The sequence below is a fragment of the Streptomyces sp. NPDC050674 genome (genome assembly GCF_040654575.1).
Classification (GTDB): Bacteria; Actinomycetota; Actinomycetes; order Streptomycetales; family Streptomycetaceae; genus Streptomyces.
Window position 1 is genome coordinate 505,211 of the sequence record NZ_JBFAIG010000002.1, and the last position, 56,213, is coordinate 561,423.

Genomic DNA, 56,213 nt, shown 5'->3' on the forward strand with positions numbered 1-56,213 from the left:
TGCCAACCTCCCTGCCAACGCCCCTGCGGGCGCACGGGCGGTGGAAGGGTCGGATCGTCCGATGACGACCCGACCCTTGGGAGGTTCGAGATGAAGGCAATGCGCCGCGTCCTGGCGTCCGCGGTACTCGCCCTGTCGATCGGTGGTCTGGTGGCGCCCGCCGTGTCCGCGGCACCGGCTCAGGTGTCCGGGCAGGTGGCCGTCTCGGCCGCGGACGACCTGGCCGCCGCCCGGAACTGCCGTGCGGGGGACAACCACGACGAGGTCGCCGCCAAGTTCATCTCCCGCTGCAAGAAGGGCTCCATCCGGCGGGAGTTCCCCACGGACCGCCTGTCGCGCACGCTCGGCGAGATCTTCGCGGGCAAGCAGAGCGGCGACCGGGATGATGTCAAGGCGTGGAAGCTGCTGAACGACCGCCGCTTCGACAAGTAGCGGAGGGCGTTCGGCGCGTTGACCGACGTGCGGACAGGAGCGAGCGTGACCGACCGAACCGGTGCCGAGCAGCCGGCCCCGCAGCCCTACGTCGCCCTGGTGGTGATGGAGGCGTCCACCTCCGGACCGGCCCCGGCCGGGGAACCGGAGCAGCCCCTGTACCAGGAGAACTTCGTCCTGGTGCACGCGACCGACGAGCGGTCCGCCAGAGAGCGGGTCGAGCGGCGGGCGCGCGCGGCGGAGACCAGCTACCTGAACGACCGGCAGGAGACGGTCACCTGGCGACTGAAGGCGATCGTCGACGTGAAGGAGGCCGAGGACACCGACCTCGGCGGTGACGCCGACCTGTACACGCGTCACTTCCGCGACTGGGCGGCGTACGAGCGGGTGGAACCACTGCTCGCCCGCGAGGACGACACCCCCTAGCCGCGAGCGGCCGCTCGGCCCGGGCCGGGCACGGGGACGGACACCGTCTCCCGTGCCCGGCCCGGCCGCGTTTCGCGTCCCGTCGTGAACCGGAGCCCGGCGCGCGGCTACGTACCGGGCATGCGACACGACACGACAGCCGCCGCCCCGAAGCCGGCGGAACGCGACAAGCCCTCGCTGGTGACCGTGACCGGCACGGAACTGACCCGGCTCAAGCGGGGATTCCTCGTCTGGTACCACCTGCTGGCACCGGTGATCATCACCGTTCCGCTCTTCCTCGGCGCCCTCGGCTCCTCGGAGGCCAAGTCGGGGCAGACCTTCGAGGTGTTCCGGAACGTCACGCTGGAGTTCTGGGGCGTCCTCGTCCCGATGACGGCGGGCCTCGCCGCGGCGCTCTCGGTCCGCGCGGACCAGGACGCGTGGCGGCTGCTGCTCTCCTACGGTGTGCCGCGCGGCCGGTACTTCGTGGGGAAGGTGGCCGCCTTGGGCGTGCTCGGCTTCGTCTCGTCCACCGTCCTGCTCGTGATGCTCACCCTCGGCGCCGCGCTCAGCGGGCAGTTCCCCGACGCCCTCGGAACCGTCGCCGCCGCCGTCTACCTGCCCTGGCTGGTGGGCCTGTCCATGACGGCGATGGCGACGCTGGTGGCCGTCGTGTGGGGCATGGGCCCGAGTATCGGGGTGGGCGTCGCCGGGCTGCTGTGCGGGGCGCTCGTCTCCGACAAGACGTTCTGGTTCGCTGTGCCCTTCGCCTGGCCGATGCGGGTGGTGCTGCCGCTGGCCGGGATCGGGCCGAATGGCGTGCCGCTGCCCGACGACAGCCCCGTCACCGACCCCGGTGCCATCCCGCTCGCCGTGATCCTCGCCGCGGTCCTGTCCGCCGTGCTGCTCGCCGTGGGGCGACTTCACATGATCCGTAAGGAGATCTGAGATGAGCCACGCGCTGTTGATCCGTGACCTGCACAAGCACTACGGCGCCCACCGGGCCCTGGACGGGGTGGACCTGACGGTCGAGCCGGGCGAGGTCTACGGTCTGCTCGGCCCGAACGGGGCCGGGAAGACCACCCTGATGAAGGTGTTGCTGGGGCTCCAGAGGCCGACCCGCGGCACGCTGGAGATCCTCGGCAGGCCCGTGGGGCGCGACAGTCTCGCCGAGGTCGGGGCGCTCATCGAAGTACCGGGCCTGTGGCCCCAGCTCACGGCCGACGAGACCCTGGGCATCCACGCCCGGCTGCGCGGGGTGCCCACCGAGTGGATCGACCCGGCCCTGGAACTGGTCGGCATGACCGGCGCTCGGCAGCGCAGGGTGAAGGAGTACTCGCTCGGCATGCGCTGGCGGCTCGGTATCGCGGTGGCCCTGCTGGCCCGGCCGCGGCTGATCGTCCTGGACGAGCCGACGAACGGTCTGGACCCGGTGGGCATCCGGGAGATGCGCGGCATCATCCGGTCGCTGGCCGGCCAAGGGGTGGCGGTGCTCATCGCCAGCCACCAGCTGGCGGAAGTGGCCCAGGTGTGCGACCGGGTGCAGGTTCTGGTGGCCGGCCGGACCCGGTACGAGGGGCCGGTGGACGGACTCGCCGTCGACGGGAACGTGGAAGCGGGGTTCTTCCGCTTGGTGGAGACGGCCGACGCAGGAATCCGCTAGCCCGTGACGCCCCGCACCACCGCTCCGGGGCCCGCCCACCGAGAAGGGCAGGCGCCCGGGAGCTGGGGAGCCCGGTGGGGCCGGGCGGGGTGTCGGGGGTGCCGCGTCGGGCCGGGGCCGGTGCGGCACCCCCTGAGTTGCCGGTGTCAGCCGGCTCGGCGGATGCGCTCGCGCGGGCCGTCCTCGCCGATCAGGCCGAGCTCGGCCGCACGGGCGTGCAGCTCGCTGCGGCCGGACACGCCGAAGGTGTCGTACAGCCGGCGGATGCGCCGGTACATCGACCGCTCCGAGCAGTAGTTGCGCCGGGCGATCTCCGACACCGTCGCCGGGGAGCACAGCATCCGCAGCAACTCGGCGTCGTAGCCGGCCCCGCCGCCCGACTGCGCGCGGGGTGGGATCCGCGGCGATGCCGGGAGGGCCGGGCCCGGTGCCGCCGCGGCGGGCGGGTGCGCGGGAGCGTCCGGCAGGTAGCACAACCGGACCGGGGTGGAGGGCGCGCCGGGCGCGCGGTGGGCGCGCAACTGCGCGAGCAACAGGTCGGTCTGCCGTTCCTCGGTGATGGCGAGGTTGAAGACGGAACTCGCCCCCGCGCGTATGGCGTCGTGGGTCAGGTGTCCCGAGACGTCGTCGGTGACCGCGATCAGCAGGGCCATGGCGTGCCGGGTGCGCAACGCGCGCAGCCGGTCCGCCTGGAGTTCGCTGGACACCGGCAGGAAAACGGGTATCTGGGGTTCGCCGGGAGCGGCCAGCCGGGCGTCGTCGACGAAGTCGACGCGGTCGAGCCCGGCCAGCAGGAGGCTCAGCGGAGTGTCCGGCGTCGACAGGAGGGCCTGAAGGCCGGTGTGCGCGAGGACGTGAAGACGGTTTTTGACAATGAGCTGCGGCACAGCGTTGTTCCCCCGTGGTTCGTCAATCTGCGGTGGGCAGAAGGCAGAGCGCCGCATGGTCCGGGCGGCGCTGCGAGGGCCGGTGGTCAGCCGGCGGCCCCACAGAGTCTCAGTGTCTTGGTCAGCAGGGATCCGAGACTGATCGGGTCGCCGTCGTCGCCCTTGGCGCGCAGCGGGCCGATGTCGCGGTAACCGGCGTCACGGGCGCGGTCGTTCAGCGCGTACGTGGTGCCGTCGGGGCTGGTGAAGAGCGCCTGGTTGTCCTTTCCGCACCGGGCGGTGCCGTGGTCGACGGTGAGCGGCCAGGTGTAGCCGAGGTTGCGCTCGCTGATGCGCTGGGTGGTGGAGGTCGGGCTGGGCAGGGGCTCCGGGCGAGTGGTGCTCGGATGGGAGGTGCCGCTGCCGCCGCAGGCGGTGAGCAGAAACGGCAGGGCAGCAGCGCACAGGGCGAGGACCGGCCCGGTCTTGGACCGCAGGGCCGGTCCGGGGCGGGTGGTGTGGGGGGATGCGGTGTCGTGAGTCATGTACTGGCTACCTCGCTGGAACTCGCGGATGAACTACGGGATGAGGCAGAGGCGTTGACGGAGCGGCCGGTGGCCTTGAGGAGCGCCGCGTAGCCGTCCTCGAGGGTGGGGGGAACGGGCCGGGCGCCGGCCGGGGCGCTGGTGGCGACGACTCGGTACTCGGGTCCCGCCGTGGTGGTGACGGCGCTGACCACCTCCGCGCCCGGCGGCGGTGCCGGCGCGCCGGCCGGCAGTACGTATGTGCAGCCGGCCGCGTGGCTGATGAGCGCCGCGGTGGTGTCGTGGAAGACCAGTCGCCCCGCCGTGAGCACGGCGACCTCCGGGCAGGTCTGGGCCACGTCGTCGAGGATGTGGGTGGACAACAGCACGGTGCGGCCGCCGCCCAGCCCGGCCAGCAGGGCGCGGAACCGCATCCGCTCGTGGGGGTCGAGGCCGGCGGTCGGTTCGTCCACGATCAGCAGGGACGGATCGCCGAGCAGCGCCTGGGCGATGCCGACCCGCCGCCGCATGCCGCCTGAGAAGCCGCCCAGCCGCTCCCGCCCGGCCTCCTCGAGGCCGACCTCGGCCAGCCGTGTCTCCACCTGCCTGCGGCGTTCCCGTTTGTCGTGCAGCCCTTTCAGCACGGCGATGTAGTCGAGGAACTCCCGGGCCGACAGGTCCGGATACAGGGAGAGCTCCTGTGGCAGATACCCCAGGGCCCGCTTCATCGCGTTCAGACCCGCCGTGGTGGCCAGATCGTGGCCCCCGACGACCACGCGGCCCGAGGTGGGCCGCAACACCCCGGTCAGGATGCGCAGCAGCGTGGTCTTCCCGGCACCGTTGGCACCCAGCAGACCGACCGTGCCGCCCTCGATGTGCAGGTCGACGTGGTCCAGAGCGCGCCGGCCACCCGAGTGGACCTTGGTCAGGCGTTCCGTCGTGATGTTCATCGGGGTCAGGCTCCGTGTCGTCGAAGACGTGCGGTGAGGAGACAGAGGGCTTGGCACCCCGCGGCGGTCAGCAGCACCAGGGCGAGGTTCAGCAGGGCGGACGTGGTGGTGACGTCCGGGCGCAGGGGACCGGCCGAGCCGCGCGCCGCCCAGACGTCCGGGGCGCCGGCCCAGGCCACCAGGGGGTAGCCGCCGAGCGGTGACAGCACCGTGCCGGTGGGGGTGGGCACGGGGGAGAACCGGGGCGGGAAGTTGGTCGCCCACAGCCACAGCACCACCGTGACGGCCCGTGCGGCTGCCGTCGGCATCAGCACACCGAGCAGCCCGGCCACGGCCGCCGCCAGCACCGCGGCGGGCAGAACGGCCGTACCCAGGGCCGCCACGGCCGCGGCCAGGGGGCTGACACTGCCGGCGGTGAGCGACAGGAACGCCCCGTAGGCCAGGAGCAGCGCGGCGACCGGGGCCAGTGCGGTGAGCAGCGGACCGAGCAGGGAGCCCATGAGGCGGGGCAGCCGGCCGGAGGGGGTCGCGGCCAGCAGCTCCGGCAGGCCCCGGGCCTCCAGGTTGCGGCGCAGCCGGTCGGTCAGCGCCAGGGCCAGACCGAGCGTGCAGAAGGAGTTGACGAGCACGGCGGTGACACCGACCCGGGCCACGGGATCCGAGGCGCCGGTGACGACCGGGGAGGTGAACGCGAGCAACAGGGTGAGCGCGACCAGCGGCAGCACGGCGGCCCAGACGGCACGGCGCCGGGTCGCCATCAGCACCTCGTAGCGGATGCTCCACAGCAGCGCGGCCGTACGGGCTCCAGGGGCCGGCACCGCCGTGCGGGTCCGGCTCTGTGGTGTTCCGTGTGCGGACACTCAACCCTCCTGGTGATCCCTCGTCAGAACGCCCGACCGTTCCGCGTCGCCGAGAGTGTGCAGGGCGAGGGCGGTCAGGGCGATGCCCGTCATGGAGGCGGGCAGCCCCTGGGGAGCGCCGTGCGGCGCGATCCGGTCGACCAGCAGCAGTTTGGCCAGGCACAGCGCGGCGATCAGACCCGCGCCGGCGCCCGCCGACCCGGCCCGCACGGTGGCCCACACCGCGCAGCCCGTCAGCAGCACCGTCAGTCCGGCGAGTTCGGTGAGCAGGACGGCGGTGCCCATGGGCCGGTCGGTGGCGGTCAGCGCGACGGCCAGGCCGACAGCGGCGGCGGCCGTCACCCCGGCCGGCCAGCACAGGCGGCGGGCCACGGTCCGCGGATAGCCGGTGGGCAGCGTCAGGTGCAGTTCCGCCATCGGCTCCCGGGCGACCACGGTCGCACAGGCCAGGGCCGTGGTTGCGGGCACCGCCGTGGTGATCAGCGCCCGGGTGAGCAGCGCCCCGCCGCCCGGCCCGGTGGCCGTCGCCGCCCACGCCGTGAGGGCGGCGAGGAGCGGCAGGACCAGGGCGCCACGCCCGCAGCGACGGGCCTCGTGGAGCCATGCGTGCCAGGCGCCGGCAGTCATCAGTACTCCTCTCTGCGGCTCGGAGGCCGCCGCCTCTTCGCAGGGCCGGGGGAGTACCCGGCGAGAAGACGGCGGCCACCCTGTACGTAGCGCCAGGACGGCCAGGGGTTCACAGGAGTCGCGGTTCGCTTTTCCCGTGGTGGTCACCTCAGGGAGCGTGTCCGGACGGATAGCGGCGCATGGCCGTGGCGGCCCAGGCGAGCAGGAGAACCGACGCGGCCACGGTCCACGGCGTGGTGGACAGCACGTGTCCCAGTACGGTCTCCAACGGCGACGACACCAGCCCCTGAGGCCCTGTCACGACGCCTGCCAGCCACAGGGTGCCGCCTGCCGCCGCTCCGGCCGCCGGCGCGACGCGCACCGCCAGGGACAGGGCGAGTGACGCGGCCAGCAGCGCCTCGCCCAGCCAGTCGGTCACCACCGGCCACCACCCCGGCCCCCCGACCAGCGCCGAGCACAGCACGGCCAGGAGGAGGTCGGCGCCGAGCACGACGGCCATCCGGGCGAGGAACACGGTGCCGGGAGGCAGGGGAAGGGTGAACTGCAGTTCGTGACGCGGATCCCGGCGCGGTGATGCCACGGTGAGGGCCGCCGGCAGGACCAGCAGCACGCACACCGCGCCGAACAGCCGCAGCCCGAGGCGTTCCTCGCTGAGCACGGGCGCCAGCACCGCGGCCGCGATCAGCCCGATCGCGGTCAGCGGAGCCAGCGACCGAGGCATCATCGCGGCCTCGGTCCGGGCGAGTTGCCAGGCCAGACGCCAGGGGGAGGGGAAGCGCGGCATCCGGTGCGCGGCGGCCGGGCCGTGCGGGGACGGAACCGGTACCGGCGGTGCGCCCGCCCCGGCTCCGGGCGTCCGGGCGTCTTCCGGCGTCTGGCCGGCCTGGGCGGCGTCCCGGGGGCCGGCCGTCGCGGCGGCCAGCGCGGGCCCCAGCAACCGGTCGAAGGACGGTACGGCCAGGGTGCGGACGTCCTCCGCCTCGACCGCCGCCCGCCCGACGGCGCGCCAGTCCGCGAGCCGGGTCCGGCAGCCCGCGCACTCGGCCAGGTGGCGCGTCCAGGCGGCCTGCTGTTCACCGGGCGTGTCCCGCACCAGCCGGACCAGTTCCTCGTCCGCGAGGTGTTCACTCATCGTCGTCCTGTTCCTTCCAGCCGCGAGGCGGCGAGCATGCTGCCCAGCCGCCTGCGCGCATGGGACATCCGGCTTTTGACGGTGCCCACCGGGATGCCGAGGACGGCGGCCACCTCCGGGTAGGCGAGTTCTTCCACGAGGACCAGCCCCAGCACTTCACGCAGGTGTTCGGGCAAGGCGCGTACGGCCTCCCGCAGCTCGGTGCGCTCGGCGGCCACCATGACCTGTTCCTCCACCCCGGGATCCGGGTGCGGCACGTGCTCCGCCTCGTCGAGATCGGTGAGGGGCGGGCGCGACCGGCGCAGCTGGTTGTGCGCCTGCCGACGCGCCACCCCGAGCAGCCAGCCGCGGACCGAGGACTCCCCGCGGAAGCCGGCTGCGGACCGCCAGACCGCGAGCCAGGACTCCTGCAGGATCTCCTCAGCCACGGCCGGTTCGGAGGTGAGTCTGCGGATCAGGCGCAGCATGGCGGCCGCGTGCCGCTCGTACAGGGTCCGCAGGGCGGTCTGGTCACCACGGGCGGCGGCGGTCAGCAGGGCTTCGTCCGAACACACACGAAGTACGTAGCGCGCGGTGCTGCCATGGTTCACGTCGGCACCGAAAGTTTCGGCCACTTCCGCGGGACCGCTTCAGCGGCCACCGCAGCGGTGACTGCGGTGGCGCCCCGGCGTAACCACCGCTGCCAGGGGACTGCCATTACTGCCAGCCCGGCCACGAGCCGTTGAGCGCCGGCCTCGGGGCATGGTTCCGTGCTCCACGGATCGATCCGACGAACACATTTCCGGTTCTTCCGACGAAGGAGCCTGACATGGGCACGCACGGAATCGCACAGCACGACGAGGCCGACCTGTTCGACCTCGACCTGGAGATCGGCGTGGAGAAGTCGGTCGCCGGCCCGGCCATCACGTCCATCTCCTACTGCACGCCGGGTTGCACCAGCGACGGCGGCGGTTCGGGTTGCAGCCACTGCTGCTGACGCCCTGCCCCCGGAGGCCGGCCGGGACCCCGGCCGGCCTCCGGGCCTCGCTCCCGTCCGAAAACGGGCCCTCGCGCAAACCGGCCCGCCCACCGATGCCGGCCCGTCCACACAAGGGGGAAGATCTTGGGGGACACGCTGTTCCGCGCGGCGGACCTCTTCCTGCTCCGCGCACCCGCGGCCCAGGCCGCCGCACCGGGCCCGACCCTCCCCGGGGACGGCACCCCGCCCGAGGACACCGGTGCCTGCGTGGCGCTGCTGGCCGGTGCCGCCGCCGATCCCGTCCTGGACGAGGCCCTTCTCCTCGCCTCACCCGCACTCAGCGCGCTCGTGCGCCGCGTGGCCCGGCAGGGAGACGCGGGACTCACCGCGAGCCGGCTGCGCCGGGCCGCCCTGGCCGTGTTGCGCTACGACATCCGGATGCGGACCCGGCCCACCCCCTTCGGCCTCTTCGCGGGCGTGACGACAGGGGAGTTCGACTCCACGGCCAAGGCCGCGCGCGGCACCGGGCACCGTACCCGCACCCACGTCGACATGCAGTGGCTGACCAAGGTGACGCACCGTCTCGAACAGGACCCGACCGTGCGGGCCGCCCTGGACGTGCAGGCCCACCAGGCGCTGACCGTCCGTGGCGACCGGCTGGTCCTGACCGCCCCCTCGGCCCCGGCGACGGCGCCGGGCGCGGACGGCGAAGGCCACGCCACCGTGTCCGTACGCAACACCCCGGTGGTGGCGAGGGCCGTGCGGGAGTCCCGCGGGCCGGTGCCGTACCCGCTGCTCGTCGAACGGCTCACCTCGGCCTTCCCGGGCGCGCCCGAGCACCGGGTGCGGTCCCTGCTGGACGAGCTGATCCGGCAGGAGATCCTGATCAGTTCACTGCGGCCGCCGCTGAACGGCGGCGACCCCCTGCGGCACGTGCTGACCGTCCTGGACGCGGTTCCGGACGCGTCCCCGGCCGCCGAACAGGTCCGCACCGCGCTGCACCGTCTCGACCGCGACCGCGCCGCCTACGACGCGCAGCCACCGGGCGCGGGCCGGGAGTCGCTGCGCCGGATGCTCGACGCCGCACGGGAGGTCGAGCGGGACGACACGCCCCTGCACATCGACACCCGGCTCGACGCCGTCCTGCACCTGCCGTACGCGGTGCGCGAGGAGATCGAGCGGGCGGCGGACGTGATGTACCGGCTGTCGCGACCGAAACGCGGGCTGTTCGCGCTGCGCGACTACCACCGGCGTTTCCTCGACGTGTACGGCGCCGACCGCCTGGTGCCCGTCCTGGACCTCCTCGACCCGGCCACCGGACTGGGGGCGCCGGCCGGTTACGGCTGGCCCAACAGCGAGGCCACCCCGCAGCCGCCGGACGACGTGCGCACCGCCCGACGCGACCGGGCCATGGCGCGACTCGCGGCCACGGCGCTGCGCGACCGGCGGCGCGAGATCGTCATCACCGACGCGGAGCTGGCCGAACTGGCGCACGACGAGCCCGAGCCGCAGTCGGTCCAGAACTCCTGCGAGATCACCGTGCAGGTGGTCGCCGCCTCCACGGAAGCGCTGACCGACGGCGAGTTCCTCGTGTTCCTGTCGCCCTCGCCCGGGTCCCACCGCGCCGGTTCCACCTTCGCCCGCTTCGCCGACCAGGAACCCGGCTGGGGCGGCCCGTTCGCCGAACTGCACCGGCGCTCACCGGTGCACGTCGAGGGTGCCGTCGCCGCCGACCTGGCGTTCCGGACCAGGTCGGGCCGGGCGTCCAACCTCGCGCACACCGTCCCCGCGACCGGCCGGCGGATCTCCGTCGGCGTGCCCGACGCACCCGGTGTGGAGGAACTGCGCCTCGCCGACATCGGGATCGGCGCGACCCTGGACCGGCTGACCGCCGTCCACCTGCCCACGGGCCGGGAGATCGTGCCCGTGCTCGGCAACATGGTCAGCGCCCCGGCCCAGGCGCCCAACGCGGCCCGGTTGCTGTGGGAGATCGGCCTGGAGGGGCAGCGCCTGTGGGAGCCGTGGAACTGGGGGCCGCTCGCCCAGGCGCCGTGCGTGCCCAGGATCCGCTACGGCCGCTTCGTCCTGGCCGGTGCCGTCTGGCGGCTCGACGAACTGCGCGGACCCGCCGAGGACGCCCGCACCACCGGACGCGAGAGATGGGACGGGGCGGTCGGCGCGTGGCGTGAGCGGTGGGACGTGCCGCGCCAGGTCCTCGCCGTCACCGCCGACCAGCGGCTGCTGCTCGACCTCGACCACGTCTGGCACCGGGAACTGCTGCGCGATCAACTGCTGCGCAACCCCGATCTCATCGCCCAGGAGGTGCCGGGCGAACACGAAGGCCTGCTGGACAGCCCGCTCGCCGGGCACACGGCGGAGATCGTCGTGCCGCTCGCCCGCCGCTCCGCCGCCCCGGCGTACCGCCCGTACGCCGGCCATCTGTCGGCGCGGCGCACCGTCCACGGGCTCGGCGGCGACTGGCTCCACCTCAAGCTGTACGGCTCCGCGCGCACCCAGGACGACCTGGTGCGCACCCAGCTGCCCGACCTGGTCGGGCGGGCGCGCGAGCTCGGTGCCGACCGGTGGTTCTTCATCCGCTACACCGACGACGCCGGCCACCACCTGAGAGTGCGGTTGCATGCCGACCGCCGCACGCTGTGGGGCCCGGTCGCCGCGTCCGTCGGCGAGCTCCTGGACGACTGGCAGCGGCGGGGTCTGCTGCGCTCCCACGTGGTGGCTCAGTACGACCCGGAGACCGAGCGGTACGGCGGCGCCGACGCCATCGAGGCCGCGGAGGACGTCTTCCGGTACGACAGCGAGGCCGCCGTGGAACTGCTGCGCATCGCCCACGAGACCGGCCGGGGCCACCCGTCCGACGCCGCCCCCGGCCCGCTGTCCGGCTGCCGGGTGGACGATCTCGCCGTGATCTCCTGCGCGGCCCTCGCCCACGCCTTCGGGCCCCCCGACCCCGGGCACCCGCTGCTCGTCGAGGACTGCGGGGACGACGCCGCGGCCGCCTGGCTGTCCATGACCGGGTCGCGACGCGATCTGCCCGCCGCGTTCCGTGAACGAGCCGCCCACTGGCGCCGTGTGGTCGATCCGTACGGAGGCTGGCCGGAGTTGTCCTCCGACCCGCTGGGCGCCCGCGTGCTCGGCGCCCTGCGCGACCGGGACGACGCCGTGCGCAGGCTCGGCCGGCTCGTCCGGGACACCCGTGAAACCCCGGACGGGCGGGTCGTGGGCAGCCTGATGCACATGGTGTGCAACCGGCTGCTGGGCGGATCCACCGCCCGGGAGACGACCGTGCTCGGCATCGCCCGGGGCGCCGTACAGGACCACCTCAACCGCCGGAGGCATGTGTCATGAGCCCCACCGCAGGTACGCCGGACCTCGCGCCGGCCCCCTGGGCGGAGCAGGCCCGCCACGCCGTCGCCCTGGTCGCCGAGCGGCTCGCCGATCCCGAGTCGGTGGCCGCCGTTGCCTCCCGGGACGACAACCGGGACCCCGTGTACGACGCCGTCATGTGGGGCCCCCTCACCCTGGCCAACGGCCTGCCCGGCACCGCCCTGCTGTACGGCGAGCTGTCACGCGAGGACCCCTCGTGGCGCACGGTGGCCCACCGGCACCTGGCCGCCGCCGGCCGGGCGATGGCCGGCGCGCCCAGCCGGGGCCTCTTCTCCGGGCCGGCCGCCCTGCTCGCCGCCGCCCAGACCTGCGCCGGTGCAGACGGGCACTACGCCTCGCTGCGCCGGCGCCTGGCCGCCTGGGTCGCGGACGACCAGCTCGAACGGCTCGCGGCCTTCCGGGCCCGCGTCGCGCGCGGTGAGGAGGGCGTCGACTGGGCCGCCTACGACCTGATCAACGGGCTGTCGGGAACGACACGGCTGCTGCTCGACGCGGTGGACGACCCGGCGGAGGGTTCCCCGGAGGTGGCCCGGGCACTGGACGCCTCGCTGCGTCACCTGGTCGCCATCACCGAGCCGGTGGAGGCGGCGGTCCCGGGGGGCACCCGCACCGTGCCCGGCTGGTGGGTGCCGGCCGCCCTGCAGATCAGCGACCGGGACCGGCGCGACTACCCCAGGGGCGACTTCAACCTCGGCCTGGCACACGGCATCGCGGGCCCGCTCACGGTCCTGGCGGCCGCCGCCGAACGCGGCCGGCACGTGCCGGGCCTGACGCAGGCACTGCGCCGCATCGCCGACTGGCTGCTGGGATGGACGCTGCACGACGACACCGGCCCCTACTGGCCGGCCCGGGCGGGCTGGGACGACGAGACGGCCGCCGAGCGGCCCCGGGCCCTGTTCACCCGGACCGCCTGGTGCTACGGCACGCCCGGCGTCGCCGCGGCCCTGCACCGTGCGGGCCGGGTCCTGGACGAGCCGGGCTGGTGCGCCGCCGCGGTGGACGCCCTGCACGCGGCGCTGCGCCGGGACGAGGCACGCTGGGCGGTCGACGGCCCGACCGTCTGCCACGGTTACGCCGGCCTCCTCGCGGTCCTCTCCCGCGTCACCCGCGACGCACACGACCCCGTGCTGGAAGCGGGCCGGACCCGGCTGACCGGCATGATCCTGGACTGCCTCGACGAGGACGCCCCGTTCGGCTTCCGCCACCTGATGCGTTTCCCCGCCGCCGCGCACTCGCCCGTCCCGCATCGTGCCCTGAATGTCGCCGGGATGCTGGAGGGTGCGGCGGGCGTCGCCCTGGCCCTGTTGCCGGACCGCCCCGGACCGCTGCCCTGGGACCGATGTCTGGGGCTGGCATGAGCGGCGCACGGCCCGGCACGGCGGGCCCGCGGGACAGCCTGACGGCCGCCGCGCGGGAGGAACTGACAGACATCCGGGAGGAGCGGCACGTGGGTGTACGGGTGGACGGCTCGGTGAGCCACACGGCCGGTGCGGCCACCCCCGGGCCGGGACCGGTGGGAGTGGCGGCCTACGAGGTGCGGGGGCTGGTGGTCCGCTACGGGAAGGTCACCGCGGTCCACGGCGTCGACATCGCCTCCCCGCCCGGCCGGATCACGGCACTGCTCGGGCCGAACGGCGCCGGCAAGTCGAGCCTGATGCGGGTGCTGTCGACCGCCTCCCGCCCGGACGGGGGCAGTGTGCGGATCTTCGGCCACGACGTACGCCGGTCACCGACGGCCGCACGGCGGGCGCTGGGGCTGGTCTTCCAGGAACGCACCCTGGACAAGGAACTGTCCGTGGAACGCAACCTGTGGTTCCATGCCCGGCTGTTCGGGATGCGCCGCTCCGACGCCCGGGCACGCATCGCGCTGATGCTCGACCTGTTCGGGCTCACAGACCGTCGGCGACAGCCCGTCGAGGAGCTCTCCGGCGGTCTCGCCCGGCGGGTGGAGATCGCCCGCGCCCTGCTGCACCGGCCCGGGCTGCTGCTGCTCGACGAGCCGACCAACGGCCTCGACCCGAGCGCCCGCAGCGACGTGTGGACCGACCTGACCCGGCTGCGCGACGAGCTCGGCGTGACGGTGCTGTACTCCACGCACTACATGGACGAGGCCGAGTACGCCGACGAGATCGTGATCCTTCGTGAGGGCCGGGTGGTCCGGCAGGGCAGCGCGGCCCGGCTCAAGAGCAGCCTGGACTCCTCGCGGATCGTGGTGACGAGCGACGACGACGCACGCGCCGCCGCCCAGTTGCGCGCCGCCGGGTTCGACCCCCTCACCGAGCCGGACGGCCTCGCCGTGCACTGCTCCGATCCCGAGACACGGATCGCCGACGTGGCGCGCGCCGTGGAGGTGCCCGGCCTGACGCTGGCCGTGCGGCACCCGTCCATGAACGACGTCTATCTGGCCGCGGCCGAGGACAGGCAGGTGAGCACCCCGTGACCACCGACATCGCCACCGGCCCCGCAAGGCCCGCCCCCGGCACCTCGGACGGCGCCGGGGAAACGCTCGCGGACCGTCTGTCCACCGGCCTGCGCGCCATCTCGGTCATCGCCCACCGGGACCTGCTGCGCCAGGTCAAGCGGCCGGGCATGCTGGTCAGCCAGGCCGTGCAGATCGTGTTCTTCGTCCTCGTCTACGCCGTCGGCTTCGACGGCATGATCGGCTCGGTAGGCTCCGGGACCCCGTTCAGTGCCTATGTGTTCCCCGGCATCATCGCCATCCAGGTCGTCTCGGTCGGTGTGGCCTCCGGGCAGACGTACGCCTGGGACCGGGAGTACGGAGTGCTGCGCGAACTGCTCGTCGCCCCGGTGCCCCGGATCTGCCTGCCGCTGGGCAAAGTCGCGGCGGGCGCCGGAATGGTCACCGTGCAGAGCGTGGTGATGCTCGCCTTCGCCCCGCTCGCCGGAGTGCCGCTCACTCCGTTCCGGTTCGCCGCGGCGGCCGGCTGCTTCGCGCTCACCGCCGCGCTGTTCAGCGTCATCGGTTTGTGCCTGGCCACCCTCATCCAGCGGGTGCAGACCCTGCAGTCGACCGTCCAGCTCGCCATGTTCCCGATGCTGTTCCTGTCGGGCTCGGTGTTCAGCCCGGAGGAGGCCCCGGGCTGGCTGGCTGCCGCCATGCACCTGAACCCGATGACGTACGCGGTGGACCTGGCCCGGCAGTGTCTGCTCGGGGGCGCGGGCCTTCACCCCTGGCAGGCAGACCTCGCCGCGCTGTGCGCCGTCCTGGTCCTGGCCCTGACGCTGCTGCGGCTGCGGAGCGGCCGGTGAGCGCGTCGGACACCCGCTCCCGCGCTCCAGGTGCGGCCGTCCCCGACGACCCGGCCGTAGTCCTGCTGTCGGGCGTGGTCCGGTGGCTGGAGGAGCATCTCGCCTGGTTCGACCCCGACCAGTGGGAGCGGATGCTGCCGCGGCGGCCGTTCCGGCCCGGACCGCTTCTCGAACTGCTCGGTCTCCTGCGCCTGCTGGACCGGGCTGCCCCGGCGCGCGTGCGTGTTCCCGCGGCCCTGTGGGAGGGCGCGCTCGCGCTGGCCGAGCGCGTCGTGGACGACCCCGGCTTCGCGGAGCGGCTGCGCCGCGCCGACCCGTACTTCCCCTACCACCTCAACCTGGTCGCGCTGCTCGGGATACTGGGCCGCCCCCGGCCCGCGCTGCGCGAGGAGTGCCTGGCCCTGCTCGCCGTCGGCGCCGGCGGGCACACCCGGCCCCACAAGCCCGTCCTCAACCGGCTCGAGATGCGCTTCTTCCTCGACCGCGCGGGGATCGCGGCCCCGCCCGGGCTGCCCGACACCGTCACGCTCTACGGTCAGAGCCTGCCCGCCCTCGGGCCGGATCCGCTCTTTCTCGACGAGAGCGAGACCTACGCCTTCACCCACGCCCTGTTCTACGCCACGGACTTCGGCGCGCGTCCCCTGCCGACCGCCGAGCCGGACCCCGGCCTCGTGCTGGAGACCGTGCTCCTGCTGCTCGACGTCGGCCTGATGCGCGGTCACCTCGACCTCGTCGCGGAACTGCTGCTGTGTGCGGACCTGCTGTGCCCGGCGGGACCGCGGGACGTGGACGGGCCGGACGGGGATCCCGTGACGCGAGGCTGGGACACGCTGGCCCGTGCCCAGCGACCCGACGGAGCGGTGCCCGGACCGGTGCACCGGCCGGAGCGACTGCCCGGCCTGACGGGCGAGAAGGCGGACGCCTACCTCTTCGGCACCTGCTACCACACCACGCTGGCCGCCGGGCTGGCCGCGGCGGTCCGCCTGAACTCCTCCGGGGAGGGCCGCGTGGCCCGCCGGCCGGAGCCTGCCCGCGCGACGTCACCGCACACCGCACCCTTCGCCGCCACGTCCCCGGACGCGGCCCCCGACGCGGACGAGATCCGCCGCTGGTCCGCGGCCGTCCGCGCCGCGGCGGCCCGGGCGACCGACCAGGAGCGGACGGCCTGGTCCACGGCCGGGCAAGCGCTGTTGGTGGTGTGTGCCCAGCGGCACGACCGGCCCGGGCTGGCCGCGGTGCTGAGCGCCCTTCGGGCACTGGGGCGGGACGGCACGCCCCTGGCACGTTCCGCCGCCGCCCTGCTCGCGGCGGGCTGGTGCGCCTCCGCCACAGACGGCTCCGGTCACGCCCCGCACGACTGACCGGCCGGTCGCGCAACGCTGCACGCACACCACCCGGCGTGCAGCCACCGGCCCTGCGGCGCCCCGCACATACCGGTCTCAAGTGGGCCGGAAAGCGGTTCGGTCGTGGTCGAGCCGTGTTGCGGACCACGCCCCGTCCGCGCATAGTTGCGCTGCGGAAAGACGGCGGATACCGGGGGTGGGATGGGCGATGGCCGGGCACGGGGCGGATGAGCATCCCCATGGTGCCGACCGACTGTGCGACGCCGGGGACCGCGTGTACTCCCGGGCCGTACGGCGCGGCCGGGTGCCGCGCCGGGACGCGGAACCGGTGCCCTGCCTGCTGGAACTCGCCCTGCTGCACCCGGACCCCGACGACATGGACTGGCTGGTGCCGACCTCCCCGCAGGAGGTCATGACCCGGCTGCTGCGCGGGATGTACGACGAGGTGAGCGCGAGCCAGCGGCGGCTGGGCTCGGCCGTCACGGCCGTCGAGTGGTACGCCGGGCTGGGCCGTCAGGTGCGGCCGGCCGCAGCGGCGTCGGAGGGCCCGGCGATCCGGGTGCTGGACGGACTCGCCCGGATCCAGGCCGCGATGGACGAGGCGACCCAGGCCTGCACGGCCGAGGTGCTCACGGTCCAGCCCGGCGGCATCCGCCGCGAGGCGGAGCTCTCGGAGGGCCTGCACCGGGCGCTGGCGCTGCGGGGCAGGGGCGTGCGGATGCGGGACCTGTACACCCATGTCGCCCGGCACGGGCAGGGGTTGCTGACGTATCTGGAGCTGATGGGCGACGCGGTGGAGGCGCGCACGCTGGACGAGGTGATCGACCGGCTGATCCTCTTCGACCGGACGGTGGCCTTCATCCCCGCCAACTCCGACCGCACGATGGCCCTGGAGCTACGGCACCCCGCGCTCGTCGAGTACCTCGTCACGATCTTCGAGCGGCTGTGGCGCCTCGCCATCCCCCTCACGGCCCCGCTCCCCGAGACGGGCATCGAGGGCATCTCCCACCGGGAGCAGTCGATCGCGGCGCTGCTGGCGGAGGGGCACCAGGACGCCGTCATCGCGGAGCGGCTGGGCATCAGCGTGCGGACGTGCCGGGCGCACATCGCGCGGCTCTCGGAGACGCTGGGGGCGGCCAGCCGTACGCAGTTGGGCGTGCGCATCGCCCAGGCGGGCCTGGACGGCCCGCAGCGCTCCGCGCTCAGTGGTCCTGGTCAAGAATCCCCGAGCGTGCGATGAGGAAGCCCAGCTGGGCCCTGCTCTGACTGCCCAGCGTCGCGGCGAGCTTGGCGATGTGGACACGCGCGGTACGGATGTTCATGCCCAGCCGGTCGGCGATGACGGCGTCGGTGTGGCCTTCGGTCAGGAGGGCGGCGATGGCCCGTTGGCGGGGGGTGATGCCGTTGTGGGAGGGCTGGGGGGCGGCCTCGGGGTACATGGGGGTGGCCAGGCGCCAGAGGCGGTCGAAGGTGACGGCCAGGTGATCGAGGATGGCCGAATGCCGTATTTCCAGGGCGAGTTTGCCGTCCTCGCCGACCGGGATGAAGGCCACCGTGCGATCGATGAGGATGAGGCGGTCGGGAACTTCGTCCAGTGTGCGGATCTGAACGTCGCCCTTCAGGCGCTCGCAACGGGCCACGATGACCGGGAAGTGGCGCAACGTGTGCGGATACAGGGTGCGTATGTGGCAACCGCGGTCCAGCGCTGCCTGGTCACGGCCGAGCGACGCAGCGTCGGCGGCCTGACCGCGTTCGCCGGTGAGGCCGGTGCGGGGCTGGACGGTGATCAGTTCCTCGGAGGCATCGGCCATCGCGTCGGTGATGGCCTGGTTGATCCCCTCTGTGCCGGTGAGGAGCTGAATCGTGGGAGTGCCGTCGGCCGTGGGATGCGGGCCTGCGATCCGCATGAGGGAGCCGAACGTCTCGGCCAGCCGTGCCTCGCGTCGCCGTTCGCCCGCGATCCGTTCCCCGGAGCTCCGCAGCAGCCGGTGCAGCGCGACGACCGGGGCGACGGGCTCCACCCGGGTGGGGTCGTCGAGGGCGGGGCGCAGCAGACCCAGGGCGAGCAGACAAGGGGCCGCCTCGGCGGCCGCGGCCGGTAACCGCCCCTGGTGCAGTGCCTGTTCGTACAGGTCCGTGCCCACGGAGCACAGGTCCTCCGTGCCGTGCTCAAGGTGCCGCGCGTTCACGGCGCCGTGCCCTGCGACTCCAGGATTCCGGACTGCGCGATGAGGTAACCGAGTTGGGCACGACTGCCGCTGCCGAGGGTGGCCGCCAGCTTGGCGATGTGGGCCCGGCAGGTGCGCACGTTCATGCCGAGACGGCGGGCGATGGCCTCGTCGACGTGACCCTCGACGAGGAGCTTGGCGATGGAGTACTGGATGTCCGTGATGCCGTCCGCGGCCGGTCCATAAGGGGCGCCGGCGCTCAGCGGGACCGAACGACTCCACATGAATTCGAACACCTTCACCAGGTACCTGACGAGTCCGGGGTGGCGGAGTTCGAGGGCGACCTGCTGGTCGTCACGGGCCGGAATGAACGCGACGGTCCCGTCACACACAATGAGCCGTTCCACCACCTCGTCGATCGTGCGGTACTCCGCCTTGCCGTTCGCAAGTTGTGCCACATAGGCGAGTTTTTGCGGGCTGTAGCGCGCCGTGTGCTGGTAGAGGGTTCGGATCCGGACGCCCCGCTCGATCATGGCCCGGTCCCTCTCGAGCCCCTGGGTGAGGCTGCGCTCGGAGAAGCGGTCGTCGCTGGGCTGGATGGTGAGCATCTCGACCTGGCACTGGGCCGTGGCCAGGTTGAGGGCGGCATTGATCCGGTCGCCGCCCTCGAGCACCGTGATCGAGTGGTCGGTCGCCGTCACCTGGGCGCCCAGGGCCATGAACGGCTCGAACGCGTCCGCGATCTTGATCGACAACCGTCGGCGTTCCGCTATGTCGCGCTCGATCGGGTGCAGCCGCTCGGCGAGCGCAACCGTCGGCGGCACCGGCCGTAGCCAGTCTTCGTCATCCGGGTCCGGGTGAAGAAGGGCGAGTTGCACCAGACAAGGCGCTGTCGTCACGTCTGTGCGGGCGATCCGCCCTGCACGCAGGGCGTTCGCATAAAGTCGGTTACCTTCCTCGCACAGCTCGGTGACCGCATGGGGATGCGTCGCCTTAGTCTGATTTGCCACGAAATCTCCACCCCCCAGGGTCCTGAACATGCAGGAACATGATGCACCGATTGTGTGGCCATGATGTGTTCGAATGAGCCATCGTCTTACCTGACGGGGGAAGAGGAGACTCACAAGTGAGGACGAAGCCGACTATGCGCAAGAGACTGCTTCGCTCGGTGCTTGCTGCCGCTCTCTCCGCCGTCGCTGTCATCGGAGTGCTGGGTTACTCCGGCGCGAAGGGTGATACCCGGGCTGACAGTCACTGGCCGGAGAGCGTTACGAGCGACGTCAAGGGCGATGTCCTGGCGGACAGTCATTGGCCGGCGATCGTCGCGGACTCGGAGCGTTGATGTGACCACTCCACCCGACGACCGCTCCTTCCGTCGTGAAATGGCCACCGCCTACCGCTCCGGCTGGCACTTCATCGACCTGGTCACCGCCATCCCCCACAGCGGTGACTCGTTGATGGTGACCGTGTTCGGTGAGCCGGTGGTCGTCACGCGGGACGATGACGAGGACGTACGGGCTTACCGGTGTCTGCGGCGGCCTCGGGGGGCGCCGCAGCCAGTGCGATGTGCCGTGCGGTACGGAATGATCTTTGTGAACCTGGACCAACGGGACCACCAGCAGGTGGAGGCCGACTCCCCTGCCCCGAGGACCATCTCTGCCACCCCCCGCAGTGCCTGACGCGATTCCCCCGTCGTAACAGATCGCTCAGGCGCTTCCCCCCGCAGCGGCGTCACCGTGACCTGAACACGGTGACGCCGCTGCAGTTTTCCGGGACATGTACCGGTATCGGCCCCATCCGGCGGTGGCCGGATCCTGTCGATCCCCGGTGTGGATATTCACTTCGTTCAACCTCGCCCCATCGCCCGCGTCAGCCGGATCTCGATCACCACCCGCGCCGGGTTCGGTGACGGCGTCCTGCCGTAGCGCTCGGCGTAGCGCCGCTCCGCCTCGGCCACCCGCTCCGGCTCCTCGTGGACGAAGGCCCGGCCCTCCAGCGTCGCCCAGCGACGGCCCTCCAGCTGGCAGACGGCGACGGGCGCCCCCTGTTCCCCGGCCGCCCGCACGTACCGCACCTTGGCACTCGCCCTGTTGGTGATCACCCGGGCCAGACGGGCCTCGGGATCGTAGGTGACCCCGACGGGTACCAGGTGGGGTGTGCCGTCCGGGCGGGGAGTCGTCAGGGTGCACAGGTGCCGCTCCCGCCAGAAGCCGAGAAACGACGGGTCCGGAGCGCCCGGGTCCACGGAGTACTTGGTCGCCATGCCCCGGAACTTAGACCCTCCGGCCCTCCCACAACCGTCCTTGAGTGGACTAGACTCAACTTTGTGCAAGCCGTTCGGGTCAGTGCAAGGAGGAGAACGCGAACGTGGACGCCGAGCTGACCAACCGGAGCCGGGACGCGATCAACGCTGCCAGCAACCGGGCCGTGACCGAGGGGCACGCCGACCTCACCCCGGCCCACCTGCTGCTCGCGCTGCTCCAGGGACAGGACAACGAGAACATCACCGACCTGCTCGCCGCGGTCGACGCCGACCAGGCCGCCGTGCGCGCCGGAGCCGAGCGCGTCCTCGCCGGGCTGCCCAGCGTGACCGGGTCGACGGTCGCGCCGCCCCAGCCCAACCGTGAGATGCTCGCCGTCGTCGCCGACGCGCAGGCCCGCGCCAAGGACCTCGGCGACGAGTACCTCTCCACGGAGCACCTGCTCATCGGCATCGCCGCGAAGGGCGGAGCGGCCGGCGAGGTGCTGGCGCAGCAGGGGGCCGACGCCAAGAAGCTCCAGGCCGCTTTCCAGAAGACGCGAGGGCAGCGACGCGTGACCACAGCCGACCCCGAGGGCCAGTACAAGGCCCTGGAGAAGTTCGGGACCGACTTCACCGCCGCCGCGCGCGAGGGGAAGCTCGACCCGGTCATCGGACGCGACCAGGAGATCCGGCGCGTCGTGCAGGTGCTGTCGCGGCGCACCAAGAACAACCCGGTGCTGATCGGCGAGCCCGGCGTCGGCAAGACCGCCGTCGTCGAGGGGCTCGCCCAGCGGATCGTCAAGGGCGACGTGCCCGAGTCCCTGAAGGACAAGCGGCTCGTCGCGCTCGACCTGGGCGCGATGGTCGCCGGCGCCAAGTACCGGGGCGAGTTCGAGGAGCGGCTGAAGACCGTCCTCGCCGAGATCAAGGACTCCGACGGGCAGATCATCACCTTCATCGACGAGCTGCACACCGTCGTGGGCGCCGGTGCCGGCGGCGACTCCGCCATGGACGCCGGGAACATGCTGAAGCCCATGCTCGCGCGCGGTGAGCTGCGCATGGTGGGTGCCACGACCCTCGACGAGTACCGCGAGCGGATCGAGAAGGACCCCGCCCTGGAGCGGCGCTTCCAGCAGGTGCTGGTCGCCGAGCCGACCGTCGAGGACTCGATCGCGATCCTGCGCGGGCTGAAGGGCCGCTACGAGGCCCACCACAAGGTGCAGATCGCGGACCGCGCGCTCGTCGCCGCCGCCTCGCTCTCCGACCGGTACATCACCTCCCGCTTCCTGCCCGACAAGGCCATCGACCTCGTCGACGAGGCCGCCTCCCGGCTGCGCATGGAGATCGACTCCTCGCCCGTCGAGATCGACGAACTCCAGCGGGCCGTCGACCGGCTGAAGATGGAGGAGCTGGCGATCGGCAAGGAGACCGACGCGGCCTCCCGCGAGCGGCTGGAGAAACTGCGCCGCGACCTCGCCGACAAGGAGGAGGAGCTGCGCGGCCTGACCGCCCGCTGGGAGAAGGAGAAGCAGTCCCTCAACCGCGTCGGTGAGCTGAAGGAACGCCTCGACGACGTGCGCGGCCAGGCCGAACGCGCCCAGCGCGACGGCGACTTCGACACCGCCTCCAAGCTGCTCTACGGCGAGATCCCCGCCCTGGAGAAGGAGTTGGAGGCCGCCTCCGAGGCCGAGGAAGAGGTCGCCAAGGACACCATGGTCAAGGAGGAGGTCGGCGCCGACGACATCGCCGACGTCGTCGCCTCCTGGACCGGCATCCCCGCCGGGCGGCTGCTGGAGGGCGAGACGCAGAAGCTGCTGCGCATGGAGGACGAGATCGGCAAGCGGCTCATCGGCCAGACGGAGGCCGTGCGCGCGGTGTCCGACGCCGTACGCCGCAGCCGCGCCGGGATCGCCGACCCCGACCGGCCCACCGGCTCCTTCCTCTTCCTCGGCCCGACGGGCGTCGGCAAGACCGAACTGGCCAAGGCCCTGGCCGACTTCCTCTTCGACGACGAGCGGGCGATGGTCCGCATCGACATGTCGGAGTACAGCGAGAAGCACAGCGTGGCCCGGCTGGTCGGCGCCCCGCCCGGATACGTCGGCTACGAGGAGGGCGGCCAGCTCACCGAGGCCGTGCGGCGCCGTCCGTACTCCGTCGTCCTGCTGGACGAGGTGGAGAAGGCGCACCCCGAGGTCTTCGACATCCTGCTCCAGGTGCTCGACGACGGCCGGCTGACGGACGGTCAGGGCCGCACGGTCGACTTCCGCAACACCATCCTCGTCCTGACGTCGAACCTCGGCAGCCAGTTCCTCGTCGACCCGCTCACCAGTGAGGAGGAGAAGAAGGAACAGGTGCTTGAGGTGGTGCGCAGCTCCTTCAAGCCGGAGTTCCTCAACCGCCTGGACGACCTGGTCGTCTTCTCCGCGCTGACCAAGCCCGAGCTGGAGCGCATCGCGAAGCTCCAGCTGGAGCGCCTGGCCAAGCGGCTCGCCGAGCGGCGTCTCACGCTCGACATCACACCCGCGGCGCTTGCCTGGCTCGCGGAGGAGGGCATGGACCCGGCGTACGGCGCCCGTCCGCTGCGGCGCCTGGTCCAGTCCGCCATCGGCGACCGGCTCGCCAAGGAGATCCTGTCCGGGGAGATCAAGGACGGCGACACGGTCCGGGTGGACCGCTACGAGGACGGCCTCCTGGTCGGCCCGGCCACGGGCAAGACGCTGTAGGACGTCACATCGTGAACGCCGAGAAGCGCACCAGCGCGGTCTCGGCGTTCTCGTGTTCCACCCGAACCTGCACCACGTGGGCCTCCGCCGTGCCCGGCAGGCCGTTCTCGTGGGTCAGGTCGAGGCACAGCGCCGTGCACGCTCCGCCGCCGGTGCGCGGCTCAGGGGCGTCCGGGTAGGTCTCGCGCAGCCAGCCGCGCACGTCCTCGCGGGGCATCCGCAGCACCGCCGAGTATGACGTGTCGATGCCCCGCTGCACGGTGCAGTCCCGGACACGGGCGTGCCGGGGGGCCTCGGCGGCGCCGAAGGCCAGGGCCTCGGTGCAGGGGACCGTGGCCGCCGCACCCGCACGGGTGCCGTCGTCGGGCGAGTACGCCAGGAAGAACAGGCCGACGATCAGGACGCCGAGCACCACGACCGGCAGTGCCAGGAACGGCAGGATGATCCCCCACCGGGTACGACCTCGGTCCGCTGACCGCACCGCATCACCCCTTTCGCCGACTGCTCAGGAGGACGGTTACGGGTACTCGGAGGTTGCGGTTGACCGGATCGTGTCAGCCATGGGCTTAGCGGGGTAGTCGGGGCTTGCCACCCCCCTCCCCGCATGGGGGAGGATGGCGGAATCCGTACGAAGGGAAATTCACGGTGACCATCGACCCGTCCTCGATTCCGAACTTCGGGGGCCAGCCCGAGCCGCAGCCCGGCGGACCGGCCGGCCCCGTCGTCCCGGATCAGGACCTCGTGAAGCAGCTCCTCGACCAGATGGAGCTCAAGTACGTCGTCGACGACGAGGGAGACCTCGCGGCGCCGTGGGAGCAGTTCCGCACCTACTTCATGTTCCGGGGTGAGGGAGACCAGCAGGTCTTCTCCGTGCGGACGTTCTACGACCGGCCCCACGAGATCGAGGCCAAGCCGCAGCTCCTCGAGTCGATCGACGACTGGAACCGCCGCACCCTGTGGCCCAAGGTCTACAGCCACACCCACGACGACGGCACGGTCCGCCTGATCGGCGAGGCCCAGATGCTGATCGGCATGGGCGTCAGCCTGGAGCACTTCGTCTCCTCGACGGTGAGCTGGGTGCGCGCCGCGATCGAGTTCGACAAGTGGCTCGTCGAGCAGCTCGGCCTCGAAGAGGAGATCAACGAGGCGGAGAAGCCCGAGGACGACGAGTAGGCCTCCCGCCCCGGCCTTTGCGGCGCGTCGGTGCGTACGAACGGGTACGCGCTGCACGCGCCGTTTGCCTTTTCCGCACGCTGGGCCCGGCCCCGCGCCGTTGTCTCCGGTGAATAGAGTGAACCGCTGACTGAAGATCGCACACAAGGGAGCAAGAGGTGCGCCGGTTACTGGGCGTAACGGTGGTGATCACGGGGGCGGGGCTCGCGTTCTGGCTGGTCCTGGGGCCTCCAGCCGACTGGGAGGGCGGTGCGAGGTTCGCGCGCTTCGCCCTGTTGCTGAGCTGCTTCCCGGTGATCGGCGGCGGCGTGCGGTTGATCTACCCCGACCAACCCGAGCGCTGCGCTCCGACGTCGCCTCCCGGGCCGCCTTCACAGCCGAGTTGAAGGCCGGGCACCACCGTCCCCGAGGCGGCCTCCGGAATCACCGGGCCCTTGTCCGCGAGGGTCCGGCAGGCCACTGACCTCCTGAAAGAACCGGGGACAGAACCACCCGCCCACCCACCCTCCCCGCGCCGGAAGGCGGGCGTCACCCGTCCGGGTGACCGGCTTGCAGGGGCGGGTAACGGGCCGTTACGTTCGCCGCGACAACCGCAAACAGATACGGCCCCCGGCCGGGACTGGCATCCCGATCGAGGGCCTGACCGATCAGGAAGTGAACCCTTCCCGATGGCTGATCCGCAGTCTAACGCGCCCCTGCGCGCCGACGCCGGAGCTCCGACTACCGGCGTGATCCACGTGCGCACCCGCCTCACCGCCGACTTCACGGTGATCTCCAACGCCCTCGCCCAGCGGCGCGGCAGCGCGGTCACGATCGGCGTCGCGGCGTACATCGCCTCCCTGCCCGACGGCTCCCCGGTGACCATCACCGCCCTGTGCGAGCACTTCAGCGAGGGCGAGATCCTCATCTCGCGCGCACTCAGGGAACTCGAATCGGCCGGATACCTGGAGCGCCGCCGCGAACGCACGCCCACCGGGCAGGTCCGCACCCGGACGTACTTCTACGACGTGCCCGGCGGCGACGGCCCACCGGACCCGCCCGGGCCGCCGAAGCCGCGGCCACGGAAGCAGCCCGTCGTCCCGGAGACCCGACGGACCGCGACGCCCGCTCCCGCTCCTGAGGAGCCCACAGGCCCGGCACCCGCCCTCGCCGACGCGGCCCCGGAGGCCGTCGCCGTACTGGCCTCCCTCCGCCGGGTCGACCCCCGCCTCGTCCTCTCCGCCCAGGAGGCCGCCCGCCTGGCACCGGCCGTCACCGAGTGGCTGGCGGCCGGAGTCGGGCCGCGGGAGATCACCGAGCTGCTGACCGTACGGCTCCCCGACCGCTTCCGGGCCCGGCCGGCAAGCGTCCTGGCCTTCCGGCTCAGGGAAACGCCGCTGCCGGCGCCGCCTCCGCTCCCGTCGCCCCCGACCGCCGAACGCCCGGCCGTGCTGCCCTTCCAGACCTGCGACGGCTGCGAGCGAGCCTTCCGCGCCCCGGCGCCCGGACACTGCCGGACCTGCCGTGACCGCCTCGCCGAGGAGCGTCTGCGGGCGGCGGGCTGAGCCGGTGAGCGGGTGTGCTGTTTCCGCGCCGGGGGGCAGCCTTGATGTGCGACGGGGCGGAACCCGGTGGCGCGACGACAGGCGGGACGTCGCCGACGAAGACTGGATCACGCCCTGCCGGACGGTTCTGCCCGTCCAGGCCTGGGATGGCTGTGAGAACGCGCCTGCGCGCCCCCTGAGCCGGTGGCCTGGAAGGACATGGATCGCTTGGTCAGCGGGTCCCTTGCGCGGTGGGCAGGGCTGAGACCGCGGCGTAGGCCGTCTCGGCGCGACGTGCCTGAGGAGTGTCGTACGGAGCATGGGCCAGGAAGTCCTGGGTCGGGCCGGTGAAGGCGATCCGTCCGTTCTGCAGGACGGTGACCTGGTTCGCCTCCTCCGCGAGGTCAGCGATGTCGTGAGTGGACATCAGGACGCGAACCTCAGCGGTGGCGAGGCTGACGATCAGGTCGCGGAACACGCGCCGTTGAGTGGGATCCATGCCTGCGGTCGGCTCGTCCAGCAGGAGAACGTCGGCACCGTGGACAAGGGCGGAGGCGACTCCGACGCGGCGGAGCTGGCCTCCGGAAAGCTGCTTCGTCTTGATGGCGGCCCGATCCGCCATGTCGACGCGGCTCAGGGCGACGAGTGCGGCCTCCCAGGCTTCCGACTTGCCCATGCCCTTGAGCCAACCTGTGTAGGCGACCTGTTCCCGGGCAGTGAGCCCCGTCATGGGCGTGATGGTTTGCGGCATCCACGCGACCCGCTTCAGGAAGGCGGCATCGTGAGATGCCAGGCGGCCCATGCGGACGGATCCCGACTGGGGGCGGTGAAGGCCGCTGGCGAGCTTCAGCAAGGTGGACTTGCCAGCGCCGTTGGGGCCCAGCAGGACAGTGAAGCCGTCAGGGAGAGCGTAGGTGAGGTCGGTGAGAATCGGCCGGCTGCCGCGTCCGTATCCGAAGGTGCAGGACTCCAGGCGAATCGACATGACGGTGCCTTTCAGACGCGGTGAGCGCGGGTGTGCAGGATGAGCCCTCCGGCGAAGACCAGCAGGCAGAAGCCGAACGTGGGCATGAAGTCGGCGGGGTGGAGGGTGACGGCCCACGGCCAGGGGCGGTGGAAGTCGCGGTAGCCGACGAACATCACGGCGAACACCCAGCCCACCGGGAGCGCGGTGGCGGCCTGCTCGCGAATCGTTCGACCCAGGAGCATGAGCCCGGTGAGGAACATGGCGTTGCGTCCCGCCATGGTCACCTCCTGTGAACCGGTGATCTGGCCGACGGCCAGACAAGCCAGAACGGCAGCCGTGACGATGGCGCCGATCAGAGTCATGTCCAAGGCGCGGATGTTGCGTTGCGCCGTGGCCTCGATCTCGGGCACAGCCTGAGCAAGGCTGTGGGCAAGCGTGGAGGTGAGGATCAGCGGCACCAGCTGGAGGAGAAATATCCGATTCCCGCCTGCGGAGAGCAGGCTCGGAAGCCGGACATACTGGTCGTGTGCCACTGCGGTGATCAGGGTGAACACGACAAGTGCCGGCAGGAGGACAGCCTGGACACGGCGAACCTTGAGCCAGAGAGTCACCGCGTGGTCTCCTGCGCGTGGCGGCAGGCCTTCTGCTGTTCCCTGTGGAACCAGGCTCCCTGCTGGTCTGCCGGCAGCCGGCGGGCGTTGTGAGCTCGCTGTTCGACCTTCGCCAGGACCTGGTCCGCGTTCTTGAACGTGCCGCCGTACTCGCCACGGCGCCAGGCCAGGTAAGGGTCGTCGGCCTTGATGACCAGTGCGGCCCACAGCATTGCGGCATCGTGGTTGACCACCCAGTCCACCGGCTGGTCGGCTTCGAACGACTGAGGGAAGGAACAGGGGAACCGCACCGCCGTGAGCAGCACTCCGTAGCGGACTCCGCTCATCCCGGGCCCGTTGTCTCCCGCCTGATGGGACAGGGGCAGCCACCACTCGGTTTGGGTCGAACGCTTCTTGTGGCGACCTGTGAGCAAACTGTCCGAGACGGTCCTGGGCACTGCGACGTTCACGCCTGCCTCGCGGAGCGCGGTGATCGACCGACTGATCTCGCCATGGACCTCGTCCAGCCGGTCCTGGGCCCCGCCGGTGGCGGCGACACACACCCGTGGAGCGGACCCGGTGCACAGGCCGGGTGCGTGGCCGGCACTGATCGGACCATTGCCGTAACCCCAGCCGGAGGCCGTGTGGGCGCACAGCACCATGACGACTGCTGCGGCGACACCGGCCACGGCGCGAGTGCCGTGACGCACCGCGCGTCTCGCGGGCAGCCACCAAACGGCCACGGCCGAGGCCACGGCCCCGGTGAACAGGAACGGAACGAGCAGCGTCAGCGCCCGGTACTGCTCGCCGAAGTCCAGCGACGTGTCCGGAGCGCCGGAGACATGGCGCAGCCACACCGGGTCCACCTGACCCGTCTGGGTGATCAGGTAGTAGACCAGGACGGCGGACAGCGGCGCGGAGATCAGCCGCGGGGTGAACTGCCCCAGCGCACAGCCGATCACTGCCCACGCCACCACCAAACCCATCCCGAGCAGGAGCGGGGCAAGGGCCTGCGGCGTAGGGATCAGTCGTGTTTCGATCAGGCGCATCACGACCGGTAACCCAAGGACGAGCCAGCCCGCGCACACGGCCGGGGCAAGCGTATCGGCGGCAACCCGGAACCGGGAGCGCCCCGGTGCGAGGGTCCACACGCCGTCCCGCTTGAGACGTCCGCCTTCCCACACGCACAGCCCGCATGTGACGGCATAGGCGAAGGCATAGAAGTAGAACAAGGACTGCGTCACCTGCTGCGGCGCCCACAGGGGGCCGGCGATGACCTCTTCGTACGGATCCTCGAGGTGGAGGGCGTGGAAGAAGTAAAAGACAACAATCCCCACCCATAGCGGGGCAGTCCACACCGCTGGGGTCGTGCGCAGGCGGGCTCGTAGGTTCACAGAGGACACCGTTCTCAAGCAGGAGCGGGCCGGGGGGCACCGTGCGGCGCCTCCCGGCCTCAACGAAGTTGCGCTGAAGAAGACGCTCAATCGGCCTTGGTGGTGTCCACGTAGACCTTCTTCACGTTGATCTGGGCGTGGGTGTAGTCGGCACCGTTGAGTTCGGGGATGGTGAAGTACCGGTTGTCGCCCCCGTCGTAGTGCGCGCTCCACTCGCCCTTCGACGTCTTGCCGTCGCCCTTGAAGCAGTTCGTGAACGTCTTCGTGCCCATGTCCTTGTCCCGCGAGAACGGGATGGCCTGCCACAGCTTCACCCCGACGGACCGGCCCGTCGCGCCGAACATCTCGCAGGTGGTGAACTGGATCTCGGTGTAGTCGTTGTCCGCCCAATGACGCGATTCCTTCGAGCCCGGCGCCCAGCCCGTCAGCTCACTGGTGAAGTTGCGGACCTGCACTCTCCCGCTGTTGTCAGCGGGGGCCTGCAGTTCGAAAAGCCCCTCCTCGTTGGGGTTGAACGTGTGGGCGTCCTCGCTCACCGGCGCGGTGTCACCCGCACTCGCGACCGTGACGGTGCCGGTCAGCGCCGCGGCGGTGACAGCAGCGATCAGGCCGGCACGTAACTGGTTTTTGAGCTCTCGCACGTGTTCTCCTCTGGATGATGGTCATGACTTCTGCCTCACGACAGAAGTCAGTACGTCCAGTCCGTGAAGGAGCACGCGAAGGCAGGGCAGCGTGCGGCCGTAGCCAGGTACCTGGCTCTGGGCATGATGAAATCCCCCCGTAACGACAGTGTTCCCCCGGTAACTGGTCGATGTGCACTGCGGCAGATGGGTCAGATCCGCCCGGCACGCGATCATGTTAGGCACGCACTGACAAACTCGAACAAGAGTTTCTTTCTCTACTGACGCGAAATCACCTGTTGCGGACGTCCGGCTCGAACCGTCGATTCGCACCCTCCTCCCTGCACCACGTGTGATGCCCGTGTGGACAGACGGGTGGGCAACAGGCGCTGACGAAACCGATGGTGACCGAAAGTAAACGCCACGGGGCTGACTGTCAGAGGCAACCTCACCCGCCCGCGCCCCGCTGGGAAGGGCTCGGCGCCGCAACAGGTGCCACAGGCGACCGAGTCGTCCGACGCCACGGTTCCGCGCGATGAGCTCGACTGAATCTACGTAGCGAACGGCAGCTGGACTCAGCGGACCCCGGAGACGGGCAGACCTCAGCCAACGCCGTGTCCATGGCTGACCAACGTTTCGATGGAGCCACCAGAGCGCCGCCCCGAGCCGCTTCGCCGCCTCCCCCAGCACCCCCGTCCGCTTGCAGAACGCGTAGTAGGTGCCCGAGGGGTGGAAGATGCGGAACCCGGCCTCCTCCAGGCCCGCCGCCAGCAGGTCCGCTTGGCCGGCATGTCGGCCCGTAAGTCCGCCAAGTACGGGGGCAGCGACAGCGCCTCGGCGATCGCGTGCTGGAACCATCAAGTGATCACCATCCACACCGAAGCGCGGCCCGGCTCGCGGTACGGTTCAGTGAGCGCGGCCTCCCGGGAATTGCCGGAGGAGGAAATTCCGGAGGAGGGAATTCCGGAGGCGCGTTGGTATTGACGGTGCCGGCATCGTGCAGGGCCTCCTGAGGAGAAGCGTTGAGCGCGCGCATTCTGGTCGCCGAAGACGACGAAAAACAATCTCGTCTCATCCGGATCTATCTGGAACGGGAAGGCCACGCGGTGCAGGTCGTGGCCGACGGCCGGGCCGCGCTGGAACGGGCGCGTTCGACGGGGCCGGATCTCATCGTGCTCGACGTGATGCTGCCGCTCGTCGACGGACTCGACGTATGCCGCATCCTGCGTGCCGAGGCCTTCGAGGTGCCGATTCTGCTGCTGACCGCCCGCAGCACCGAGGAGGACATGCTCCTCGGCCTCGATCTGGGGGCCGACGACTACCTCACCAAGCCCTACAGTCCCCGCGAACTCACCGCGAGGGTACGGGCGCTGCTGCGGCGCTCCAGGAAAGGCGGCGCGGCCGGGAGCGAGGTGCTGCGGGTCGGCGTGGTCGAACTGGACACCGCCCGCTTCGAGGTCCGGGTGGCAGGCCGTCCCGTGGCGCTGACCTCCAAGGAGTTCTCGATCCTGGAGGCTCTGGCCCGCGAGCCCGGGCGGGTGTTCACCCGGGCCCAGATCATCGAGCGCGCCTTCGGCTTCGACAGCGATGTACTCGAGCGCACGGTGGACGCTCACGTGCGCAACCTGCGCCGGAAGCTGGGGGACGACCCGGCCCGGCCGCGCCATCTGGAGACCGTGTACGGCCGGGGATACCGCTTGGTGGAAGGCTCAGCGCCGGCCCAAGCGCTCGCGGGGCCCTGACGGGATCGGTCAGCCGGCGTCGGCCGGCGACGGCCGGGCGACGGGGAGGGTGACGGTGAAGGTCGTGCCGACGCCAACGGCGCTCTCCACGTCTATCGTTCCCTCGTGGTCCGTCACGATCTGGCGGGCGATGGACAGCCCCAGGCCGCTTCCCCCGGTGGCGCGGCCCCGTGCCGCGTCCGCCCGCCAGAAACGGTCGAAGAGATGCGGCAGATCCTCGGCGGGTATCCCGCTTCCGGTGTCCCGCACCTTCATCAACGCACAATCGCCGTGCCGTCCCAGGACCAGTGCCACCGTGCCGCCCGGCGCCGTGGCCCTCAGCGCGTTGCCGACCAGATTGCCGACGACCTGGCGCAGCCGGTCGGCGTCGGCCATGACGTCCACGGGCCGCGGCGCCTCCAGCCGCAGCGCGACACCTGCCGCGTCGGCCTGGGCCCGGTGAGCGGTGCCGGCTGCTTCTAGGAGCTCACGCAGGTCGACGCGCACCCGGTGGTAGGTGAGCGCACCGGCCTCGGCCAGCGCGAGATCCTGAAGGTCGTCGACGATCCGCTGCTGTAGCAGTGCCTCCTCGTGGAGGGAATCGAGCAGCTCGGGGGTGGGCTCGACGACCCCGTCCCGCAGGGCCTCCAGATAGCCGCGCAGATTGGCCAGCGGGGTGCGCAGCTCATGGGCGATGTCACCGGTGAGGCGGCGCTGGCGTTGCTCGCCGGCCTGAATGGATTCGGCCATCCGGTTGAAGGCACGGCCCAGTTGGGCGATCTCGTCCCGGCCGGAGACGGGGACTCGCCGCCCCAGGTCTCCCTCGCCCAGCCCCCCGGCGGCCAGGGTCATGGCACGGACCGGGCGCAGCACCGCCCGGCTCAGGAACAGGGCGCCGAGCACGGCGGCGAGGGCGACGCCGCCCGCCACGGCCATCGTGGGTGCCGCGGCCAGAGTGGGCGGGGACTCGTCCCGGACGCCGAGACGGATCACCAGGCGTGGCGGGGCGGCGGAGCCCACGCGCTCCTTGAACACCCGTTGCAGGCAGGTGATGAACTGCTGCTCCGGCTCGCATGCCCGGATCACCTCGAGGTCCTTCGGAGTCTGCGGGTCCGGTTCGCCTTTCGGCTGCTTGCACTGTTCCGGCCGCCGCGCCGTGCCGGCCCGCGGCACTCCGGTGTCGTCCGGCCGGGCCGTCACCTCGGCCCCCGCCCGGGTCAGACAGGCCGCGTACGCCGCTTCGGCCCGGTACTGGGCGATCGCGGTCGCCGTCAGCTTCATGGAGGTCCGCGGTGGCTGTCCCGCGGGGATCCGCACCAGGGGACGCGGGTCGACCAGCACGGGCGGCTGGTCGCTCACCGGGCGGGGGGCACGGCCTTGGAGCGCGTCGGAATCGGCGAGCAGGACGTCGTTCTCGGTGGCGACCCGGATGCGCTGGCCGGTGTCCTCGGCCAGGCGCCTCACCGTCGGCGAGAGGCCCTCCCAGGTGCCGTGCGCCAACCCGTACGCGCGCAGGTCGCCGGTGATCCGGGAGACCTCCTGCCGTCCCGCGGTGACGCTCTCCCGGACCTGGCGGTTCGCCTGACGCAGGGTCAGCCAGGCGGTGGCGGCGGTGGCGGCCATCGCGACCAGCATCAGCAGGCCGAGTACCCGGAGCCGGAAGCTCATCGCGTGCCACCCCGCCCACCCGCCGGGACGTGTGTGCTCGACGGGACCGGGATGTTCGTCAAGAGGGCGCTCCCGGACGAAAGGACTGTGGAATGGCGCATTTCCTCTTCCGGTGTTTTCGGTCTCGCATGGGCAATTACTGGACGGTTGAGGGCGGAATGCTTTCTTCAGTGTCTTTTGGGCTGTGATCGTACTGACGCCACTCGCACACCGATTGATGCAGTGGTCGCTGTTTCGCTCAGGTGTCATTCAACGGCCTGGGGAGCAGTGCCGACAGGGAACGCATTCATGGGGGTTAAAAGTGAAGCGTCGAATCGCGGCTGTCGTACCCGCCTTGGCGGCGGTGGCCATGGCCGTCCCGCTCGCCCTCTCCACCCCGGCCACCGCGGCCGCGTCCTGCGGCAGGACCGCGTCCGACATGGACAGCAGCGCCTGGAACAGGACGGCCAACGGCGCCAACGAGAGAAGCGGATCCAGCACCGGCTGCGCCAGCAACGGCATCGCCTACAACACCCACCGCCTCGACTACCACTGTTACACGCGCATCGGCAGCACCGATGAGACCTGGACGTACCTCCGCAACGACACCACCGGTACGTCCGGCTGGGTCCGCGACGACCTGCTGAGCGACGGCGGCAGCCTCGTGTACTGCGGCTTCTAGTACGTCGGCCGCATTCCCGCCGGAGTGACGAGCGGGCCGGACCGACAGTGCGTCAGGGGCGGTCTCGTCGAGGCCGCCCCTGACCCCTGCGACGGGCGGGCTTCAGGAGCCGGACAGGGCCTCCGTCGGCGACAGCCGGCTCGCCCGTACCGCCGGATACAGTCCGGCGATCACGCCGATGACGAGGGTGCAGCCGATCCCCGCCGCACTCGCCCAGGCCGGGACGACCGTCGGCCAGCCGCGGCTGAGGGCGTAGGCCGCCGTGATCGCGGTCCCCAGCACCGTCCCGGCGAGGCCGCCGATGAGCGACAGCAGCAGTGACTCCGTCACGAACTGGGTCCGGATCTGGCCGCGGGTCGCCCCCAGCGCCCGGCGCAGGCCGATCTCCGGGCGCCGTTCCAGGACCGAGATGACCATCGTGTTGCCGACCCCCACCCCACCGACGAGCAGGGCCACGCCACCGAGGCCGAGCAGCAGCCCGGTCAGCGCCGACTCGGTGGCCTCGCGGGCGGCGAGCGCGTCGGAGGGCCGGGAGATGCGGACCTGGCCCGGTTTCTCCGGGTACGCCGTGGCCGGCAGCACGGCCCGTACCTCCGCGACCTGGCTGTCCTCGGCGCGGACGTAGACCGTCGACGGATGGCCGTCGAAGCGCAGGTACGTCCGGGCCGCCGGCCAGCCGACCAGTGCCGCGCTGTCGAGCTCCGGCGCGAGCGGTACGGGATCGAGGACGCCGACGAGGGAGAACCAGCGGCCGCCGAGCCAGACCCGGGTCCCCGGCGCGTGCACGTCGAGCCGCCGCGCCGCCGTGGAGCCGAGCACGACCGCCGGGTACTCCTCGGTCGCGGAATCCAGCCAGCGGCCCCGGCGGACGTGGCCGCCGACGGCCGGGAGCAGGTGCCTGTCGGCCGCGAGGACCTCCAGGGAGCCGGTGCGGCCGATGGCGATGTGCTCATTGCGGTAGACGTGTGCGTCGGTCGCGCCGGTGGCGGCGACCTGCTGCACGGGCGGGACGCGGCCGATCATCGCGACGGCCTCGTGAGGCAGCTTGGCCTCGGTGCCGTCGAGCGTGTCGCCGGGGGCGACCCGCAGCAGATTGGTGCCGAGCGCGTCGAGTCGGCGGTCCACCTCCGACCGGCCGGAGCCGGAGATCCCGACCACCGCGATCATGGCGGCGACGCCGATCGCGATCCCGAGCGCGGAGAGGAAGACCCGCAGGGGACGAGTCCGTAGCCCGGTCCCACCGAGCCGCACGACGTCCCGGGGACCGAGGCGGGCGGCCCGCAGCCGGCCGCCCGTGCCACCGACGGCACCGTTCGCCCGTCCGCGGTCACGTCCGGCGTCCCCGCGGGCGCCGGACGGCATGGTGGGTGGGGCGTCGTCCATGGGCAGGCCGTTCGTCGTGCCGTCGGTCATCGGACCGCCTCGTTCGGTGCGTCCGCGGTCGCGGTGTCCGCCACCACGCGGCCGTCGCGCATCTCTATACGGCGGGGCAGCCCGGCCGCGATCTCCCGGTCGTGGGTGATGATCACGACCGTGGTCCCGGCGGCGTGCAGCTCGCGCAGCAGACCGAGGACGGCCTCCCCGGAAGCGGAGTCCAGGTTGCCGGTCGGCTCGTCCGCCAGCAGGACGGCCGGTTCGCCGATCACCGCCCGGGCCACCGCCACCCGCTGGCGCTCGCCGCCGGACAGCTGGTGCGGGAGGTGGTGGACGCGGTGGCTGAGGCCGACCCGTTCCAGTGCCACCGCCGCCCTGGACCTGCGGCGGCGCAGCGGCACCCCGGCGTAGAGCAGCCCGTCGGCCACCGAATCCAGGACCGGGACGCCCACCGCCAGATGGAACTGCTGGAAGACGAAGCCGATCCGGGTGGCCCGCAGCGCCGACACCTCACGGTCCGTCAGCTTCGCCACGTCGTGGCCGTCGACCAGCACCCGCCCGGCGGAGGGCCGGTCGAGGCTGCCCATGAGGTTCAGCATGCTGGACTTGCCCGAGCCCGACGGGCCGACGACCGCGACGAGTTCGCCCCGCCCGATGCGCAAGGTCACGTCCCGTACCGCCGCCACACCACCGGGATACGTCTTGGAGACCGCGTCGAACTCCACGACCGCCGACGCTCCGCTCACTCGGGGATCCTCACCTTCATGCCCTCGCGAACCGCGCTTCCGCTCACTTCCACCCGGCCGTCCGCGAAGAGTCCGGTCTTCACCGCGACGAACCGGCCGTCCGCGGTCTCCAGGCCGTGGCCGCCCTCGGCCAGGGCGACCAGCGCGGCGACCGGGACGGTGAGGACGTCCGCCCGTTCCCGCCCCACGTACTCGACGGTGACCGGCGCGCTCTCCAGCCTTCCCACGGATTCCTGGTCCTTGATGGTGATGGTCACCGGAACCGTCGGTGCCCCGGAGCCCCCCTCGCCGCCTCCCTCCTCGGGAGCGGTCGCCTTCTTCCCCACCGAGGCCACCTCGCCCTTCACCGATTTCCCGTCGGGCAGCCCGATCGTGACGGTGGCGCCCCGCACGGCCCAGGAGTCCTCCGCCGCCGAGGCGTTGACGACGACCTTCCGAGACGTACCGGTGTACGTGAGGGCGTCCTCGGTGACCGCCGAGCCGAGCCGGACGCCCGCGTGGCCGATCCGCACCTTGCCGGTGGAGTAGACGACGTCCCCGACGCCGACCGTGCCGGTCCGGGGAAGCCCGAGGTCTTTCTGCCAGCGCTCGACCGCGCGGGCGGTGAGGTCGGTGAACTCCTCGTCGACCGTGAAGCCGGTGTAGCCGAGAGCGGCGAGATTGCTCTCGAACTGCAGGACGTCCATCCCGCGCAGAGTGCCCGCTGTCCGTCCGGCCCCGGCGCCACCCGGCGTCGGCGATCCGGAGGGAGCCGGGGCGCCGGAGGCGTCGCCCGTCGGGCCCTGGTCAGCCGTGCCCTGGCCGGCCTCGCCCCGCGCGTCCCCCTCGGTCCCGGCGTCCTGGCGGGTGCCCTGCCGGGTGTCCTGCCGGGTGTTCGCGGTCAGGCCCAGCTCCCGGTACATCGGCAGCGTCCCGTACAGCAGCACCACCGGCCGGTCGTCGACGCGCAGCAGAGTGCCGCCGCGCTTCACCGTGCTGCTCTCCCCGGGGAGCCAGGTCACGGTGCCCGTCACCTTGACCGGCAGCGGTATCTCGGTGCCGTAGCCCAACTGGCCGTCCACCGTGGTGCGTTCGGTCAGCGTGGCGCGGGTGACCGGGACGGTGGAGTGTGAGCGGGGAGGGGCGGAGGAGCCGTCCTGCGCGCCGCCTCCGCCGAGGCCCAGCGCACCGACCACGGCGACTGCCGCCACGACGGCCAGAGCCGAGGTCACCAGGACCGTACGCCGGCCGCGCCGTCCGCGCGGCGGCGGCGCGGGAGCCGCCCCGCGCTCGTGATCGGTCTGCATGACCGCCTCCGTCATCGTCAGCCCTTGCCCTCGGGTTGGTCCACCGGGTCACCGATGATCGGAGCGCAGACACGGGTGGCACGCTTGGCTCCCGCCGACGTCTGGTCCCACTCGGAGCCCTGCGCGGTCCCGTCGGGACCGGGGTCGGGGAAGTCGGGGGCGCCGTTCTTCTGCATGCAGTCGGCGTAGTCGCGTTTGACCTTGATCTGCTCGGGAGTGAGCTTGGGCTGGCTCGCGTTCTCGAGGCTCTCGGGGACGGCCGCCTTGAGCGAGGCGCACTTCTCGGAGGCGTCCAGGAACTTCGTGTCCTTCTTCAGCGCCGCGTTGTCGCCGAAGTCGACCTGCCCCTTGGCGTCGGGGTCGGGGGCGTCGACGCCGTTGTCCCGCAGACACCTCACCCACTCGCGCTGGGCGCTCACATACGCGGCCACGTCGTCGCCGCCGCCCGGCGTGGCCGTCTTGCCGGACGTCTTGCCGCCCCCGGCCGTGGGGACCTTCGGGGTGTCGCCCTCGCCGCCGCAGCCGACCAGGGTGATCGCCATGACCGACGCGGACACCACGGCCATCAGCACCCGGTTCGTCCTCATTGGTTCTCCTGCCTCCTGTCGGACCCGACCGCGGGCGCGGCGGGCATCCCGACCGTAGGCAGGAGGTCGTGAAAAACCTTTGAAGAACCTGTCATCCGATCATGCGGGCGCGGCTCCTGGTTCCGGTGGCCCGTGGGGGCGGCCCCCCGCGGCCCGAGTCACGACTTCAGACGCTTCACGGCCTCCTGGAGCACCCCGGTCTGCTTGCAGAAGGCGAACCGCACGAAGGGCGCGCCCGCCTCACGGTGGTCGTAGAAGACGGCGTTCGGGATCGCGACGACGCCCGCGCGCTCGGGCAGCGCCCGGCAGAAGGCGAAGCCGTCGGACTCGCCGAGGGGGCGGATGTCGGTGGTGACGAAGTAGGTGCCCGCGGGCCGGAACACCTTGAAGCCCGCCTCCGCGAGGCCCTTCGACAGCAGGTCCCGCTTGGCCAGCATGTCCTCGCGGAAGGAGGCGAAGTAGCTGTCCGGCAGGGCGAGCGCCTCGGCGATCGCGTACTGGAACGGGCCGGCCGAGACGTACGTCAGGTACTGCTTCGCCGAGCGCACGGCCGTGACCAGCTCCGGGGCCGCCGTGATCCAGCCGACCTTCCAGCCGGTGAAGGAAAACGTCTTGCCGCTGCTGGAGATGGTGACCGTGCGCTCGCGCATCCCCGGGAACGTCGCCAGCGGCAGGTGCTCGGCGTCGTCGAAGACCAGGTGCTCGTACACCTCGTCCGTCACCACCAGCAGGTCCCGCTCCACCGCCAGCTCGGCGATCGCGGCCAGCTCCTCACGGGTGAGGACGGTGCCGGTCGGGTTGTGCGGGGTGTTGATCAGCAGCAGCCGGGTGCGGTCGGTGACGGCGTCGCGCAGCTCGTCCAGGTCGAGACGGAAGCGGCCCTCCTCGACGTCCGCGCGCAGCGTGACCGGCACCCGGCGCCCGCCCGCCATCGCGATGCACGCCGCGTAGGAGTCGTAGTACGGCTCGAGGGCGATCACCTCGTCGCCGGGCTCCACCAGGGCCAGCAGGGCGGCGGCGATGGCCTCCGTGGCGCCCGCCGTGACCAGGACCTCCGTGTCCGGGTCGTAGGCCAGGCCGTAGCGGCGCCGCTGGTGGGCGGTGACGGCGGTGCGCAGCTCGGGGACGCCGGGCCCCGGCGGGTACTGGTTGCCGCGGCCGTCCCGCAGGGCCCGTACGGCGGCCTCCCGGATCTCCTCCGGGCCGTCGGTGTCGGGGAAGCCCTGCCCGAGGTTGATGGCGCCGGTGCTCAGGGCCAGGGCGGACATCTCGGCGAAGATCGTCGTCCCGAACTCGGCGAGCCGGCGGTTGAGGAGGGGGCGCGCACTGGAGGTCATGCCGGCCATCCTGCGCCGAAGCTCTGGAGTTCCTCAACTCTGTGTTGGGCCGTGAGCGGGGAGGGCATCACCGCCTCACGCAAGAGCGAGGCGCCCACGGGGGGCCGCTTCGGGGGAACGAAAGGAGGGTGACGCCATGATCGTCGGCATCATCCTGGCGGTGGTCGGAGTCGTCCTGGTGGGGGCGCTGGTCTCCAAGGCCCGCAGGGGCTCTTCCGGACGGACGACGCGGCGCGGGGCGTGGGCGTCCACCGGGTCGAGCGGCAGCAGCAGCCACAACAGCTGGTGGGCCGGCGGGGGAGACTCCGGCTCCTCCGGCTCGTCCGGCGGCGGTGGACACCACGGCGGGCACCACGGGGGTCACTCCTGCGGCGGCTCCTCCTCTTCCTGCGGTGGCGGCTCGTCCTGCGGAGGCGGGTCGTCCTGCGGGGGCGGCGGTGGCTGCGGTGGCGGAGGCAGCTGACTGACGTCGGCCGTCCTCACGACGGGAAGCCGCAGCCCTCGAACGCGGGGTCCGCACCTGGGGCGGACCCCGCGTTGTCATGTCCGAAGCTTCTCGGACGGATCACCGGTCGAATGTCCGTCGGATGGCTCCGACGGGGCCCTGGTGATGCCCCATGCCTGTAGGACAACTCGGCGTGGGAGGAGGCGACGTCGGCAACTGTGCGCGGCCGGCCGCCCGTTAGGGGGTCGGACGGCAGCGCGGGCTCCGGTCCGTCACGACGCCGGGCGCGAGTCACAGCGCACCGGCGCACGCCTCCCCGGCACCGGCGCACGCCGTAGTTGAACAGGTGAGCTGTGGAGCCCTCTAGGGGATGGAAACCCTACGAACTTGGGTAAAAACGCTGTGGCGACGCCACCGTTCATGATTCCCTCTACCTCACCGACGCAGCCCCTCGGACGTCTTGCGGACACCTTCCTGAAACCGGCCGACCGGGCTGAAGCGGGCCGGCATCCCCCGGTGCGACCGGGGCGCAGCGGACCCATCTCCCTCTCCTTGTGTGCTTGCGGAGCCGATCCATGCTCACGACGCTGAACACCTCCTACACCGACACGCGCGCGACCGATCTCGCCTGGGCCCTGGGGCGTGAGCCGCTTCCCGCACTGGCCACCCTCGACCTCGAACTGGCGGGCGTCAAACTGCAGTTGCGGCTCCTCGGCGCGTCCCACCAGGTCCTGCTGGAGGAGGAGCGGGGCGTGTGCTCGGAGACGGTGGCGTGCATCGCGGGCAGCAGCACACCGCTTCCGCTCGGTGTCGCCAAGCGGGTGGGCGACTGGGAGTACGAGTTCGCGGCCCGGGTCGAGGTGCTGTCCCCGGGCTCCTTCGCGGGCCGCGCCCAGGAGTTGCTGGCCCTCGTCTCCGACCATCCGCACGGTCTCGCCGGCGTCTTCCCCGGCAGCCCGCACGCCTTCACGGCCCTGCTGGCGCAGCACCACGACGGGCAGGTGCACTGGCGGACCTGGCACGCCTACCCGCAGGAGGGGCAGTTGGTGGCGACCCGCACGAGAGTGGGCGTGCGCATGCCGACGACGGTCCTCGCCCTCTGACCCGCCCGTCGTGCGGCGGACCGTCCTGCGGTCGATGGCTGCACGGCCGACCGAACCGCAGGCGGCCGACCGCATCTCACTCCACCGACGCCCGGCCCCTGTAAACCAGCACCACACGTGTGGGTGACGAACCGCAGTCGAGGCGTGACGTAACGTCGCAGCGTGATCGAGCCGCACGCGCCCGCCCCGCCCGGTTGCCCGCCGTCCTGGAGCGCGCCGGGCGGCCCCGGCGGACCGGCGCGACTGCCCGTCCGGCCCGGCATCGGACGGTTCCTGGTCCTCGCCGGTGTGTTCGTCTGTGCGGCCTGCGGACTCGTGTACGAACTGGAACTCGTCGCGCTCGCCTCGTACTTGATGGGCGACTCCGTCACCCAGGCATCCGTCGTGCTGTCCGTCATGGTCTTCGCGATGGGCATCGGATCCCTCGCCGCGAAGCGGCTGCGCCGGCTCGCCGCGGCCGCCTTCGGCGCGGTCGAGGCCGCCCTCGCGCTCGTCGGCGGGTGCAGCGCGATGGCCCTCTACGCCGTGTTCGCCTGGACCGGCGACTGGGGCGGGGTGTGGGCCAGCGGGCCGCGCTGCCTGCTCGTCGCCTTCTCCCTGGCCACCGGGCTGCTCATCGGCGCCGAGGTCCCGCTGCTGATGGAGCTGATCCAGCGGATCCGCCGCCAGGACGCGGGGGGCGCCGTCGCCGACCTGTTCGCCGCCGACTACGTCGGAGCCCTCGTCGGCGGTCTCGCCTTCCCCTTCCTTCTCCTGCCGTTCCTGGGGCAGTTGACCGGTGCGCTGCTGACCGGGGCGGTCAACGCGGTCGTCGGCGGTGCGCTGGTGCTCGGCCTGTTCCGACGGGACCTCACCCGGCGCGCCCGGTGGCTGCTGCTGCTCGGCAACGCCCTCGTCCTCGCGGTCCTCGCCTCGGCGGCCGTCCTCGTCGACGACTTCGAACAGGCCGCCCGGCAGGCCGTGTACGGCGGGGACATCCGTGTGGCGCTCCAGAGCGAGGTACAGGAGGTCGTCCTCACCGGCGGCACGGACGGCAAGCCCCTCGACCTGTTCCTCGACGGCAGGCTGCGGGTCAGCGAACGCGACGAACGGCGCTACCACGAGGCCCTCGTCCACCCCGCGATGAGCGGGCCCCACGCGCGCGTGCTGATCCTCGGCGGCGGCGACGGCCTGGCCACCCGCGAGGTGCTGCGCCACCCCGGAGTGGAGCGGGTCGACGTCGTCGCACTCGACGCGGAGGTGGTCCGGCTGGCCCGCACCGACCCGGCCCTGTCCGCCCTCAACCGGCACGCGTTCGGCGACCCGCGCGTACGGGTGACGACCGGGGACGTCTTCGGCCGGCTGCGCGGGGCGAAGGGGGTGACGTACGACGTCGTCGTCTCGGACCTTCCGGACCCGGGCATCACGGCGAGCACCAAGCTGTACTCGCAGGAGTTCTACGGCCTCGCCCGGCGCGTGCTCGCCCCCGGCGGACGGCTCGTGGTGCACGCCGGGCCGGTCGCGGCCGCGCCCCGGGTGTACTGGACGGTCGAGGCGACGCTGCGCGCGGCCGGGCTCGACACCGCCCCGTACGGCACCGGCGGCCGCCACACCGGTTTCGCCGGCCCGGACCGGACCCCCGCCGGCCGTTCCCTGGCCCCGCGGGACTGGGGTTTCGTCCTGGCCGGGCGCGTGGACCCGCGACCGCGGCTCGCCCCGGACGGTCCCCGGCCGAGCGTCCTCACCAAGGCGTCGCTGGCGGCGGGGGAGCGCGCGGCGCGGGCGACGCGGATCAGGGGGTTGCCCGCGTCGACGCTGGTGCATCCGCGCTACTGAACGGCCGGGCCGGACGGGCGGGCCGGGAGGATACGCCTGGCGGGGGTGGATCGGGCGTGAATCCCTCAGGCGGGGGTGCGTTCCGGGCTCCGCTGGGTAGAGTCCGTCGACATGGAGCACGAGGTGTTCGTTCCGGTTCCGGCGGAGCGGCTGAGAGAGGTGCTGGACGACCCCGCGCGGGTCGCCCGGGCTGTTCCCGGGCTCCAGCAGGACGCCGGCGCCGAACCCGTCGCCGGGCGGCTGAAGATCCGGGTCGGCGGCCATTCCGTCACCTACCGGGGTGCCGTACGGGTGCTCCGGCGCGGGGACGACGCGTACGCCGTCGAGGGCGAGGCCGAGGAGGCGCGCGGCAGCGGCTCGGTCAAGATCGCCCTGCGGATCGCGCTGCGGGCGGCGGAGGACGGCTGCACCGTCGTGTACGGCGGCTCCGCCTCCGCGGACGGCCGGATCAAGGACCTCCCGGCGGACGCGGTGGAGGGGGCGGTCACCCGGCTGCTGAACCGTTTCGCGGAGCACCTGGCCGCGGCGGCCACGGACCGGGACGACGCGGCGCGGCGGCCTCCGGCCGGGCCCGACGCGGGGACCGGGACGCAGCCCCCCGCCGACGCCGGTTCCACGGAGGGGCCTGCGGCTCCGGGCGACGCCGGTTCCACCAAGGGGCCTGCGGCTCCGGGCGACGCCGGTTCCACAGGGGAGTCTCCGGCCCCCGCCGACCCCGGTTCCACCAACGAACCCCCGGCCTCCGCCGACCCCGGTTCCACCGACGAGCCTCCGGCCTCCGCCCCCGGACGTTCCTCCGCCTTCGGCGCCGAGGTCCCGTCCTCCCCTCTCGGGGGCGGCGAGGACGCCGAGGACGAGGAGGACGAGGAGGACATTGCCGAGGCGGCGCACGCCCGGCGGACCATGATCGGGCGCAGCGCCGAGGAGGTGGACCACGCGCCCCCGCGCGGCCGGTACGCCCCCGTGCCCGCGCCGCAGACCGTCTCGCCCCCGGCCCCGCTGCGCTGGGCGGCTCCCGCGGCGGCGTTGGCGCTGGCATCGGCCGTCGTGGCGGTCCGGGCCCTGCGCAGACGCCGCTGAGCGCTCGGCGGCCGACCGTGCCGGGTGGGCGTGGCCGAACCACCCCGCATCCCGTGAGGCCCTCTTGATCACCGCAGTAGGGTCGTCCCGTGAGTGACGAAGACATCACGCTGACCGCGGGTGACGCGGAGGTGACCGTGCAGCCGGGCAACGGCGGCCGGGTCGGAGGGCTGCGGATCGGCGGCGTCGAACTGCTCCGCCAGGGTGAGCGGTTCGGGTGCTTCCCGATGGTGCCGTGGTGCGGACGGATCCGGGACGGACGGTTCCTGGACGGTGCCGTCGTGCGGCAGATGCCCCTCAACGCCCCGCCGAACGCCATCCACGGCACCGTCCGCGACGGCGCCTGGCGCACCGCCCGCACGAGCACGGCCGAGGCCGTCCTCACCTGCGAGCTGGCCGACCCCTGGCCCCACCCGGGCCTCGTCACCCAGGTCGTGTCCCTCACCGAGGACGCGCTGACGCTGACCATGTCCGTCGAGACGTACCAGTCGTCCTTCCCGGCGCAGATCGGCTGGCACCCCTGGTTCAACCGGAACCTCGGCGGCGAGGACGTGCGCCTCGACTTCGCCCCCGCCTGGCAGGAGGAGCGCGGCGACGACCACCTGCCCACCGGCAACCGCCTCGACCCGCGGCCCGGCCCCTGGGACGACTGCTTCGGCATGCCCGGCGGCGTCGACGTGACCCTGACCTGGCCCGGGCAGCTGGAGCTGAAGGTGACCAGCCGCGAGGAGTGGGTCGTCGTCTACGACGAGCAGCGGGAGGCCGTGTGCGTGGAGCCGCAGACCGGCCCGCCCAACGGGCTCAACACCCTGCCTCGCCTGGTCACGCCCCTGGAGCCGCTGGAGGCCGCCACGACCTGGAGCTGGCGCCGCCTCTAAGCTGGGCGCCATGACGGACACGCGTGGCGCGCTGCTTCAGCAGATCAAGGACAAGGCCGTGGTGCACGGCAAGGTGACCCTGTCGTCGGGCCTGGAGGCCGACTACTACGTCGACCTGCGCCGCATCACCCTGGACGGCGAGGCCGCCCCGCTGGTCGGTCAGGTGCTGCTGGACCTGACCGCCGAGCTGGACTTCGACGCCGTCGGCGGGCTCACCATGGGCGCCGACCCGGTCGCCGCCGCCATGCTGCACGCGGCCGCCGCGCGCGGGAAGCGCCTGGACGCCTTCGTCGTGCGTAAGGCCGCCAAGGCGCACGGTCTGCAGCGCCGTGTCGAGGGCCCGGACATCGCGGGCCGCCGCGTGCTGGTGGTCGAGGACACCTCCACCACCGGCGGCTCCCCGCTCACCGCCGTGGAGGCCGTACGGGAGGCCGGGGCCGAGGTCGTCGCCGTCGCCACCATCGTCGACCGGGCGACCGGCGCCGCCGAGAAGATCCAGGAGGGGGCCGGGGTGCCGTACCTCTTCGCCTTCTCCAAGGACGAGCTGGGCCTCGGCTGACCGGGACGTGACCAGGGCGTGGACGGTGGCCTGGACCTTCCGGCCAAGTCTGGAAAGATGGGGCCGACGATGACGTCGCACCCCAAGGTCTAGGTCAGGGCCGTTAGACACAGCAGTACGTCAACCCGCAGATACAAGGAGCGGACGCATGCCCATCGCAACTCCCGAGGTCTACAACGAGATGCTGGACCGGGCGAAGGCAGGAAAGTTCGCCTACCCGGCCATCAACGTGACCTCCACCCAGACCCTGCACGCGGCCCTGCGCGGTTTCGCTGAGGCGGAGAGCGACGGCATCGTCCAGATCTCCACGGGTGGCGCCGAGTTCCTGGGCGGTCAGTACAGCAAGGACATGGTCACCGGCGCGGTCGCCCTGGCCGAGTTCGCGCACATCGTCGCCGAGAAGTACCCGGTGAACATCGCGCTGCACACCGACCACTGCCCCAAGGACAAGCTCGACGGGTACGTACGTCCGCTGCTGGCGCTCTCCCAGAAGCGCGTCGAGGCCGGTCTGAACCCGCTGTTCCAGTCGCACATGTGGGACGGCTCGGCCGAGACCCTCGCCGACAACCTCTCCATCGCGCAGGAGCTGCTGGAGCAGGCCCGCGCCGCGAAGATCATCCTCGAGGTGGAGATCACCCCGACCGGTGGCGAGGAGGACGGCGTCACCCACGAGATCAACGACTCCCTCTACACCACGGTCGACGACGCGATCCGCACCGCCGAGGCCCTCGGCCTGGGCGAGAAGGGCCGCTACCTGCTGGCCGCGTCCTTCGGCAACGTGCACGGCGTGTACAAGCCGGGCAACGTCGTCCTGCGCCCCGAGCTGCTGAAGGAACTGAACGAGGGCGTCGCCGCCAAGTTCGGCAAGGGCTCCCCGTTCGACTTCGTCTTCCACGGCGGCTCCGGCTCCACGGAGGAGGAGATCCGCACCGCGCTGGAGAACGGCGTCGTGAAGATGAACATCGACACCGACACCCAGTACGCGTTCACGCGCCCGGTCGCGGACCACATGTTCCGCAACTACGACGGTGTCCTGAAGGTCGACGGCGAGGTCGGCAACAAGAAGACCTACGACCCGCGCACCTGGGGCAAGCTGGCCGAGGCCTCCATGTCCGCGCGTGTCGTCGAGGCCTGCGGCAACCTGCGCTCGACCGGCACCAAGATCAAGTAAGTCCCGGTCCCGCTCGCGTCGAGCCCGGCACCTTCTGGGGTGCCGGGCTCTTCCGTGTGCTCCTATGCTCCCTGCATGCCCGATGTCCGGTTGGCCTCACCGCAGGGCAAGTGGGTCCTGCTCACCACCGTCCTCGGCTCCAGCATGGCGATGCTGGACTCGACCGTCGTCAATGTCGCCCTGCCGCGCATCGGCCGCGACCTCGACGCGAACCTGTCCGCGTTGCAGTGGACCGTCAACGCCTACATGGTCACGCTGGCCGGGCTGATCCTGCTCGGCGGGGCGCTCGGGGACCGGTTCGGGCGGCGGAAGGTGTTCGTCGTCGGTGTGGTGTGGTTCGCGGTGGCCTCGCTGCTGTGCGGGATCGCGCCGAACGCGGGGGTGCTGATCGCCGCGCGGGCCTTGCAGGGAGTGGGCGGCGCGCTCCTGACCCCCGGGTCACTGGCGCTGATCCAGGCGTCCTTCCACCCCGACGACCGGGGGCGGGCGGTGGGCCTGTGGTCCGGCTTCGGCGGGATCGGTGCGGCGGTCGGGCCGTTCGTCGGCGGCTGGCTGGTGGACGGGCCGGGCTGGCGGTGGGTGTTCTGGCTGAACGTGCCGGTGGCCCTGGTGTGCGTGCCGGTGGCGCTGCGGCATGTTCCCGAGTCGGGGGACCGCAGGCCGCACGGGCGCTTCGACGTGCTCGGGGCCGTGCTGGGCGCGCTGGCGCTCGCGCTGGTGACGTACGCGCTGATCGAGGCCGGTGGGGGTGGTCCGGTCGTGGTGGTCGCGGCGGTGGCCGGGGTGGCCGCCGCCGTCGTGTTCGTGGTCGTCGAGCGGCGCCGGGCGGATCCCATGATGCCGCCGGACATCTTCGCGTCCCGGCAGTTCACGGCCGTCAACCTCGTCACGCTGTGTGTGTACGCGGCCCTCGGCGGGTTCTTCTTCCTCGCCGCGCTCCAGCTCCAGGTGGTCGTGGGCTACTCGGCCCTCGCGGCCGGTACGGCGCTGCTGCCGACGACCGCCCTGATGCTGCTGCTGTCCGCGCGCTCCGGGGAACTGGCCGACCGCATCGGGCCGCGCCTCCCGCTGACGGTGGGGCCGCTGCTGTGCGCGGCGGGCATGCTGCTGATGCTGCGGGTCGGACCGGGAGCGTCCTACACCGCCGACGTGCTGCCGGCCCTGGTGGTACTCGGGCTCGGCATGGTCACGCTGGTGGCGCCGCTGACGGCGACGGTCCTGGGCTCGGTGAGCGTGGTGCGGGCGGGGCTGGCCAGCGGCATCAACAACGCGGCGGCCCGGGCGGCGGGCCTCGTGGCGGTGGCGGCGCTGCCGCTGCTGGCCGGGATGGGCGAGGAGGCGTACCGGGAGCCGGCCGCCTTCGACACGGCGTTCGGCAAGGCGATGGGGTGGTGTGCCGGGGCGCTGGTGGCGGGCGCGGTGGTCGCGGCCGCGACGGTGCGCAGGCCGCCCCCGGACTGCAAGCGCCCGGAGTGCCTGCACCACGGCGGCGTGACGGCCCCTCCGCTGGAGGGGGAGCCGGTGCGCAAGCGGTTGGGGTAGAGGGGCGGGGCGCTGCTGCCGGTGCCAGGTGCAGGGCGCGGGATGCAGGGTGCCGGTGCTGAGGGAGAAGGACCGGTGCCCGCGGCCGAGTGGGATGGCGCAGACTTGGGGCATGTCCATTCACGAGAACCTTCTCGGGGGTCCGCCCCCGACTCACCTCCCCGACGACCCCGGGCCGCGGGACATGCTCGCCTCCGGCGCCGCGCCCGCCGAGGTCGCCGGTGCGCACCCCACCTCCTCGCTCGCCTGGGCGCAGCTCGCCGACGAGGCGTTCGAGCGGGGCTCGACCGTGGAGTCCTACGCGTACGCCCGTACGGGTTACCACCGCGGCCTGGACGCGCTGCGCCGCAACGGCTGGAAGGGCCACGGCCCGGTCCCGTGGGAGCACGAGCCCAACCGCGGATTCCTGCGTGCCCTGCACGCCCTCGCCCGGGCCGCGCAGGCCATCGGCGAGCAGGAGGAGTACGAGCGCTGCTCCCAGTTCCTGAAGGACTCCTCGCCGACGGCGGCGCAGGTCCTGGGCTGAGTAACGGTCCGTGCACGCGAGGCCCGCCCCCGAAAGGCGGGCCTTGCGGTTTCGGGGGACGATTGCGCAATATGCCCTCGGGGACCGGGGCCCCCGTGTCGGATTCGGCAGGGGCGGACCGCTACCCGGAGTAATACGCAGGAGACAGCGATGTCCCACGAGGCTCACGAGCCCGAGACCCCGCATCTCGACTTCCACGGCACGACGCCGTACGAGGACTACGTCAAGGCGGACGTGCTCACGCACCTCCAGCACACCCTCTCCGACGATCCCGGAGAGATGGTCTTCCTGGTGACGACCCAGGTGATGGAGCTGTGGTTCACCGTCATCGTCCACGAGTGGGAGACGGCGGCACGCGCCCTCAGGGGTGACGACATCCCCACCGCCACGGCCGCGCTGAAGAGGTCGGTGCGTGAACTGGAGGCGCTCAACCACTCCTGGAAGCCGCTGGCCCAGCTCACGCCGGCCCAGTTCAACTCGTACCGCAGCGCCCTCGGTGAGGGCTCGGGCTTCCAGTCGGCGATGTACCGGCGCATGGAGTTCCTGCTCGGCGACAAGTCCGCGTCGATGCTCGTCCCGCACCGGGGCGCGCCGCGCGTGCACGCCGAGCTGGAGAAGGCGCTGCACGAGCCGAGCCTGTACGACGAGGTCGTGCGGCTGCTCGCCCGGCGCGGGTACGACATCCCGGAGGCCGTGCTGGGGCGTGACGTCACCAAGCGCTACGAGCCGTCGCCGGAGGTGGAGGCGGCCTGGACGGCCGTCTACTCGGGCGACGAGAGCGACGAGGTCGCACGGCTGGGCGAGGCGCTGAGCGACGTCGCCGAATTGGTGTGGCGCTGGCGCAACGACCACCTGGTCGCCACCCGCCGCGCGATGGGCGCCAAGACCGGCACGGGCGGCTCCGCCGGGGTGGCCTGGCTGGAGAAGCGCGCGCAGAAGAACGTCTTCCCCGAGCTGTGGACGGCGCGGTCCTATGTCTGAGCTGACGGAACGCGCGCAGAAGCTGGACGCCGTCGACGAACTGGGCGGCAAGCGCGCCGAGTTCGTGCTGGACGAGGTCGTCTACCTGGACGGCAACTCGCTGGGCGCGCTGCCTGCCGCGGTGCCCGGGCGGGTCGAGGACGTCGTACGCCGCCAGTGGGGTGAGCTGCGCATCCGGTCGTGGGAGGAGAGCGGCTGGTGGACGGCGCCCGAGCGGATCGGCGACCGGATCGCCCCGCTGGTCGGGGCCGCGCCCGGACAGGTCGTCGTCGGCGACTCGACGAGTGTCAACGTGTTCAAGGCGCTGGTGGGCGCGGTGCGCCTGGCCGGGGAGGGCCGTGACGAGCTCCTCGTCGACGCGACGACCTTCCCCACCGACGGGTACATCGCCGAGTCCGCCGCGCGGCTGACCGGCTGCACCCTACGGCCGGTGAGCCCCGCCGAGGTGCCGGGCGCGCTGGGCGAGCGGACCGCCGCCGTCCTGCTCAACCACGTCGACTACCGCACCGGACGGCTGCACGACCTGCCGGGACTGACGGCCGCCGTGCGCGAGGCCGGGGCGATCGCCGTCTGGGACCTGTGCCACAGCGCGGGCGCGCTGCCGGTCGGCCTGGACGAGCACGGCGTGGACCTCGCGGTCGGCTGCACCTACAAGTACCTGAACGGCGGGCCGGGTTCACCCGCGTACCTGTATGTGCGGCGGGAGGTGCAGGACCGTTTCGACTCCCCGCTGCCGGGCTGGAACTCGCACGCCGAGCCGTTCGGGATGCGCAGCGACTTCGAGGCCGCCCCCGGCGCGCTGCGTGGCCGGGTCGGCACGCCGGACATCCTCTCCATGCTCGCCCTGGAGGCGGCCCTGGAGGTCTGGGACGGGGTGTCGGTGGAGGCGGTGCGGGCCAAGTCCCTCGCCCTGACGGACTTCTTCCTGGAGTGCGTGGCGGCTCATGTGCCCGAGGGCCGGGTCGAGTGCGTGACGCCGGTGGCGCACGAGGAGCGGGGCAGCCAGATCGCCCTGCGCTGTGACGACGCCGGTGACGTCATGAAACGGCTCATCGAGCGGGGTGTGGTCGGCGACTTCCGGGCGCCGGACGTGCTGCGCTTCGGCTTCACGCCGCTGTACGTCGGATTCGCCGACGTGGAGCGGGCCGCACGGGTGCTGGCGCAGACCCTGGCCTGAGCGGTGGCGGCCGGGACGCCCGCGCGGTGTCCCGGCCCCGCGTCCGTCGGACCCGCGTCTGCCGGTTCCGCGTCTGCCGGTTCCGCGTCTGCCGGCTCCGCGTCCGCCGGCTCCGCGCCGACCGGGCCCCCGGTCGGCCTCACCGAGCGTGACATCCCCATGTCCTCGCATGTCACGCGCCTGGTACCGTCCCGGCCAACGGCTGACCCCGCAACCGGTCCGCCATCTACGGTTCACCGCTGGAAGGTTGGAGCATGACGGACGACGTCGCAGCAGCACGGGCCGCTGCCGAGGAGAAGTCGGCCTTCTCCCACGCGCCCGTCGACCCCGACGCCACCGCTGCCTACGGCGACCACCCCGACCAGGTGATCGACTTCTTCGCACCGCGCCGCGAGGGCGGCCCGGGACCGGCCCCGGTCGTCGTCGTGCTGCACGGCGGTGCCTGGCGGGCGCCGTACGACCGGCGTCACCTCAGCCCCTTCGCGGGCGTCCTCGCCCGCCGCGGGTTCGCCGTGGCCAGCGTGGAGTACCGGCGCGGTGGCGGTGACGACGCCCTCGCGGGCCGCTGGCCCGACACCTTCGACGACGTCGCCGCGGCGCTCGACGCCCTTCCGGCGCTGGTCCGGGAGGCACTGCCGCACGCCGACCCGCGCCGCACGGTCCTCACCGGTCACTCGGCGGGCGGGCACCTCGCCCTGTGGGGCGCGGCCCGGCACGTCCTTCCGGCCGGCTCGCCCTGGCGCGGCGGCAGTCCGGTGTCGCTGCGCGGTGTCGTCGCCCTCGCCCCGATCGCGGACTTCGCGATCGCCGACAAGCTGGACGTGTGCGGGGGTGCCGCGCGCCAGCTCCTGGGCGGTGACGAGCACTTCGCCGAGCGGCAGCCGTACGCGGACCCGGCGCTGCTGCTGCCCACCGGCATCGCCACCACCCTGGTCCAGGGTCGCGCGGACCTCGTCGTGCCGCAGGCGGTCGCCGAGTCGTACGCGGAGGCGGCGGCCAAGGCCGGGGAGATGGTGGGGGTGACGCTGCTGGAGGACGTGGGGCACTTCCCGCTCATCGACCCGACGGCGGACGCGTGCGCGGTGGTGGTGGAGGAGATCGCGCAACTTGCCTGGTGAGCGGCGTCGCGGCGCGGTGTCGTGGGAGTCTCCCCGCGAGCCCGTCGGAGGGGTTCCCGGTCATACCCGTAGTACCTGAGAGCTACACCGCGGATGGGTTCCCCGGTGTGACGCGGACGAGGCGCTCCGCTCCGTAACTTCCCTTCCACGCAGACCCGATGGCCGGGTGCGAGGGGAGGGGGACGTCCATGGGGTCCGTAGGGGAGTACCGCCGTGGCGCGGGCGTCGGACGCGGTGGTGACGGCGTAGGTGTCGGAGGCTCGCGCCGCGTCGACGGCTTGCGCCGCGAGGGCGGCTCGCGTCGCGTCGACGGCTTGCGCCGCTTCGACGGCTTGCGCCGCGTCGACGGCTTGCGCCGCTTCGACGGCTCGCGCCGCGTCGACGGCTCGCGCCACGAGGGCGGCTCGCGCCGCGTCGACGGCTCGCGCCACGAGGGCGGCTCGCGCCGCGCCGAACGCCGGTCTCACATCAACCGCCGGCCTTTCCTCAACCCCCCGCACCGCGTCGGCCGTTGGCGGCGCGCCCTGCTCGCCGCGCTCGTCACGAGCGCGGTGGTTCTCCCCCTCTCCGCGGCCGTGCGGCCACAGACCCCCGCCCCGCCCCCCGCCTCCCTCGCGCCCCTCAGCGCGTCGACGCTCGACGAGGCCTACGCCGCCAACCGCACCAACGCCGCCGAGGCGGCCCGCACCGCCGCCGCGCACCACGACCGGGCCCGCGCCGCGACGGACCGTCAACTGGCGGGGCCGGGCCGAGAGCTGCTGCACTTCGACGGCCGTGGCTCCGGCCTGGTGACGGAGGTGCTCGGGGATCTCGCCCGGGCCGACCGCGTCGCCGTCCTGGTCCCCGGCTCCGACACGAGCCTCGACACCTACGCCCGGTTCCACGCGGCGGCCGCCGCCCTGCACCGGGAGCTCACCCGGCAGGCCCCGGCGGGCACCCGCACGGCGGTCGTGGCCTGGCTGGGCTACGAGACCCCGGCCACCGTCAGCACGACGGTCACGACCACCGGCAGGGCGGAGCAGGCCGCCCCACGACTGCGCGCGCTGGTCACCGACCTGCGTGCGATCACCCGCGCGGGGGCACACGTCTCGCTGCTCTGCCACTCCTACGGCTCGGTCGTCTGCGGCCGTTCCGCCACCGGACTCGCCGTCGACGACATCGCGCTCGTCGGCAGCCCCGGCACCGGCGCGGACACCGTCGCCGGCCTGCGCACCCGCGCCCGCGTCTGGGCGGCCCGGGGCGCCGACGACTGGGTGGAGCACGTACCGCATCTGAGCGCCGACCTGTTCGGCACCACCGTCGGCTTCGGCACCGACCCCGTCTCCCCGGCCTTCGGCGCCCGGGCCTTCGCGGCGGGCGACGCCGGCCACAGCGCCTACTTCCGACCCGGCTCGGCCTCCCTGACCAACCTGGCCCGGATCGTTCTGGGCGAGACCAAGGCGGTGACCCATGACTGACCTCGGCATGCGAGACATCCGGCAGGGCGTGCGCCGTGGTGCCGAGCGCATCACCAGGGACACCCCGCCCGGCCGGGACCGGGCCGTGGACGCCCTGCGGGCCGCCGCCGTCCTCGGGGTCGTCCTCGGGCACTGGCTGGTCACGGCCCTGGTCTCGGACGGCCGCACCCTGCGTACGGCGAGCCCCCTCCAGCACATGCCCTGGCTGGCGCCCGTCTCCTGGATGTTCCAGACACTCGCGGTGTTCTTCCTGGTCGGGGGCCATGTCGCCACCCGCGGTCTCGCCTCGGCCCGTGCCCGCGGTGTGCCGTACCGGCAGTGGCTGACGAGCCGCCTCACCCGGCTGTTCAAGCCGGTCGCTGCCGTCCTCGTCCTGTGGACGGTCGCGGCGTTCGCCCTGCTGCTGTCGGGCGCCGAGTTCGGCACGGTCCGCACCTTGGTGAAGCTGGCCCTGTCCCCGCTGTGGTTCCTCGTGGTGTTCGCGGGCCTGACGGCGGCGACCCCGCTGCTCACCCGGCTCAACCCGCTCTGGCCGCTGGCCGTCGTACTGCACGTGGACCTGCTCCGCTTCGGCCTGGGCGGTCCCGCCTGGCTGGGCTGGGTGAACGTGGTGGCCGCCTGGACGGTGCCCTACACGCTGGGCGCGGCCTGGACCCGTGGTGAGCTGGAACGCCGCCGCGCGGGCTGGCTCCTGCTCGGGGCCGGGGCGGCGGCGACCGCGGGCCTCGTCGCATGGGCGGGCTATCCGGCGTCGATGGTCGGCGTCCCGGGCGAGGGCGTGTCCAACCTGTACCCGCCGACGCTGGCCGTCGTCACCTTCGGCCTGGCCCAGTGCGGTCTGGCCCTGCTGCTGCGCGAGCGGCTGCGGCGGGCGACGCGCCGGCCCGTGGCGTGGGCGGCGGTGGCGCTCCTCAACCTCTCCGTGATGACCGTCTTCCTCTGGCATCAGACGGCCCTGATGGCCACGACGGCCACCGGCCTCCTCGCGGGGCGGCTGCCCGGCCTGCACACGGTGCCCGACGGACTCGGCTGGGTCGGGGCCCGGCTGCTGTGGCTGCCGGTGTTCGTGCTCGCCCTCGCGGTCTGCTGGGCCGCCTTCCGGTCCTTCGAGCGGGGCGGTGGCGGCCGGGGCCGCAGGTCGCGGGTGGTGCGGGCGCACCGGCCGTCCCACCGGGGCACAGCGGCGAAGGCCCGTCATGTCTAGGCTGGGCCGCGTGAAGGACTCGGGGGTGGGCCGCGCGCCGCGAGCGCGCGTCAGGGGCTGGCTGCGGGGGGTGCGCGAAGACCTGTGGACCCTGCGGGCGGACCCGCTGCCGCCCTCCACGTGGCTGCGCTGGCTGCCGCACGGGCTGCTGTGCCTGGCCGCGTTCGGCATCACGGTCGGCGGCGCCGGGGACATGGCGGACAACGGCCATCTCGGTTCCGGGCTCGCCCTCCTGGCCGGGGTCGGGCAGGGCGGCGCCGTGGTGCTCGGGCTGTGGCGGCCGGTACCGGCGTGGTGGCTGTCCCTGGGGATGTTCGTCCTGGTCGCCGTCACGGTGCGCACCCGGTTGGGCTTCGACCTGGAGACCTACACCTGGCCCTGGACCGCCGCGGGCATCATCGCCGAGCTGCTCGTGCTGCTGCTGCTCGCGCTGCGGGTGCCCACCCGGGCGGCGGTGGCGGCTCTGTCGGTGACCGCGGCCGTCACTTACGTCTTCGAGCACGTGTGGACCGCGGGACCCTACGACACCACCGGTGTGCTCGCGATCTCCCTGTTCACCGTCGTCGTGATACTGGCCGGCGCGCTGCGCGGGCGGCGCGAGGCCCGGGCGCAGCTCGTCGAGCAGACCACGCTCACCGCCGAGGAGCGCGCCCGGCGCACCCTGCTGGAGGAGCGCAGTCGCATCGCGCGGGAGCTGCACGACGTGGTGGCCCACCACATGTCGGTCATCTCCATCCAGGCGCAGGTCGCCCCGCATCTCGTCGAGAACCCGCCCGACGAGCTCAAGGACAACCTCGCGGGCATCCGGCAGAACGCGCTGGAGGCCCTGACCGAACTGCGCCGGGTGCTGGGCGTGCTGCGTTCGGAGCACCCCGGGCCGGGCGAGCCGTTCGCGGGCCCGGGGGACGCCTCGACACCGCACGCGCCGCAGCCCACACTCGACCGGCTCGAGGCGCTGGTGGAGAACACCCGGGCCGCCGGCCGCGAGGTCGTCACCGACATCAGCGGCGAGCGGCGCCCGCTGCCGCCGGGCGTGGAGCTGTCGGCGTACCGGATCGTGCAGGAGGCGCTGAGCAACGCCCTGCGGCACGCGCCCGGCGCGCGGATCACGGTCCGCCTCGCCTACCAGCCGGACGGCGTGGAGGTGGAGATCGTCAACGGCCGCCCGACCGCGCCTCCGCCCCCGTCGGCAGGGGCGGGCCACGGGCTGCTCGGCATGCGGGAGCGGGTCGCCATGCTCGGCGGCACCATGACGGCGCACCCGTGGCACTGGGACGGCTTCAAGGTCACCGCCTTCCTCCCGGACACCCCGCCCGCCGGCACCCCCGGCACCGACCACACCACGGCCCCCCAGGGAGGGACCTCATGACGAGCGGCACCGGCGACCCCATCCGGGTTCTCATCGTCGACGACCAGGCGATGGTCCGGCAGGGCTTCACCGTGCTGCTCGGCATCCAGCCCGACATGGAGGTCGTCGGTGACGCGAAGGACGGCGAGGGCGGCATCGCCAAGGCCGCGGAGCTCGCCCCGGACGTCGTCCTGATGGACATCCGCATGCCCGGCGTCGGCGGCATCGAGGCGACCGAGCGCATCACGGCCGCGCATCCGGACATCAGGGTGCTGGTGCTCACCACCTTCGACCTCGACGAGTACGTGTACGACGCGCTGCGCGCCGGGGCCTCCGGGTTCCTGCTGAAGGACGCCTCGTCGGAGCAGCTCGCCGAGGCGGTCCGGGTGGTCGCGGCCGGGGAGGCGCTGCTCGCCCCGGTCATCACCCGCAAGCTGATCGCCGAGTTCTCACGGCTCGACGGCAGGCCCCGTGCCCCCCTCAAGGAGCGCGTCGGTGACCTGACCGAGCGGGAGACGGAGGTGCTCGCGCTGATCGCGCAGGGCCTGTCGAACGCGGAGATCGCCCGGCATCTGTTCGTGGCCGAGCAGACGG

At 72.6% G+C, this 56,213-nt stretch carries 55 protein-coding genes (1 of these 55 cut by a window edge); 34 read left to right on the forward strand and 21 right to left on the reverse strand.

Annotated elements, in window-relative coordinates; all coding sequences use genetic code 11:
* The first annotated feature begins 90 nt into the window (after nt 1-90).
* From AB0I06_RS05715 to AB0I06_RS05730, 4 genes are all read left to right on the forward strand, one after another.
* Nucleotides 91-432 carry a hypothetical protein gene (locus AB0I06_RS05715; RefSeq protein WP_363117452.1) on the forward strand — a complete coding sequence of 114 codons (342 nt, stop codon included), beginning with the start codon at nt 91-93 and terminating at the stop codon, nt 430-432.
* Nucleotides 433-477: 45 nt separating this feature from the next.
* A complete protein-coding gene (locus tag AB0I06_RS05720) occupies nt 478-858 on the forward strand; it encodes a DUF4288 domain-containing protein (RefSeq protein WP_363117453.1) in 381 nt (126 codons plus the stop codon).
* Nucleotides 859-978: 120 nt separating this feature from the next.
* On the forward strand, nt 979-1,785 hold the full coding sequence (locus tag AB0I06_RS05725; RefSeq protein WP_363117455.1) for an ABC transporter permease: 807 nt from the start codon (nt 979-981) through the stop codon (nt 1,783-1,785).
* 1 nt (nt 1,786) lies between these two features.
* Nucleotides 1,787-2,500: an ATP-binding cassette domain-containing protein gene (locus AB0I06_RS05730; protein ID WP_363117456.1), complete on the forward strand. Its 714-nt coding sequence runs from the start codon at nt 1,787-1,789 to the stop codon at nt 2,498-2,500.
* A gap of 146 nt (nt 2,501-2,646) precedes the next feature.
* Here AB0I06_RS05730 and AB0I06_RS05735 read toward each other — a convergent pair whose 3' ends face one another.
* The 7 genes from AB0I06_RS05735 to AB0I06_RS05765 form a co-directional block, all read right to left on the reverse strand.
* Complete coding sequence (locus AB0I06_RS05735; protein WP_363117457.1) at nt 2,647-3,387, reverse strand: DNA-binding response regulator; 741 nt, start codon at nt 3,385-3,387, stop codon at nt 2,647-2,649.
* Nucleotides 3,388-3,473: 86 nt separating this feature from the next.
* The gene (locus AB0I06_RS05740; RefSeq protein ID WP_363117458.1) at nt 3,474-3,911 is read right to left on the reverse strand and encodes a hypothetical protein; all 438 of its coding nucleotides are present in this window, start codon (nt 3,909-3,911) and stop codon (nt 3,474-3,476) included.
* Complete coding sequence (locus tag AB0I06_RS05745) at nt 3,908-4,840, reverse strand: ATP-binding cassette domain-containing protein (RefSeq protein ID WP_363117459.1); 933 nt, start codon at nt 4,838-4,840, stop codon at nt 3,908-3,910. Before AB0I06_RS05745 ends, AB0I06_RS05740 begins: the two co-directional genes overlap by 4 nt.
* A gap of 5 nt (nt 4,841-4,845) precedes the next feature.
* Complete coding sequence (locus AB0I06_RS05750; RefSeq protein ID WP_363117460.1) at nt 4,846-5,700, reverse strand: hypothetical protein; 855 nt, start codon at nt 5,698-5,700, stop codon at nt 4,846-4,848.
* Entirely contained in the window at nt 5,701-6,327 is a 627-nt protein-coding gene (locus AB0I06_RS05755) for a hypothetical protein (protein WP_363117462.1), read from the reverse strand. It abuts the gene before it with no gap.
* Nucleotides 6,328-6,475: 148 nt separating this feature from the next.
* Complete coding sequence (locus AB0I06_RS05760; RefSeq protein WP_363117463.1) at nt 6,476-7,459, reverse strand: hypothetical protein; 984 nt, start codon at nt 7,457-7,459, stop codon at nt 6,476-6,478.
* Entirely contained in the window at nt 7,456-8,013 is a 558-nt protein-coding gene (locus AB0I06_RS05765) for a sigma-70 family RNA polymerase sigma factor (RefSeq protein WP_363117464.1), read from the reverse strand. Before AB0I06_RS05765 ends, AB0I06_RS05760 begins: the two co-directional genes overlap by 4 nt.
* A 254-nt stretch (nt 8,014-8,267) precedes the next feature.
* Between AB0I06_RS05765 and AB0I06_RS05770 the strand changes: the two genes are divergently transcribed.
* The 7 genes from AB0I06_RS05770 to AB0I06_RS05800 all read left to right on the forward strand — a co-directional run bounded on the left by AB0I06_RS05770 (nt 8,268) and on the right by AB0I06_RS05800 (nt 17,675).
* Nucleotides 8,268-8,435: a gallidermin/nisin family lantibiotic gene (locus AB0I06_RS05770; protein WP_086603600.1), complete on the forward strand. Its 168-nt coding sequence runs from the start codon at nt 8,268-8,270 to the stop codon at nt 8,433-8,435.
* A gap of 126 nt (nt 8,436-8,561) precedes the next feature.
* Entirely contained in the window at nt 8,562-11,783 is a 3,222-nt protein-coding gene (locus AB0I06_RS05775; RefSeq protein ID WP_363117465.1) for a lantibiotic dehydratase, read from the forward strand.
* Nucleotides 11,780-13,180 (forward strand): lanthionine synthetase C family protein, encoded by a 1,401-nt coding sequence (locus tag AB0I06_RS05780; protein WP_363117466.1) that lies wholly within the window; start codon nt 11,780-11,782, stop codon nt 13,178-13,180. Before AB0I06_RS05775 ends, AB0I06_RS05780 begins: the two co-directional genes overlap by 4 nt.
* Nucleotides 13,177-14,262, forward strand: coding sequence for an ABC transporter ATP-binding protein (locus AB0I06_RS05785; protein ID WP_363117467.1), 1,086 nt, complete (start codon nt 13,177-13,179; stop codon nt 14,260-14,262). Before AB0I06_RS05780 ends, AB0I06_RS05785 begins: the two co-directional genes overlap by 4 nt.
* Nucleotides 14,259-15,092: an ABC transporter permease gene (locus AB0I06_RS05790; RefSeq protein ID WP_363117468.1), complete on the forward strand. Its 834-nt coding sequence runs from the start codon at nt 14,259-14,261 to the stop codon at nt 15,090-15,092. The genes AB0I06_RS05785 and AB0I06_RS05790 overlap by 4 nt, the downstream gene beginning before the upstream one ends.
* Nucleotides 15,089-16,453: a hypothetical protein gene (locus AB0I06_RS05795; protein ID WP_363117469.1), complete on the forward strand. Its 1,365-nt coding sequence runs from the start codon at nt 15,089-15,091 to the stop codon at nt 16,451-16,453. Before AB0I06_RS05790 ends, AB0I06_RS05795 begins: the two co-directional genes overlap by 4 nt.
* 190 nt (nt 16,454-16,643) lie before the next feature.
* Complete coding sequence (locus tag AB0I06_RS05800) at nt 16,644-17,675, forward strand: helix-turn-helix transcriptional regulator (protein WP_363117470.1); 1,032 nt, start codon at nt 16,644-16,646, stop codon at nt 17,673-17,675.
* On the opposite strand, the gene AB0I06_RS05805 is transcribed toward AB0I06_RS05800, so the two are convergent.
* Nucleotides 17,638-18,624 carry a helix-turn-helix transcriptional regulator gene (locus AB0I06_RS05805; RefSeq protein ID WP_363117471.1) on the reverse strand — a complete coding sequence of 329 codons (987 nt, stop codon included), beginning with the start codon at nt 18,622-18,624 and terminating at the stop codon, nt 17,638-17,640. The two genes, AB0I06_RS05800 and AB0I06_RS05805, sit on opposite strands and share 38 nt — an antisense overlap.
* Nucleotides 18,621-19,643: a helix-turn-helix transcriptional regulator gene (locus AB0I06_RS05810; protein WP_363117472.1), complete on the reverse strand. Its 1,023-nt coding sequence runs from the start codon at nt 19,641-19,643 to the stop codon at nt 18,621-18,623. The genes AB0I06_RS05805 and AB0I06_RS05810 overlap by 4 nt, the downstream gene beginning before the upstream one ends.
* 303 nt (nt 19,644-19,946) lie before the next feature.
* Between AB0I06_RS05810 and AB0I06_RS05815 the strand changes: the two genes are divergently transcribed.
* Nucleotides 19,947-20,282, forward strand: a complete 336-nt coding sequence (locus AB0I06_RS05815) for a hypothetical protein (protein WP_030846386.1) — start codon at nt 19,947-19,949, stop codon at nt 20,280-20,282.
* 167 nt (nt 20,283-20,449) lie between these two features.
* Here AB0I06_RS05815 and AB0I06_RS05820 read toward each other — a convergent pair whose 3' ends face one another.
* A complete protein-coding gene (locus AB0I06_RS05820; protein WP_363117473.1) occupies nt 20,450-20,866 on the reverse strand; it encodes a TIGR03618 family F420-dependent PPOX class oxidoreductase in 417 nt (138 codons plus the stop codon).
* A 104-nt stretch (nt 20,867-20,970) separates the two neighbouring features.
* On the opposite strand from AB0I06_RS05820, the gene clpB reads away from it, so the two are divergent.
* Entirely contained in the window at nt 20,971-23,568 is a 2,598-nt protein-coding gene (gene clpB / locus AB0I06_RS05825) for an ATP-dependent chaperone ClpB (RefSeq protein ID WP_363117474.1), read from the forward strand.
* Nucleotides 23,569-23,572: 4 nt separating this feature from the next.
* Here the strand turns inward: clpB and AB0I06_RS05830 are convergent, their stop codons facing one another.
* On the reverse strand, nt 23,573-24,049 hold the full coding sequence (locus tag AB0I06_RS05830) for a hypothetical protein (RefSeq protein WP_363117475.1): 477 nt from the start codon (nt 24,047-24,049) through the stop codon (nt 23,573-23,575).
* A gap of 164 nt (nt 24,050-24,213) precedes the next feature.
* Here AB0I06_RS05830 and AB0I06_RS05835 point away from each other — a divergent pair, with 164 nt between their 5' ends.
* Nucleotides 24,214-24,741 carry a YbjN domain-containing protein gene (locus AB0I06_RS05835; protein WP_351636630.1) on the forward strand — a complete coding sequence of 176 codons (528 nt, stop codon included), beginning with the start codon at nt 24,214-24,216 and terminating at the stop codon, nt 24,739-24,741.
* 668 nt (nt 24,742-25,409) lie between these two features.
* Nucleotides 25,410-26,285 carry a hypothetical protein gene (locus AB0I06_RS05840; protein ID WP_363117476.1) on the forward strand — a complete coding sequence of 292 codons (876 nt, stop codon included), beginning with the start codon at nt 25,410-25,412 and terminating at the stop codon, nt 26,283-26,285.
* A gap of 211 nt (nt 26,286-26,496) precedes the next feature.
* Here AB0I06_RS05840 and AB0I06_RS05845 read toward each other — a convergent pair whose 3' ends face one another.
* From AB0I06_RS05845 to AB0I06_RS05860, 4 genes are all read right to left on the reverse strand, one after another.
* Nucleotides 26,497-27,249 carry an ATP-binding cassette domain-containing protein gene (locus AB0I06_RS05845; protein WP_363117477.1) on the reverse strand — a complete coding sequence of 251 codons (753 nt, stop codon included), beginning with the start codon at nt 27,247-27,249 and terminating at the stop codon, nt 26,497-26,499.
* Nucleotides 27,250-27,260: 11 nt separating this feature from the next.
* Nucleotides 27,261-27,842, reverse strand: a complete 582-nt coding sequence (locus AB0I06_RS05850; RefSeq protein ID WP_363117478.1) for a hypothetical protein — start codon at nt 27,840-27,842, stop codon at nt 27,261-27,263.
* Nucleotides 27,839-29,158, reverse strand: coding sequence for a hypothetical protein (locus AB0I06_RS05855; protein ID WP_363117479.1), 1,320 nt, complete (start codon nt 29,156-29,158; stop codon nt 27,839-27,841). The genes AB0I06_RS05850 and AB0I06_RS05855 overlap by 4 nt, the downstream gene beginning before the upstream one ends.
* A 143-nt stretch (nt 29,159-29,301) precedes the next feature.
* Nucleotides 29,302-29,856, reverse strand: coding sequence for a hypothetical protein (locus AB0I06_RS05860; RefSeq protein ID WP_363117480.1), 555 nt, complete (start codon nt 29,854-29,856; stop codon nt 29,302-29,304).
* 708 nt (nt 29,857-30,564) lie between these two features.
* Between AB0I06_RS05860 and AB0I06_RS05865 the strand changes: the two genes are divergently transcribed.
* Nucleotides 30,565-30,819, forward strand: coding sequence for a hypothetical protein (locus AB0I06_RS05865; RefSeq protein WP_363117481.1), 255 nt, complete (start codon nt 30,565-30,567; stop codon nt 30,817-30,819).
* 38 nt (nt 30,820-30,857) lie between these two features.
* Entirely contained in the window at nt 30,858-31,577 is a 720-nt protein-coding gene (locus AB0I06_RS05870) for a response regulator transcription factor (RefSeq protein ID WP_363117482.1), read from the forward strand.
* A gap of 9 nt (nt 31,578-31,586) precedes the next feature.
* On the opposite strand, the gene AB0I06_RS05875 is transcribed toward AB0I06_RS05870, so the two are convergent.
* Entirely contained in the window at nt 31,587-33,224 is a 1,638-nt protein-coding gene (locus tag AB0I06_RS05875; RefSeq protein ID WP_363117483.1) for an ATP-binding protein, read from the reverse strand.
* Nucleotides 33,225-33,525: 301 nt separating this feature from the next.
* Between AB0I06_RS05875 and AB0I06_RS05880 the strand changes: the two genes are divergently transcribed.
* Entirely contained in the window at nt 33,526-33,885 is a 360-nt protein-coding gene (locus AB0I06_RS05880) for an SH3 domain-containing protein (protein ID WP_363117484.1), read from the forward strand.
* 102 nt (nt 33,886-33,987) lie between these two features.
* Here the strand turns inward: AB0I06_RS05880 and AB0I06_RS05885 are convergent, their stop codons facing one another.
* The 5 genes from AB0I06_RS05885 to AB0I06_RS05905 form a co-directional block, all read right to left on the reverse strand.
* Nucleotides 33,988-35,298: an ABC transporter permease gene (locus AB0I06_RS05885; RefSeq protein ID WP_363117486.1), complete on the reverse strand. Its 1,311-nt coding sequence runs from the start codon at nt 35,296-35,298 to the stop codon at nt 33,988-33,990.
* Nucleotides 35,295-36,005 (reverse strand): ABC transporter ATP-binding protein, encoded by a 711-nt coding sequence (locus AB0I06_RS05890; RefSeq protein WP_363117487.1) that lies wholly within the window; start codon nt 36,003-36,005, stop codon nt 35,295-35,297. The genes AB0I06_RS05885 and AB0I06_RS05890 overlap by 4 nt, the downstream gene beginning before the upstream one ends.
* Nucleotides 36,002-37,291 (reverse strand): peptidoglycan-binding protein, encoded by a 1,290-nt coding sequence (locus AB0I06_RS05895; protein ID WP_363117488.1) that lies wholly within the window; start codon nt 37,289-37,291, stop codon nt 36,002-36,004. Before AB0I06_RS05895 ends, AB0I06_RS05890 begins: the two co-directional genes overlap by 4 nt.
* 17 nt (nt 37,292-37,308) lie before the next feature.
* The gene (locus AB0I06_RS05900) at nt 37,309-37,878 is read right to left on the reverse strand and encodes a hypothetical protein (RefSeq protein ID WP_363117489.1); all 570 of its coding nucleotides are present in this window, start codon (nt 37,876-37,878) and stop codon (nt 37,309-37,311) included.
* A 158-nt stretch (nt 37,879-38,036) separates the two neighbouring features.
* Nucleotides 38,037-39,224, reverse strand: a complete 1,188-nt coding sequence (locus AB0I06_RS05905; protein WP_363117490.1) for a pyridoxal phosphate-dependent aminotransferase — start codon at nt 39,222-39,224, stop codon at nt 38,037-38,039.
* Between the two features lie 127 nt (nt 39,225-39,351).
* Between AB0I06_RS05905 and AB0I06_RS05910 the strand changes: the two genes are divergently transcribed.
* From AB0I06_RS05910 to AB0I06_RS05985, 16 genes are all read left to right on the forward strand, one after another.
* Nucleotides 39,352-39,678, forward strand: a complete 327-nt coding sequence (locus tag AB0I06_RS05910; protein WP_363117491.1) for a hypothetical protein — start codon at nt 39,352-39,354, stop codon at nt 39,676-39,678.
* A 557-nt stretch (nt 39,679-40,235) separates the two neighbouring features.
* Complete coding sequence (locus AB0I06_RS05915) at nt 40,236-40,763, forward strand: DUF2617 family protein (RefSeq protein ID WP_363117492.1); 528 nt, start codon at nt 40,236-40,238, stop codon at nt 40,761-40,763.
* A gap of 162 nt (nt 40,764-40,925) precedes the next feature.
* On the forward strand, nt 40,926-42,578 hold the full coding sequence (locus tag AB0I06_RS05920) for a polyamine aminopropyltransferase (RefSeq protein ID WP_363117493.1): 1,653 nt from the start codon (nt 40,926-40,928) through the stop codon (nt 42,576-42,578).
* A gap of 111 nt (nt 42,579-42,689) precedes the next feature.
* Nucleotides 42,690-43,658, forward strand: a complete 969-nt coding sequence (locus tag AB0I06_RS05925) for an SRPBCC domain-containing protein (protein ID WP_363117494.1) — start codon at nt 42,690-42,692, stop codon at nt 43,656-43,658.
* A gap of 89 nt (nt 43,659-43,747) precedes the next feature.
* The gene (locus tag AB0I06_RS05930) at nt 43,748-44,536 is read left to right on the forward strand and encodes an aldose 1-epimerase (RefSeq protein WP_363117495.1); all 789 of its coding nucleotides are present in this window, start codon (nt 43,748-43,750) and stop codon (nt 44,534-44,536) included.
* Nucleotides 44,537-44,546: 10 nt separating this feature from the next.
* Nucleotides 44,547-45,095, forward strand: coding sequence for an orotate phosphoribosyltransferase (gene pyrE / locus AB0I06_RS05935; protein ID WP_363117496.1), 549 nt, complete (start codon nt 44,547-44,549; stop codon nt 45,093-45,095).
* Between the two features lie 148 nt (nt 45,096-45,243).
* Nucleotides 45,244-46,266, forward strand: coding sequence for a class II fructose-bisphosphate aldolase (gene fbaA, locus AB0I06_RS05940; RefSeq protein WP_363117497.1), 1,023 nt, complete (start codon nt 45,244-45,246; stop codon nt 46,264-46,266).
* Nucleotides 46,267-46,341: 75 nt separating this feature from the next.
* Nucleotides 46,342-47,808, forward strand: a complete 1,467-nt coding sequence (locus AB0I06_RS05945) for an MFS transporter (RefSeq protein WP_363117498.1) — start codon at nt 46,342-46,344, stop codon at nt 47,806-47,808.
* Nucleotides 47,809-47,920: 112 nt separating this feature from the next.
* The gene (locus AB0I06_RS05950; protein ID WP_363117499.1) at nt 47,921-48,334 is read left to right on the forward strand and encodes a DUF3151 domain-containing protein; all 414 of its coding nucleotides are present in this window, start codon (nt 47,921-47,923) and stop codon (nt 48,332-48,334) included.
* Between the two features lie 150 nt (nt 48,335-48,484).
* A complete protein-coding gene (locus tag AB0I06_RS05955) occupies nt 48,485-49,315 on the forward strand; it encodes a tryptophan 2,3-dioxygenase family protein (protein ID WP_363117500.1) in 831 nt (276 codons plus the stop codon).
* Nucleotides 49,308-50,492 (forward strand): kynureninase, encoded by a 1,185-nt coding sequence (gene kynU / locus AB0I06_RS05960; RefSeq protein WP_363117501.1) that lies wholly within the window; start codon nt 49,308-49,310, stop codon nt 50,490-50,492. The genes AB0I06_RS05955 and kynU overlap by 8 nt, the downstream gene beginning before the upstream one ends.
* A gap of 254 nt (nt 50,493-50,746) precedes the next feature.
* On the forward strand, nt 50,747-51,610 hold the full coding sequence (locus AB0I06_RS05965; protein ID WP_363117502.1) for an alpha/beta hydrolase: 864 nt from the start codon (nt 50,747-50,749) through the stop codon (nt 51,608-51,610).
* Between the two features lie 467 nt (nt 51,611-52,077).
* Nucleotides 52,078-53,067, forward strand: coding sequence for an alpha/beta hydrolase (locus tag AB0I06_RS05970; protein ID WP_363117690.1), 990 nt, complete (start codon nt 52,078-52,080; stop codon nt 53,065-53,067).
* Entirely contained in the window at nt 53,060-54,271 is a 1,212-nt protein-coding gene (locus AB0I06_RS05975) for an acyltransferase (RefSeq protein WP_363117503.1), read from the forward strand. The genes AB0I06_RS05970 and AB0I06_RS05975 overlap by 8 nt, the downstream gene beginning before the upstream one ends.
* Entirely contained in the window at nt 54,264-55,640 is a 1,377-nt protein-coding gene (locus AB0I06_RS05980; RefSeq protein WP_363117504.1) for a sensor histidine kinase, read from the forward strand. Before AB0I06_RS05975 ends, AB0I06_RS05980 begins: the two co-directional genes overlap by 8 nt.
* On the forward strand, nt 55,637-56,213 hold the 5' portion of the coding sequence (locus tag AB0I06_RS05985; protein ID WP_363117505.1) for a response regulator transcription factor. The gene runs 107 nt beyond the window's last position; the window shows 577 of its 684 coding nt (coding positions 1-577); the start codon lies at nt 55,637-55,639; its stop codon lies off the right edge, out of view. Before AB0I06_RS05980 ends, AB0I06_RS05985 begins: the two co-directional genes overlap by 4 nt.

What these genes read in the sequence shown, in the direction of transcription:
- AB0I06_RS05715 (WP_363117452.1), top strand. Translation starts at nt 91, where the DNA reads ATGAAGGCAATGCGCCGCGTCCTGGCGTCCGCGGTACTCGCCCTGTCG.
- AB0I06_RS05725 (WP_363117455.1), top strand. Translation starts at nt 979, where the DNA reads ATGCGACACGACACGACAGCCGCCGCCCCGAAGCCGGCGGAACGCGAC.
- AB0I06_RS05730 (WP_363117456.1), top strand. Translation starts at nt 1,787, where the DNA reads ATGAGCCACGCGCTGTTGATCCGTGACCTGCACAAGCACTACGGCGCC.
- AB0I06_RS05740 (WP_363117458.1), bottom strand. Translation starts at nt 3,911, where the DNA reads ATGACTCACGACACCGCATCCCCCCACACCACCCGCCCCGGACCGGCC.
- AB0I06_RS05745 (WP_363117459.1), bottom strand. Translation starts at nt 4,840, where the DNA reads ATGAACATCACGACGGAACGCCTGACCAAGGTCCACTCGGGTGGCCGG.
- AB0I06_RS05755 (WP_363117462.1), bottom strand. Translation starts at nt 6,327, where the DNA reads ATGACTGCCGGCGCCTGGCACGCATGGCTCCACGAGGCCCGTCGCTGC.
- AB0I06_RS05760 (WP_363117463.1), bottom strand. Translation starts at nt 7,459, where the DNA reads ATGAGTGAACACCTCGCGGACGAGGAACTGGTCCGGCTGGTGCGGGAC.
- AB0I06_RS05770 (WP_086603600.1), top strand. Translation starts at nt 8,268, where the DNA reads ATGGGCACGCACGGAATCGCACAGCACGACGAGGCCGACCTGTTCGAC.
- AB0I06_RS05780 (WP_363117466.1), top strand. Translation starts at nt 11,780, where the DNA reads ATGAGCCCCACCGCAGGTACGCCGGACCTCGCGCCGGCCCCCTGGGCG.
- AB0I06_RS05785 (WP_363117467.1), top strand. Translation starts at nt 13,177, where the DNA reads ATGAGCGGCGCACGGCCCGGCACGGCGGGCCCGCGGGACAGCCTGACG.
- AB0I06_RS05800 (WP_363117470.1), top strand. Translation starts at nt 16,644, where the DNA reads ATGGCCGGGCACGGGGCGGATGAGCATCCCCATGGTGCCGACCGACTG.
- AB0I06_RS05810 (WP_363117472.1), bottom strand. Translation starts at nt 19,643, where the DNA reads ATGTTCAGGACCCTGGGGGGTGGAGATTTCGTGGCAAATCAGACTAAG.
- AB0I06_RS05820 (WP_363117473.1), bottom strand. Translation starts at nt 20,866, where the DNA reads ATGGCGACCAAGTACTCCGTGGACCCGGGCGCTCCGGACCCGTCGTTT.
- AB0I06_RS05840 (WP_363117476.1), top strand. Translation starts at nt 25,410, where the DNA reads ATGGCTGATCCGCAGTCTAACGCGCCCCTGCGCGCCGACGCCGGAGCT.
- AB0I06_RS05845 (WP_363117477.1), bottom strand. Translation starts at nt 27,249, where the DNA reads ATGTCGATTCGCCTGGAGTCCTGCACCTTCGGATACGGACGCGGCAGC.
- AB0I06_RS05875 (WP_363117483.1), bottom strand. Translation starts at nt 33,224, where the DNA reads ATGAGCTTCCGGCTCCGGGTACTCGGCCTGCTGATGCTGGTCGCGATG.
- AB0I06_RS05885 (WP_363117486.1), bottom strand. Translation starts at nt 35,298, where the DNA reads ATGACCGACGGCACGACGAACGGCCTGCCCATGGACGACGCCCCACCC.
- AB0I06_RS05895 (WP_363117488.1), bottom strand. Translation starts at nt 37,291, where the DNA reads ATGCAGACCGATCACGAGCGCGGGGCGGCTCCCGCGCCGCCGCCGCGC.
- AB0I06_RS05900 (WP_363117489.1), bottom strand. Translation starts at nt 37,878, where the DNA reads ATGAGGACGAACCGGGTGCTGATGGCCGTGGTGTCCGCGTCGGTCATG.
- AB0I06_RS05905 (WP_363117490.1), bottom strand. Translation starts at nt 39,224, where the DNA reads ATGGCCGGCATGACCTCCAGTGCGCGCCCCCTCCTCAACCGCCGGCTC.
- AB0I06_RS05910 (WP_363117491.1), top strand. Translation starts at nt 39,352, where the DNA reads ATGATCGTCGGCATCATCCTGGCGGTGGTCGGAGTCGTCCTGGTGGGG.
- AB0I06_RS05915 (WP_363117492.1), top strand. Translation starts at nt 40,236, where the DNA reads ATGCTCACGACGCTGAACACCTCCTACACCGACACGCGCGCGACCGAT.
- AB0I06_RS05925 (WP_363117494.1), top strand. Translation starts at nt 42,690, where the DNA reads ATGGAGCACGAGGTGTTCGTTCCGGTTCCGGCGGAGCGGCTGAGAGAG.
- pyrE (WP_363117496.1), top strand. Translation starts at nt 44,547, where the DNA reads ATGACGGACACGCGTGGCGCGCTGCTTCAGCAGATCAAGGACAAGGCC.
- fbaA (WP_363117497.1), top strand. Translation starts at nt 45,244, where the DNA reads ATGCCCATCGCAACTCCCGAGGTCTACAACGAGATGCTGGACCGGGCG.
- AB0I06_RS05945 (WP_363117498.1), top strand. Translation starts at nt 46,342, where the DNA reads ATGCCCGATGTCCGGTTGGCCTCACCGCAGGGCAAGTGGGTCCTGCTC.
- AB0I06_RS05950 (WP_363117499.1), top strand. Translation starts at nt 47,921, where the DNA reads ATGTCCATTCACGAGAACCTTCTCGGGGGTCCGCCCCCGACTCACCTC.
- AB0I06_RS05955 (WP_363117500.1), top strand. Translation starts at nt 48,485, where the DNA reads ATGTCCCACGAGGCTCACGAGCCCGAGACCCCGCATCTCGACTTCCAC.
- kynU (WP_363117501.1), top strand. Translation starts at nt 49,308, where the DNA reads ATGTCTGAGCTGACGGAACGCGCGCAGAAGCTGGACGCCGTCGACGAA.
- AB0I06_RS05965 (WP_363117502.1), top strand. Translation starts at nt 50,747, where the DNA reads ATGACGGACGACGTCGCAGCAGCACGGGCCGCTGCCGAGGAGAAGTCG.
- AB0I06_RS05975 (WP_363117503.1), top strand. Translation starts at nt 53,060, where the DNA reads ATGACTGACCTCGGCATGCGAGACATCCGGCAGGGCGTGCGCCGTGGT.
- AB0I06_RS05980 (WP_363117504.1), top strand. Translation starts at nt 54,264, where the DNA reads ATGTCTAGGCTGGGCCGCGTGAAGGACTCGGGGGTGGGCCGCGCGCCG.